The organism is Wolbachia endosymbiont (group A) of Crataerina pallida, assembly GCF_964028475.1.
In the GTDB taxonomy this organism is placed as follows: domain Bacteria; phylum Pseudomonadota; class Alphaproteobacteria; order Rickettsiales; family Anaplasmataceae; genus Wolbachia; species Wolbachia pipientis.
Map to the genome: position 1 here is coordinate 807,402 of NZ_OZ034785.1, position 57,671 is coordinate 865,072.

The window sequence follows — 57,671 nt, forward strand, 5'->3', positions numbered from 1 at the left end:
TAAAGTGTAGCTAATCTCTCCAATACCACCATCATTAACTGGAGTGTTTCGCCATTTATAATGTGAAAATTTTGAATCTACACTTATTCCTATCACTTCAACACCACGCTTTGCAAACTCATTTATTCTATTATTGAGCGATATCAATTCAGTTGGGCAAACAAAAGTAAAATCAAGTGGATAGAAAAAAAGGACAGCATACTTATTTTTTATGCGCTTACTCAGACAGAAATCATCAACAATTTCTCCGTCAGAGAGAACAGATGAAGCAGTAAAATCGATAGCAGATTTTGTTACAAGATTCATAATTAACCTATTCTTTTAAAATAACTTTAATTTTACATCTTGATAAACTTATATGCAAGTTTTCTTTGGTTTTAGTCCTATAAAAACTTCCTAAAATAGCTCTTCTTTTTTACCGATAAGATACAATCCAGGTTGGAATACTGAGTTGGTGAGTATAAAATTCTACGTCATGCCACCGCGAACCGTCATACCGCCACGGTATCTCAGCCGCTCACAAGTAGCGGGATGACGAGCTTATCGTCATGCCACCGCGAACCGTCATACCGCCACGAACCGTCATACCGCGATTCATTCGCGGTATCTCTAGATCCCGCTAACAAGTAGCGGGATGACGGTTGTCGTTTAGCTATAAATGTTAAAAAATTTGCCAAACGAAAAAAAAGGCAAAAGAAGCCCCGTGGTTGGCTAATTACTTACATTATACTTTCAAGTATGGCGTTTTTTTATTCTAAACGTTTAATAACCGCGATTCAGTTGCTTTTAAGCCGCAACTAATCTAAATTATAAACATTAAGAAATTTACTAAACAGAAAAAAAGGCAAAAGAAACCCTAGGGTAGCTAGTTATTCACTATCCATTTTTTAAGTTGGCGTTTTTTTATGTTTTAAATGCTTTATAAGCGCATTTTAGCTTATATTAGGTAAAAACCTAGAAGTTTTATAAAGACATAAGGTGCACATAGTGCAAAAAATTAAACATGAGACGCCAGATACGTGAGTTTTTTTGTCATTTAATCTGTACAGAGAAGATAAATAAATAGCTTCAGTTTCATGATAAGGGAGTTGGCGGAGTTTGTCAAGTAAGTTTTTCGCTTCTGCGGGCTACTTGAATAACGGCTACAATGTTTGTACAGCTATGTATATAGTGCTGGAACCCAAAAAAAGAACCAAGTAGCCTTGGCTACTTGGATGACAAAAGGTAATACAAGAAATCTATTGGCTCTCGTATATCTTAGTGAAACTTAACAAGTTTATCTATAGTTTTAGTGATGATTCTTGGAGTATCCGGAGAAACTGCTGAGCTCAGCCTATTTAACCGCTCTATAGCGAACTCGCTATTCTCATTTGCTATGAAATCACATAAAATATTTTCTATATCCTTAGTAACACTTTCATGCTTTCTCAGAGGATGATTATGTGGATACCTATTGATGGTTCTGATGCTAGAATACTCAACAAAAGCTTGATCCTTAAAAGCAAGTTGTCTCAATTTCTCTTTGAATTTTCCTTCTTCCTCTTTTGCTAAAAGGCGAGACTTTATCAGTGATTTTATAATCAAATTTATAGCTTGATGCATTTCAGAATGCACTATAACTTTAATGGTATTTTCTTCTGCTATACAATCATAAATACTTTTTTCGCTCTTTAGTGACTCTATAAGCGTTCTGCTATTTTGTGAATTCAATTCCAAATTCTCTTCACTCATAGGAGTTATTATGAAGGTGTTCTTATTTACTCTGATGTTAAATTGTGGAAATCCTTCAGAAAAGGAAAATGCTACATCCTTAGATTCAAGTGCGTGATTGCATGCAGAAAAAAGGGTATGTGCTATGATGCTGCTGGGCACTTCCATTCCGTGTTTACTCAGGTGATTCAATACATTTTCAATATCATGATATGTAAAGCCTGTATCTTTTAGCAATTCAACAACTTCTTTGCCGTTGTGCTGCTTGTACTCTATTTTCACTTCTTCTGTAAAAAGTGTTTTAGCTGCTATATGTTTATCAAGCACTGTGAAAATCTTGATGAAATTCTCTAAATCTTGTTTGTTAACTAATTCGATACTAATTAAGTTTCTGCTAATAATTGAAATATTTTTTGTCATTTTTTCCCACTAAAAAAACTCACTGAATGAATTGTATTTTTAATTCATTAAGAATTGTTTAAAGTGAGCATACTAGTTTTCATTTACGTATTACACGACAAAACAAGATAAAAAGTTACATAAAATCATCATGTGGTATAACACACTCTCCACATTCATCATTGCTGTTTGTGTAGGTTGTGACATCAGTGTGATTGTCATTATTATTTAGCATATCATCCAACTTTCCTTCTTTTTCAAGATCCATCAATTTGTCACACCCCCCAATGTGCTTATCGTTGATAAAAATCTGTGGAACTGTTCTAACGTTATACTTTGATTTTATGTCGTTAAATAGATCTGAGTTTTTGAGCACATCAATTTCTTCATACTTCACACCTTTTTTATCTAGTAAATCCTTTGCCCTTATGCAGTATGGACAGCCCTTCTTTACATATATCACAACATTTTTCACAATTTATCTCCGTAGCTTACTAAAATATAGTTATTATATATAAGAAACATGTAAAAACATCAAATTGTATGAAAATTATTTATAATTGTGAGCAAGGAATAGAAAATAATATAGCACTAACCTTCGGAAATTTCGATGGCATTCATTTAGGACACGAGTTTGCAATTTCTACTCTAAAGAAGGTAGCACAAGAAAGAGGATTACCCTCTGCAGTTTTAACTTTTGAGCCTCACCCATCAACTGTTTTATTTGGTAGAAACAATTTTAGGTTAATAGACCAAGAACAAAAAAAGGAACTAATCAGCAGCTATGGTATAGATTACTTATATATTATTAATTTTAATAGAGGTTTTTCTGAGGTTAGCTGCGATGACTTTATCAGTGAGATTTTAATAGATAAATATGGCGCTAAACACATAATTGTCGGAGAAAATTGCACTTTTGGTCATAAACGATTGGGTAATATATTAACTCTAGAGAAATATTCTGAAATATATGGATACTCTTTGACTAAATTAGAGCCATTAACAATTGACGGCAAAATTTGCTCTTCTTCTTCAATAAGGGAGTATGTACAAAGGGGCGAAATAGAAATTGCTAATAAATTGCTCGGCAGGCCTTATCAAGTTTCTGGTGTTGTGACAAAAGGTGCATGTAGAGGTAGAGAAATAGGATTTCCAACCATAAATATTCCTATAGAAGATTGCATGATAAAACCTAAGTTTGGCACATATTACGCTAGAGTGACTTTTCCTGATAGTAATCCAAATTGGTTATATGGAGTAGTCAATATTGGTATGAGACCTACTTTTAAGGATCTGAAAAAGCCTATAATAGAAATGCACATATTCGATTTTGATGAAGACGTATATAGTCATAAAGTCAATATACAACTTTTAAAATTCATAAGGTCAGAAAAAAAATTCCATAGTATTGAGGAGTTAACAAAACAGATAAATTATGATATACTTAAAGTTTATAGGTTAAAGGCAAATTTATGAAAAAGTTATGCTTAGTTGTTATATTAATTATAGTATTGATTGACCAAACGAGCAAATTGTACATAAACTCATTGATTGATGAAGGAGAATCAATTGAGATCGCTAGTTTTATAAAACTAGTTGAAGTTTGGAATTCAGGTATTAGTTTCGGAATGTGTAGCGCTTTACCACATGGCGGTTTCTTTTTTTCAGCATTTTCAATACTAATAATTGGTATACTTGCATATTTGATATACAAGTCTGACGATCAGTCAACTTACCTTGGTTTTTCTCTGATGATTGGTGGAGCAATCGGAAACGTAGTTGATAGGATCTATTGGGGAGCTGTATATGATTTCATATATTTTCATATTGATGATTGGTATTGGCCAGCCTTTAATTTAGCAGATTTATCTATAGTTTGTGGAATGTTTACATTGTTATATAAGTGGTATATATACGATATGCTTATTTCTAAACAAAATGAGGAATAAAATAATTGTTTTTATATTAGGTCGAAATAATGCTTCATAAGTTTTTTAGTTTTCTTATACTACCTGTACTTTTTTTTACTTACCCAATTTCTTCGAATGCTTTAAACATAGAGCACAACATAAAATATACTAAACTCAGTAACGGACTAGATGTTTATGTTGTTTCTAATCATCGGATTCCAGCCGTTTTACATGCAGTAATATACAAAGTTGGGGGAATGGATGATCCAATCGGCAAAGCAGGATTGGCTCACTACTTTGAACATTTAATGTTTGAAACTACAGGGAAGTTCACAGATATAGAAGCCACTATGAGTAGCATTGGGGCTCAATTTAACGCATTTACCACTAAAGAATATACCTGTTATTTTGAGTTGATCCCCAAAAAAGATTTACCACTTGCAATGGAAGTTGAAGCAGATAGAATGGGCAGCTTTAATGTTACTCAAGACAAAATAGATAGAGAAAAAAACATCGTATTAGAAGAAAGAAAGATGAGATTTGATAACCAACCTCATAACTTGTTATGGGAAGAAATGGATAGTGCATTTTACCGTACTGGCTATGGTAGGTCTGTTATCGGCTGGGAGAGCGATATCAAAACTTACAATTTGGATGACATAACGAGGTTTCATGATAACTATTATCACTCCGGCAATGCAATATTACTGATTGTGGGTGATGTGGAACTTGATGAAGTAGTGAAATTAGCAGAAGAAAAATATGGCGAAATTAAAGCTAAGCCTGTAATGAGAAATTACCCAAATCAGGATCCAGTGCATAATGCAGGTCTATCGGTGACCTTAGAGAGCACTGAAGTAAAAGAATCAGTTTTATATTTTCGTTATCGTGTTCCCTTATTTGATCACATAAATGAAGCCTCTGCTGCTCATTTAGCGGTTGACATTTTAGGTGGCGGCAAATCCAGCAAACTGTATAAAGATTTGGTTTTAGATAAAGATGTGGCAGTATCAGTGTTTGCTTATTATAATAGCCTAGCTTTTAGTGATGGCTACATTGATATTATGATAATTCCAAAAAGTGGCGCTAATTTAGATATTGTTGAAAGAGAGTTAGATAATGCTATTAATGGCTTCGTATCTAAAGGGGTGACGAGCGAGGAATTACAAAGCTCAAAATATAGGTATAAGGCAGCACAGTTTGATAATCTATCTGACTTAACTCATATAGCGATGTTCTATGTGCCACACCTTGCACTTGGTATTCCACTTGATGAAATAGATATTTCATATAGCAAGATTAATGATGTCAATCTAGAGGATGTAAATAATAAAATCCGTGCTATTTTTTCTGCTAATAAGTTAATTGGTCGTTTATTACCAAAAGGAGATAATAATGAGAATAAGTAAAATTATATTTCTATTTTTTTTCTGTCTAGGCTTTAATTTACAAGCAAGTGGTAACCTAAATATAGAGGAGGTCACTACCCGTAAAGGATTTAAGTTTTTATTTGTAGAAAATCATGATTTGCCAAAAGTTTCACTAAATATATCGTTCAAGGATGCAGGTTATGTGTATGAGAATAAGGAAAAACAGGGGCTTGCTTGGTTTACTTCTCTTGTAATCCAAGAAGGGGCAGGAAAAAATGATGCCAAAGATTTTGCGAAAAAGCTTGAAGATAAAGGGATTAGTTTAAATTTTATTGCTGATTTAGAAGCATTTAGGGTTTCATTAAATACTTTGTCTGACAATCTAGAGGAAGCAATTTCATTACTGAGCGATACTATAATGCGTCCTAAAGTTGACCCTGAAGGGTTGAATAGAGTTTTCGAGAAAGCCAAAGTTGATTTTAATAATCTTGAAAAAAATCCTGGCTTTGTTGCTGTAGAAGAATTGAATACGTTGTTGTTTAAAAAACACCCTTACTCAAAAAGTATGTACGGTACTCTTGACACTAGAGTGAGCATTACTAGAGACGATGTTTTAACATACATAAAGCGTAATTTTGCTAAAGATAACATAGTTATCAGTGTTGCTGGTTGTGCAAAAAAAGAAGAAATTATTACGCTATTAGATAAATATTTATCTAAATTGCCGTCAAAAAGATCAAAAGTTAGAAAAATACCTGTGAAAAATGATTTTGGTCCTGCAGAAAGTAAGAATATTTTTATGGATATACCACAGAGTGTGATACTTTTTGCTCAAAAAGGTATAGCTTATGAAGATCCAGACTACTATAATGCTCAAGTTTTGGTTAATGCGCTTGGTGGTATGGGGCTGAATTCAGTGCTGATGAAAGAACTAAGGCAAAATCTTGGAATTACTTATGGTATTAGTGCCTCTATGGCCAGTTATACGCATGGAAATATTATAGCTGGGGGTTTAAGTACTGATAGCTCTACTGCCAGTCAATCCATATCTGCAATAAGAGATACATTGAGCAGGATAAAAAAGAAAGGAATTGACGAACAATTGTTCAAGGATGCAAAAATTGGCTTGGTAAATAATCTTGTCCTTCGCCTGTCCAATAACATAAATACAGCAATGCTGCTGGATGATATGCAGATAAATGATCGTGATGTTAACCGTATAAATAATTATGCGAATGTCATTAATGACGTTAAATTAGAGAAAGTAAACGAACTGGCAAGTTCTTTGCTGGAACCAGAAAATTTATTTTTTGTTGAAGTTGGAAGAAACACTTAAGATCAATAATTAATACTTTCTGCTATTGATCTTACTGCTTCTACATAACACTTATGCTCCTCAGCTAGAATGCGTTCTGAGAGGCTTTGAATATCATCAGCTGGTAACACTGGTACAACAACTTGAGCAATTATGGCTCCAGCATCAACTTCAGGAGTGACATAATGTACAGTACAACCTGTAATTTTTACACCTGCTTTTAGAGCTTGCTCTTGAGCGTTTAGGCCTTTAAAAGACGGAAGTAAAGAGGGATGAATATTTATCACCTTGTTATGCCATTTACTCAGAAAATCAGCTTTGAGAATTCTCATAAACCCTGCAAGGCAAATTAAATCAACCTTATGTTGAACAAGTATTTCGTGAATTTTACCAGCATCAAGCGGTTTATCTTTAACAATAAACGCTGAGATTCCTGCTTGCTCTGCTATTTTCAGACCAGCAGCTTCGCTATTATTTGTGATAACACATGCAACTTCTGCGGAAAAATTCTGATCTTGACATGCTTCTATTAAGGCCTGCATATTCGACCCCCTACCTGAAATTAGTATTCCGAGTTTTATCTTTTTCATTATAGCACAGTTAGTTTAGAATTTAGTTAATACTAACAAAACAGCTCAAAAGGAAAACTTATTTTATAGCAAAGAAGGCAGACTAAACTCTTTATATAAGTGGACCTCTAATTTTGGACCTCACTGGACAACACAAAATAACGAATAGCCCCATGTACCCAGCTAAAACTAGCTTTAATGCTTAGATATTGTGCTATTTTTGTATAATATACTACTATAAGTATATATTTTTGTAATCGCGTTATTATTTATTTAACAAAGTATTAGTATAATTTATTACACTGGATTAAATGGAGAAAGTTCAATGAGTAAATTACCGAACAATGCAAAAATAGGTAAATCTCAGGTTACTCAGTGGGAGGTAATAAAAAATTGTGAATATGCTGATAATTGCTTGTCAAAAATAGTAACTTTGTACGTTATTAGAATAACTCAGCTATCAGATTTTTATACGAGTGACGAACCTGAAATTAACACTGTTTTAGCAAGAATAAGCGTGACAAGTGAAAATGTATTTTTAAACAAGGCTACTACTATTGAAGTTATGGAAGGTATTTTTCCGTATAAATTCAACAGCAAGAAGAGAAATAACGTATTAAGGTTAGAAGATTTGTATAATTATTTATGTTCTATTGTTAACAATAGCCTTCCAAAAGAAATGCTTGAAAGTCTTGTAAGGGAATATAAGGATGCTGTTAACTTATTTAAAGCAATTACTTAACTGAACGTAGTATTTTTAAGATTTTATTTTCTATTTCAGAAATGCCGCTTTCAAGATCTTTATCTATCAAATACATGGTAGAGAAATATGTTTTCTGCTTACTTTCAACATTGATAGTTAAAGTTCCGGGAGTGATTGTGACTGAATTGGCAAATAACGCAATGCTTTCATCATTATGCCCTTTGCATTTTCTTAGGATAATGATTGGCTCAAGCTTAGATTTGAGTTGTAGCACCTTTTTTGTTACATAAACACTTGATAAAATGATTTGGTACATTAACCATGGTATATAACTTACTAACTTATAAAACGACAGTCTACTCGTACTATTTAAAATCTGGCTAAGAGCTCTTTCAGCGTTTATCAACCTTCTAAAGATAAACGATGTGAATATACAGGAAAACACTCCACAAAAAATAAAAAACGGCTCAAAATAACCAGACAATACAGTCCATAGAACAAATAAAATTATAAATGACAGAGAAAAAAACTTGATTTCCTTCCTAAAGTTGAGGTTTTTCATAGTCTGTAATATAACTTAAATGACTCTTTAAGGAAAGATAATAACGAATATTTAGGTTCTTGACTTCTATGTTAAAAGATATAACAACTAAGTTATGTATTTTAAGTGAGGAAGTTATGAAATATGACAAATTTATGGAAATATTAAAAAAAATAAATGACCTTTCAGATTTGAGCAAGGACAATATAGTTGAAAAAATAAAAGCTAAGTTACAAGAAGAAGATCCAGATTTATGTCAAGAGTGGGAAAAGAGTAAACCTGACAACGATAGTGGATCTGGCATAAATTACATATTTACTATATCTTGTGGTCAAAATTCTAAGAAAGTCAAATTGTTACATCTTGCTTCTTATTGGAACTATGCAAATGTAGCAAAAGCTCTGATTGAAAACGGGGCAGATATTAATGCAGAACATGATAATAAAATTACTCCTTTACATATTGCTGCTCACTATGGCCACAAAGATGTAGTAACCATTCTAACTGGAAAAGGAGCAATTGTTGATGCAAAAAATGGTGATGGATGGACTTCTTTACATTTTGCTGTTGAAAAGAACCACGAAAATGTAGTAAACACTCTAATTGGAAAAGGAGCAAATGTTAATGCAGAAAATGATAAAGGATGGGCTCCTTTACATCTTGCTATTACAAATGGCCACAAAGAGATAGTACAAGTTCTATCAAAAGCAGAAGGAATCAACGTTGATGCAAAAAATAGTGATGGGTGGACTCCTTTACATCTTGCTGCTGAAAATGGCCGCGAAGATATAGTAGAAACTCTAATTGAAAAAGGAGCAGATGTTAATGCGAAAGATCATTATAAATGGACTCCTTTAACATTTGCTTCTCAAAAAGGCCATGAAGTGGTAAAAGGAGCTCTATTAAAGGCACAAGAGAACATCAAAGCTTTGCATTCAGCTGTTAAACATAATAATGAGGAGGAGGTGAAAAACCTATTAAATAAAGGAGTAAACGTTAATGCAAAAGATGATGATGGATGTACTCCTTTACATCTTGCTGCCAGAGAGGGCTGCGAAGATGTAGTAAAAATTCTCATTGCAAAAGGAGCAAATGTTAATGCAAAAGATGATGATGGATGTACTCCTTTACATCTTGCTGCTAAAAATGGCCACGAAGATGTAGTAAAAACTCTAATCGCAAAAGGAGCAGAGGTTAATGCAAACAATGGTGATAGACGTACTCCTTTACATCTTGCTGCTGAAAATGGCAAAATAAAAGTGGTGGAAGTTCTGCTACACACTGAAGCAGACCCTTCATTAAAAGATGTTGATGGAAAAACGCCAAGAGACCTCACTAAAGATCAAGGTATAATTCAGCTTTTAGAGGAAGCGGAAAAAAAGCAAACGTTAAAAAATGAGAATAAAAAAACGCCAAAGGATCTTACTGAAAATAAAGATGTAATGCAGCTTCCAGAGAAAAAGGAAGAAAAACAAATTGGAAAAAATGCAATTATGAAAGAAAAAGAACAGTCTGCAAAAAATGCAATTGTAAAAGGTGTTGTTGTGTGTTTTGTAACTGCAGTGATAGTTGGTGTTGCACTTGCATTTGCTACTGCCCTATCTGTACCAGCAATAATTGGGCTAGCTGCAGGATCTGCGCTCATAGTTGGTGCTGGTCAATATATAATGTCAAAGCCTAAAACTGAAATGAAAGAAGTAAAGGAACTTGTGCCTAGAGAGACAGAAAAAGCACTTACTTGATTTTTGTTATCCTGTTGCTATCAGACTAGCCTGGCACCTTATATTTATTGGGATAACTGTTTTATTATGAATTAAGTCAAAAACTCTGTAATATATTGAAGCTTAAAGATATCTTTAGATATGGAAGTTATTGCAGAAAATAGGAAAGCAAGGTTTGAATATTTCATCTTAGAAGAATTTGAAGCGGGTATGGTCTTATTAAGCAGTGAAGTTAAATCGCTAAGAGAAAGAAAAGTAAATATTTCCGACGCCTACGTTGTTGAAAAGAATAGCGAAGTATGGCTGCACAATATGCATATTGCAGAATATAAAGCTGCGAACCGAAAAAATCATAAACCAAAAAGGGAACGTAAATTACTCTTGCATAAAAAGGAGATAAATAAACTAATTGGTCAAATCAAGACTGCTGGGATAACTGTTGTGCCGCTTTCGGTCTATTTTAACGATAAAGGATTTGCAAAAACTAAAATTGCCATTGTAAAAGGAAAAAAACTCTACGATAAGAGAGCAACCATAAAACAGAGAGAGTGGGATCGTGAAAAAAGTAGATTGTCTAAGAATAATTTATAGCAAAATATGTCTTTAAATCCAGTAATTTTCAGCATCGGTCCTGTTTCTATATATTGGTATTCCTTAGCCTACGTTTTGGGTATAGTGTTTGCATATTGGTATTTACATAAGCTAGATGACCAAAAAATATTTACTAAGAATTTTTACGATTCGTTATTAACAGCCACTATTGTAGGTATTATCCTTGGAGGTAGACTTGGCTACGTATTGATATATGATCCAGTTCTTTATATAAGCAACCCTATTGAGATATTGAAGACCTGGGAAGGAGGGATGTCATTTCATGGTGGTGCTATAGGAGTTTTGCTTGCAGTAATAATTTCGTGTAAAAGACATAATATCCCTACATTTTATGCACTGGACCTAGTTTCTTGCGGAGTTCCCATAGGTTTATTTTTAGGTCGCATAGGCAATTTTATAAACGGAGAGTTATTTGGCAGAGTTACAACTATGCCATGGGGTATGGTATTTCCAGAGAGTGGTGATAATTTGCTGCATCATCCAAGCCAGCTTTATGAGGCACTTTTTGAAGGACTGCTACTTTTTGCAGTTGCAAATTCACTGTTTTTCTTAACTAGAATAAGACTGTATCACGGTGCGTTAACTGGTATTGCAGTTATGTGGTATGGAATAGCACGTTTTTTCGTTGAGTTTTTTCGCGAACCAGACTATCAAATTGGCTATTTGTGGCTTGATTTAACTATGGGGCAGTTGCTTTCTATACCTATGGTTTTGCTAGGAATGCTTGTATATCTAGGCGCATTAAATTTAAAATTTAATACGAAATCTGTCACATAGAGAAAAGGTGAGTTCAATAGAAAAATGTAGCCAGAAGCCCCACATTATGCACAATTGTACGAATTTTCTGCGTTGCAGTAGAATGAATCGGTGGGCTTTGTTGCATCGCTAGCTATGATGGATTAAAGATAAAAAAGGTGGAGAATATCAGTAGCTTATTATTCTGGTATTTATAACAAGAACGGTCAGTGAATACCTAAATTTGAGTAAAAGAAATTTCACTACCACTCACTAATCTGGCTAAAATTCAAGAATTTCAATGCTTTAGCTATTTTCAATAGAATTAAATTTATTAATATAAATAACAAATTACTATTCTTAAATTTGATCAGATTGATTGCAAAAAAACAAGATTTTCAATAAGTTGCTTATAATCCTAATTATAGTTAGCCTTTCATAAGTAGCGATGCAACAAAGCCATCCCAGTGTCAGCTACTTTCATGACACCATTTGCTGTGCAGTTTACCTTCAAAAATGAATGTTCGTACAGCTATGGAATGAATCGCGGTATGACGTAGCTTCGCTATAGGCAATGAAGGAAATATTAACTATACTTCTTTTTACCATTGTTTATATTTCCTATTCACATATATTAATATTTTACTCACTTAAAGTAAGCTAACTACCGTTATTAATATTTTTGTAATAAAAATTGTATATGGTGCATGTAATCAAATTAAGAGGAAGATTGTGGAAATTACGCCATCAATAAAAAAAGAATTGAAGCAAAGTACTCTATATGTTTGCCTAGAAAAATGCAAAAGTGCATTTTGGTTTATCTTTTGGTTTAGTGCGGGAATCAATTTATTAATGTTATTCCTACCACTTTATACCTCTCAAGTGCTTGATCGGGTGATATCGAGCGAAAGTGTATCAACACTAACTATGCTGACAATTATCACTTTATCTGCATTTGCATGTTCTGCAATGCTTGAAACTTGTCGATATTTAGCCATGGCAAAAATAGGTGATTGGATCGATAAAACTGCAACACCAGATCTGATAGTAAGGTCAATCAGGCTAACGTCAGTGCAGAGCTCAACTTCAAGTGGTGAAGCAATACGAGATCTCGGAGTGATAAAAAATTTCATTACAGGAAATGGTATATTCTCACTGTTTGATACTCCATGGTCGTTAATTTACCTTGTTGTGATTTTCATGATACATACCTCCACGGGGTTTATAGCTATTACTGGAATTATTATATTAGTCTCTATGGCAATATGGAATGAACTTGCCACTAAACGAATATTACAAGAAACCAACGAAGAAACTATACGGAATATCAATGCTATAGATGTTGCAACAAGAAATGCAGAAGTGGTTGAAGCTATGGGCATGTCAGAATTCATAGTCTCTGATTGGTGTAAACGAAATGATCAGAACCGAGCAATGCAAATTAAAGCACAAAATCGCTCTAATGTAATTACTGGAATCACTAAATTTTTGCGCTCAACTCTGCAAATATCAGTGATTGGAACAGGTGCATTACTTGCAATCACAGCTCATAAGACTGCCGGTAGCATCATCGCTGCTTCAATTTTAATGGGTAGAGTATTAGCACCATTTGATGCTGCGGTTCATACTTGGAAGTTTTTAAATCAGGCTAGAATGTCATATGGAAGGCTACAAAGACTTATATTAACATCGCCAAAAAGAGAGCAAACGATGGCTCTACCAGAACCTGAAGGAAAATTGGAATTTGATAGAGTATTTTTTACTCCTTATGGAAGCAATAAGCCGACAGTAAAAGGAATATCATTCATTATAGATCCTGGAGATGTAGTTGGTGTTATTGGTGCAAGTGCTTCTGGTAAATCCACTATCGCAAAATTAACTGTTGGTGTATGGAAGCCAATATCTGGTGTAGTCAGACTAGATGGCGCTGATGTATATACTTGGAATCGAGAAAATTTTGGTAATTATGTTGGCTACTTACCTCAGGATATTGAGTTATTTAACACTAGTGTCAAAGCTAATATTGCTCGCATGAGGCCAGATCCAAATCCTGAAGAAATAATCAAAGCAGCAAAAATTGCAGGAATACATGAACTAATACTAAGCTTACCAAATGGATATGATACAACAATAGGAGGTCCTGGAGGAGTAACGCTCTCTGGCGGCCAAAAACAGCTTCTTGGACTTGCCAGAGCTTTTTATGGTCACACAAAACTTTTAGTACTTGATGAACCAAACGCTAACTTAGATAGCAATGGAGAGGCATGCTTAATTAATGCAATTGGCATTGCAAGAAAACAAAATACTACTACTGTTATCATCACTCACAAGCTACCGTTATTGTCCGTAGTTGATAAGGTGATCCTCATGTCAGATGGTGTCATTTACGCTATGGGACCAAAAGATGAGATTTTGAGCAAATTAGTTGCTCCATCATCAAGTACCACAGAAGATGAGCGCTCTTCAGCAAATGGTTAGTTTACTTACAATAAATTCTGTATCTGAAATAACAACTGTTCCAGAAAAATATATATTTCTTTACCATTAGAAATAATATTACAAGAATAGTAAATAGATTAACAACTCTTATTAATTAAAGTCAATCGGCAGATATAGCTAAAGTGGCTTAGGTTTACCTACAATTTGAAAAACAACAAATTCGTCTTAATGAATTTTCTTAATTTGTTATCTAAATAACTTAATATTAGTGGTAATTTTATAAAAAAATTATAATATAAATAATGTTGCTGCGAAAATTTATAACAATATTTCCCTCTAACGTTTAATGAATTTCAATAAATTGCCTTTTTAATTCTAGATAAGTATATGCTTTGTTAATATGTTTAGTTCAAAATCCAAAAGTAAGTTTATGCTTTCTATTGGAGAAGAAGGCATAATGTTACTATATTTTAAAAATAATACTTTAAATAAAAGGTATTTTGTTAAGGGCAAAAACGATAAAGCAGTTTCCGATTTAATTTCATGTCTTTCGTCAGATAAAAAAGCACCTTTATACCTGGTGCTTAATCATGCAGATCAAAATTACTCGCTACAGTTTATTACAAGGGCAAACAAGATTAGTGCCTATCTATCAGCAAAAACAAAGATGGAGCATTTTTCTTGTAATAATGACATAAGTTCAGTTTTTTTGGTTGAGAAGCCAAACAAATTCAATCAAAACTGGTGCTATCTTCTTGTTTCATCAAAAGCAAAGCATTTAGTAGAATATTGGTTGAATGTGTTTATTGAGATAGGCTCCAACTTTAAGGGAATATTAATGTTTCCTATAGAAATAAGTAATATAACAAAAAAGATTCTACATAAAGATCCTAATAATTGGAAAATTATAGTTGCTGCAACTAAAACGGGAGGCTATAGACAAGTGGTTCTTAAAGAGAATAAAATGGTATTTACGCGCTTAACATCATTTACTAATGATAATTTACCAGGAATTATCGCTGGTGGAATATATCAGGAAGTGCAAGATACTATTCGATCCTTAACTAAGTTTGGGTTTGAAAAAAATAACCCTATCGACCTTTGTATCATAGTGTCAGAAGATATCAAAGCTAGTTTATCAGTCATAAATTTTTCAGAGAACAGTGTGAACATATTAACTCCATATGAGTTAGGCAAACTATTAGGAGCAGAACTAGCTATAAGTGAAAAAGATAACTTTTGCGATACCATAATTTTGTTTCATAGCTTTAAGAATAAATTAGCAGCTATTTTTAATACAAAGGAAACTAAAGAATTTTATCTATTCAATTACCTTTATTTAAACTCTCCTCGAATTTTTCTATACTTCGCCCTGGTTTTAGTTATAACAAACACCCTTTGTTTGCTAAATTTGTATTCAAATTTCAATGTCGCTGATAATTTATCAGCAAAGCAGAACACCTTAAATAACCAATTAACAAAACTTAGCCAAAGCTATAATGTAAAAAAAATAGATGAAATTTATGATTTTATTAATATCAATAATATTTTATCAAAAATAGAATACTCTCCTCTTACACAAGTTAAGTATGTAGAAAAGTTAAAAATACCAGGTATAGAGCTTCGATCATTTGAATGGAATTATAATGAGGCAAAAAGTTATATTACCACAACTTTAAAGTTTAATTTTCAATCCGGTAAAAATATTTCTCATCAATACGAGAAACTACGAAAAAATTTAAACGATAATTTTCGTACCTATGACATTAATATTTCTGCTGCTAAAGAGCAAAATCTATCTATTGATGTTGAAATAGGAGAGGCAATGTAGATTAATGACTATCTCTCAATTAAAAAGAAAAGCTACAATTCAGTTTATATCGTATTTGTTATTATCTGTTGGATTAATAGGGTTATTAACATATGTTGTTATCTATAACGAAAAGATTTATAATAAAAACCAAATTGCGATTGATAAAATACGTTCTATTAATTTACAGATTACTGGAATTCAAAAAAAGGAAGTTGTTCTAAATAAAAACCTAGATTTATGGAAAAAAATTTCTTCTTCAAATTTACATAGTAGCAGATACATTGCAAATTTAAATTTCGAGCTTAGCAAGTTATATAAAAAGCACTATATATTAGAACCTGAAATATCAATTTCTATACCCGAAGAAGTTGAGCTCCACAACAAAAGTGAACGCACAAAAGTAATAAAAAGTGAAGTGGTCCTAAATTTAAGCTCAATCAGCGATAAGCATATTTTTTTATTTCTACAGTCTATTCCAAATCTGCCCGGTTATGTTATGATCAAATCTCTTATTTTAAATAAGCAGAGAAATATTGATGCTGCAACTATGAATCAGATTTTGAATGGTAATATGATAGAGATAGTGAGAGCTAATATAGTCTTTGATTGGTATACTATATTAAGTAGATAAGGTGATGAACATAAAGCTGTTTTTTATTTTTACGCTACTCATTTCCAATGTTAATGCATATTGCAGTTGTGAAGATATCATAGAAAGCATAGAAATTTGTAAGGAGTATTCTTGCCGACAATATATTGGCAATGAAGATTTTATTGAGCATAAAATATTAGGATTAAATAGTGGAAATTTATGCGTATATATAGAAAAACAAGGTAATGATGAAATGGTTTGTCATCATTCTCAGTATGGAATGATGATAGAAAAAAGATATTTTGAAAGTATTCTTAAAGTTGGCAATCAAGAAATCGACGATTTTATTGATATAGCAAATTTGCGTGCAAAAGAGTGTTTCTTTATCAACAATCAAAAACTAAGCTATACAGATCGGGACGATATAATAAGAGAAGCAGTGGAAAGTGACTTTGACGTTTTGTCACAATATAGTAACGTAAAAAGCATTTTTTTTGATGAAGAGCCAGTTAATAGAATGGTCAATGAAATGGAAAAGTTCAATTTACAATCTTCAAGAGCTGCAAAAGAGGAGGTATCAGATAATTTCAACGGTAAGGTAGTGAGTTTAGACTCAATTTTATATCTTTCTCCCGATACATGGAAAATATGGGTAAATGGAAAACTGTTTATAAATACTAAGGATTTAAAAGTGCACTCAGTCACTGAAAATTATGTAACTTTTGTATGGACCGTAGATCAAAAAGCAATAAAAAAGCATGCGAATGATTCTCAAAATGTATATTTTGGATATGGGAGTATTATGTTTACGCTTTATCCAAAACAAAAATTTGACTTGGATGGCTTATCTATTAAATAACTTAAATATATATGCGCTTGTAGCTCAGTTGGATAGAGCGTTGCCCTCCGGAGGCAAAGGCCGTGGGTTCGAATCCCTCCAAGCGCACTTTTAATTAAATTTGACAATAGTATTTTCACATAAGATAATAAAAGGATTTATTTAGAGCATAATTATGTCTGGTGGTACCATAAACAAAGTCATACTAGTTGGTAATTTAGGAAAAGATCCTGAAATTAGGACTACACAAAATGGAAAAGAAATGGCAAGTTTTTCAATAGCCACGTCTGAAAGTTGGACTGACAAACTTTCCGGTATGCGCTCTGAAAAGACAGAGTGGCATAATATCGTAATTTTTAGTGAAGGATTAGTAAAAATCGTCAAAGATTTTGCACGTAAAGGCAGTAAAGTTTATGTTGAAGGTTCTTTGAGAACTAGAAAATGGACTGACCAAAACGGTGGTGAAAGATACACAACAGAGGTGGTTCTATATAATTTTAATAGCGCTCTTACTCTCTTGGATTCACGAAATAGTGCGCCAAATTCTGATTACAAGCCAAGTGAATACAAACAAGGTGAAACAGAACAAAAAGATAAACACGAAAGTTTTGACAACGATATAAAAGATGAACTACTCGACGATGAAATACCATTTTAACAATTTAAATTGAAATCTACATTTTTATGGACTGCTTGTGTTACTCCTTTTAATTGCAATGGAGATAGTATAGATTATAGCAGTTTGCAGCGTTTACTGACAATGCAAGTTAAAGCTGAAAATGGCGTAGTGTTGCTGGGTAGCACAGGTGAAGGCCTATCGCTTACTGATTCTGAAAAACGCGAGTTAGTTGAATTTGTATGTGAGCTAAAATTAAATACAAAAATTATAATTGGCGTACCAGGAGTGAATCTATATCAGACTCTTGAATGGCTTGATTTTTGCAAGGGTATGCCTATTCATGGCTATCTAATGACAACTCCCATTTATGCAAAGCCCGGAATTATGGGGCAGACTTTATGGTTTGAAAAGCTGCTTGAGAAAGCACATGTGCCGGTTATGTTTTACAATATTCCATCAAGAGCAGGAATAAATCTTCACGCTGAAACTGTACGCAACTTATCCAGCCACGAAAAATTTTGGGCTATCAAAGATTCAAGTGGCACTGTTGATACTTTAGCTCAGTATAAGAAAGTTGCACCAAATATTGAGGTCTTTTGTGGAGATGATAATATGATATCCGATATGGCCGCTTATGGTGCGGCTGGCCTGGTTTCCGTTGCTGCCAATGTTTGGCCGCGCGTAGCACATGAATACGTTAAGCAGTGTCTGAACGACGAACTTTCTTCACTGTCATTCCAGCGCGTGACGCTGGAATCCAGAAGGAAACCTGTTCAAATGACAGAAAATGACATGAAAAGTTCAACAGATATCTGGCAACAAGCCTGCAAAGCCCTATTTATTGCCAGCAACCCAATACCCACTAAAGCACTTTTGCATGATATTGGGCTCATAGAACATCAAACTGTCCGCCTACCGCTCAGCACAGAAGACTTGCCTTCTGTTGAAAAATTGAGGCAAGTCAATAAAATGATTCTTGGATGGAAAGAATTGGCTACTCTCTAAATAGTCTTGCAACTTTGATTTAATATACAATCCAAGTTTCATTTGAACACTCCCAAACTTATCACTTTATGCCACTGGTCTTCATCTAAAATTTCTACACCTAATTCCACTGCCTTTTTATATTTGGATCCTGGTTTTTCTCCTGCAATTAGGTAGTCAGTTTTAGCAGAAAGATGTGAGCTGACCTTTGCTCCTAGAGTTTTGGCTCTTACTTTTGCCTCTCCTCTACTCATAGCAAGTAGCTTACCAGTAAACACTATAATTTTATTATTTAAAACAGAGTTACTAGAGTTGGAGCTCACAGGAAGAATTTGAAGACAAGCAGTAAGATCATTTAACATTTTGATGTTATGTTCCTTAGAAAAAAATGATTCCAAAGATTCAGCTACTTTTTTTCCTATGCCGTCTATACCTACTAGCTCAGTATTATCTGATGACAGTTCAATCATCGAATTATACCAATTATAATAAGAAACATAATAATCTGCAAGCAATTCTGCTGCAACTTGGCCAATAAATCTAATACCTAAAGAAAATATAAACCTATCTAGAGTTATTACCCTTCTGCTTTGTATAGCATTTAATAAATGAGCTATTGATTTCTTGCCCCAACCAGACTGTTCTTCCAGATTAAATTCATCCAATCTTTCTTCTAAAGTAAAAATATCGGGAATTTGTTTTATCAGACCAAGGTCGTAAAAAAACTCTATCTGCTTATCACCAAGGCCAACAATGTCAAATGCATCTTTCGATACAAAATGCTTTAGTTTTTCTATTATTTGAGCTTTACAGGCAAATTCCTCAGGACATCTTACTGCAGCCTCTCCCTCAACCTGACGTACTTTACTACCACATTCAGGGCATACTTCAGGAAACACAAATTCAGGTGTATTTGGAAGACGAGAATCTCTGCTTACTTCAACGATCTGGGGAATTACATCCCCTGCCCTTTTGATTGTTACAATATCTCCCTCTCTTATGTCTTTACGTTTTATCTCATCTTGGTTATGCAGACTTGCTCTACTAACTAGCACCCCACCAACATTGACTGGCACTAAATCTGCAACTGGAGTTAAAACCCCTGTTCTGCCCACCTGTATAAATATCTTGTTTAACTTTGTTTTTGCATAAACCGCAGAAAACTTGTATGCAAGTGCTGAGCGCGGTGCTTTGTGAGTATTCCCTAGACGATTTTGTAGTACCAAATCATTTACTTTATAGACTATTCCATCAATATCATAATCCAAGTTATAGCGACAATTATAGACCCCGTTATAGAACTTCAGCATTCCATCCAAACTACTCGTTAAGGACTGATGCTCATTTACGCAAAAACCAAGTGCCTCAAGCTTATTTAGTATTTCACTTTGACTTTTCTCTGCTCTACCAATCAAAGAATAAGCAAAATATCTAAGAGGTCTGCTTGCTGTAATGTTTGCATCCAATTGCTTTAGAGAACCAGCGGCTGCATTTCGAGGATTGGCAAATTCATCGTTTTCATTTAACTTTAAAAAGTCGCTGTTACTGATGTATATTTCACCTCTTACTTCTAGTCTTCCTTGCACACCTTGCAAAAACTTAGGAAAGCCTTTTATTGTTGCAACATTGTGAGTGACATCTTCTCCTACAAAACCGTCGCCTCGAGTTGCAGCTTTAACAAATCTTCCATCCTCATAAATTGCAGAAAACGACAACCCATCAATTTTTGGCTCACATAATATCTCTATTTTGTCTTCAATTAAAAACCTCTTTATTTTAGACAAAAATTTCTCTACACCTTGTTCATCATAAGCATTCTCAAGGGAAAGCATAGGTTCTTGATGTTCCACCTTAGAAAACCTCTCATCAGGTGGAGCACCAACACTATCTTGTGTTGCATAAATTTCTGGCTCTATTTCAGCTAACTTTTTCTTCAGTTCATCATATTCAGCATCACTTATTTCTGGCTTATTTTTTTGGTGATACAAAACATTATGATAATTTATTTGATCTTGCAGTTTTTCTCTCATCTTTTCTAAGTTAGTCATGATACCAATATAATGCTACATTAGCCTTTGTCGTCAAGCTGTGAATTTTCTTGAATTTATCATATGGTCTTAATCCATCAAATATCAAAGGTGCCACAATGCTATAGCCATACTTATTCTTCTCTTGCTCAATTGTATTAGCAGATCTCGCTTGCTCTAGCCATATATTTATATAAAATTAAAATAAATTAGAGTAAACAATATTGCTATTTAAATGCTAACAAGATTCGCTCCAAGCCCAACTGGCTACCTCCACGTAGGAAACGTACGAACTGCCTTGGTTTGTTGGATGTACACACGCAATCAAAATGGAAAATTTTTACTCCGTTTTGATGATACTGACCTTCAGCGTTCAGATGTCAAATATATAAATAATATCATAGAAGACCTAAAATGGATTGGTATCGATTGGGATGCAAGTTTCAAGCAATCAGAGCGCTTTGAGCGCTATAACGAGGTGTTTTTGCAGTTAATAAAAGAAGGGCATATTTATGCATGCTATGAAACAAGAGAAGAGTTAGACATTAAACGAAAATTGCAGTTAAAACAAGGATTTCCCCCGGTATATGACAGAAGCGCGTTACTTCTAACTGAGCAAGAGAAAATTCATTATGAGCAAGAAGGAAGAAGACCACATTTTAGATTTAAGTTGGATAGAAATGAAGTTGTTAAATGGAATGATGAAGTTAAAGGTGAAATAAATATTGCAACCAGTAGCATAAGCGACCCTGTGGTAAAAAGAGAAGATGGAATTTACACATACATGTTACCTTCTGTTATTGATGATGTTGACTTTAATGTAACTCATATTGTACGCGGGGAAGATCATGTAACTAATACAGCAGTGCAAATCCAAATGATTAAAGCATTAAAAGCGAAAATCCCTACATTTGCTCACCTTTCTCTGCTACATTTTGATGATAGCAAGATATCCAAGCGAGCCGGCGTGCTAGATATCAAATCTATAAAAGAAGATGAAATTGAACCGATGGCACTAGTTAGTTATTTAGTGAAGCTTGGAACATCCAATCCAATTGAAGCTTGCGCCTGTATGCAATCTTTGATTGATTCATTTGACATTAAAAAATTTAGCTCAGCATGTACGCAATTTAGCTTGAGTGAAGCATACAAGCTAAATAGCAAAGTGCTGCAACAAATGCCATTTGAAATTATACAAGAACGTTTAAATCAAATTGGAGTGGACTCCTCAGAGTTTTGGTATTTTATAAAGAACAATATAGAAAGGTTTTCTGAGGTGGCCAAGTGGTGGAAAATATGCAAATCCGATATAGAGCCTGTGATTCTTGATAAGGAGCTTATAAAAATCGCGCTCAATACATTGCCTCAAGACGATTATAATGAAAACACATTATCAGAGTGGGTCACAACTATTCGGCACACAGTAGATATAAAGGCAAAAGACCTATTTATGCAGTTGCGCTTAGCTTTAACAGGAACAGAAACAGGACCAGAGCTCGCTAAATTATTAATTTTTATCGGCAAAGAAAATATCATTGCAAGGTTAAAAGAAAAGTGAAAACTAAAGAATTATAGCTAATGCAATCCCTACGTCATACCGCGATTCATTCGCGGTATCTCAGCCGCTAACAAGAGATCCCGCTAACAAGCAGCGGGATGACGGTTGTCGTTTAGCCATAAACATTAAGAAATTTACCAAATGAAAAAAAAGGCAAAAGAAGCCCCGTGGTTATTATCCGCTTTAAAATATTGGCGTTTTTTATGTTTTAAACGCTTGACAAGCGAGATTCAGCCGCTTTTAATTGCAACTAACTTACGCTGCAAATGTTTAAGAAATTTACTAAGCAGAAAAAAAGACAAAGAATCCCCGAGTTAGCTAGTCTTTTACTATCTCTGTCGAGTATTGGCATTTTTTGATGTCTTGTAACGCTTTATAAGCGCGTTCAGCTTATTTAGATAAAAATCTAGATGTAGATGAAGTTTTGTAAAGACATACAGTATCTATATACTGCAAAAAATTGAACATAAGACGCCGATACATTAAGTAATCCTTACCTTTTAATCTGCAGATTGGCGAAAGCAAATACAATAGCTTCAGTTTCATGATAAGGGGGCTGGCGAAGCTTGTCAAGGAAGTTTTTTGTATCTTAACCTTAGATTTGAGAAATCTTATAGGCTTTTGTTCTCATGAAAATTATGTTCTCATGAGTAAATTAATGTTATCCTTTTTTGTTGATCTAAAGTTTCTTATGTTCATACACTTACGTGTTCATAGTGTTTATTCGCTGCTTGAAAGCTCGGTTAAAATTGAGGAGCTGATCGGCCTTTGTTTGCGAAATAAAATGCCAGCGGTTGCAATTACTGATTCAGGTAATTTATTTGGTTCACTTGAGTTTGCAGAATATGCGGCAAGTAGGGGAATACAGCTAATAATAGGATGCAATATTATAGTTAAACATTCAGAACAAAATTTACCTATATTATTGCTTGCAAAAAATGAGCAAGGGTACACTAATTTAGTCACTTTGGTAAGTGAGTCTTTTAGAAAGCGCAAGAATAACAGCGATATTCCTTACGTTGATTTTGATGAGCTATTGAATTTAAGTACGGGTCTGATCGCTTTAACCGGTGGATGTTTGGCTCAACTATTGTTGGGGCAAGATAAAGAAACGGTTGAAAAACTGCTTTCAGCATTCAATGGTCATTTATATGTTGAATTGCAGCGTCATGGGCTGAATAAAGAGCTAGAGCTTGAAGAAACTTTAATAGATTTTGCTTATCAGCGCAATATACCACTAGTTGCAACGAACGATGTGTTTTTTCCAAATAGGTCTGACTATGAGGCTTATGATATATTAACGTGTATATCGGAGGGGAGTTATGCCCTGGAGAATAACAGAAAGAAGTTAACTACCGAGCATTACTTCAAGTCTGTGGCAGAAATGGAGGAGCTGTTCAGCGACATTCCCGAAGCAATTCATAACACTTTAGTGATAGCTAAGCGGTGCTCTTACATGCCAAGAAGCAGGCAGCCTATTTTGCCTAAATTTCCTTGTCGAGAAAATAAAACTGAGAATGAAGAACTGAGGGAGCAGGCAGTTGCAGGATTAGAATTCCGTATTGCGAATGAGACAGACATAGACCTTAAACAATACTACGATCGGCTGAATTACGAACTGAGTGTGATAACTTCGATGAACTACGCTGGCTACTTTTTGATAGTTTCTGATTTTATTCGTTGGAGCAAAGCAAATGGCATTCCAGTTGGTCCAGGAAGAGGCTCTGGTGCTGGATCAATTGTTGCTTGGGGCTTGCAGATTACAGACCTTGATCCAATAAAGTTTGGCCTAATATTTGAAAGATTTTTGAATCCTGATCGTGTATCGATGCCTGACTTTGATATCGATTTCTGCCAAGAGAAAAGGGACCTGGTTATTGATTATGTTCAGAAAAAGTACGGTTATGTTGCTCAAATAATCACTTTTGGTAAATTGCAGGCAAGGGCAGTATTGCGTGATGTTGGTAGAGTATTGCAAATGCCTTACTCTCAAGTGGATAAAATATCTAAAATGGTTCCATTTAATCCAGTAAATCCTGTAACTTTATCACAAGCGATAGAGTTTGATCAAAACCTGCAGAAAGAGCGGGATAGTGATGAGGTAATTGCAAAGCTTCTTGATATATCTCTTAAGCTTGAAGGAATATATCGTCACGTTTCAACCCATGCTGCTGGAATTGTAATATGTGATCAAAAGTTGGAAAATTTTGTTCCTGTGTATTATGATCCAAATTCAGCTTTGCCAATCACTCAATACAGCATGAAATATGTGGAGAAAGCTGGGCTAATAAAATTTGATTTTCTTGGACTTGGTACGCTAACGCTAATAGATCATGTGTGTCGTTTAATTAATCGTGATAGACAAAAGATCGATATTTCTTCAGTTCCTTTAGATGACCAAAAAACCTATGAGATGCTCTCAAGCGGTGATTCAATTGGAGTGTTCCAGCTTGAAAGTTCGGGAATGAGAGAAGCTTTAATTAAACTAAAACCGGACTGTATTGAGGATATTATCGCTTTAATTTCCCTTTATCGTCCAGGACCTATGGATAACATTCCAACTTACGTTGCAAGAAAGCATGGACTTGAGAAGCCAGATTATATTCATCCGTTACTTGAGGAAGTATTAAAAGAGACATTTGGGGTAATAATTTACCAAGAACAGGTGATGGAAATAGCGCGTATTCTCTCTGGATATAGTCTCGCAGAAGCAGATTTGCTAAGACGTGCCATGGGTAAGAAAATCAAGGAAGAGATGGATAAACAACGTACACTTTTCGTCCAAGGGGCAACGAAGAATGGCGTTGATTATGACAGGGCAAGTTATATCTTTGACCTTGTTGCAAAATTTGCTGGTTATGGGTTCAATAAATCTCATGCTGCAGCATATGCGGTTATATCTTATCAAACGGCTTACCTTAAAGCTAATTATCCATTAGAATTTTTTACAGCACTAATGAATCTGAATATTGATGATAGAGATAAACTGAATTTATTTTATCATGCAGCAAAGTTTAGTGGCGTTACCGTTCTTCCACCTGATATAAACAAATCTAAAGCTGAATTCTCAATAGAGGATGAACGCATACGTTATGGTATTGCTGCCTTGAGGAATGTTGGTTTTTCTATAGCGGAAGGAATAGTGAACGTACGTTCAAGCGCTTGTAAGGACATATGGGAATTCATTCAAAATTCAGGTCATATAATAAATAAGAGAGCGCTAGAAAGCCTGATTAAATCCGGAGCATTCGATAGCGTACATAAGAACAGAAAGCAGCTATATGAGTCAATGGACACGCTGATTTACTTTGCAAATAAAAACAAACAGGATAGAGAATCAAGTCAAGCTGCTTTGTTTGGTAGTCTTGATGTCCTCAAACCGAAACTTGAGAATGTGGAAGATTTTGATGAGGAGGAAAAATTAGAACATGAGTTATTTTCACTAGGATTTTATTTAACTAATCATCCACTTGAAAAATTTAGAACTCTTCTGGAAAAGTTAAATATTGGGTTTATCGGAGAAAATAGAACAGCAAAAACTGCTGGGGTAATATTAAATGCACGTATGAGAACTTCAGAGCGTGGAAGGTTTGTTATCCTCACACTTTCTGATCCCCATAACGTTTCTGAAATAGCATTCTATAATAATGAAATAATAGAAGAAAAAAGAGATTTATTTTCACCAGGAACATTTGTGATAATTGATCTTGAAGCTTCGGAAAATACAACAAGATTAGCAGGCAAGGATATATCTGAGTTTACAAAAAGAGTCACTTCTACAATAAAAGAATTAGTTCTCACCACTGAGTGCACGGATTCGCAAAAAGCCGCTATGGAATTAAACACAATATTGAAAGATGAAGGCAGAACCAAAATAATGCTAAAACTTCTTCTCGAAAAACATAAAGTGAGCATCTTATTACCAGGTGCATACTCAATTGCTCCTCAAGTAATTTATGAAATATCTAATTTAAGCTGGATTAAAGGCGTAGAAATTAATACAAATAACTTGCTTATATAAAAAAGCTTTATATAATGAAATATTTAATCGGTATTAAAGGAAGATATAGTGAATCTTTATGAATTTACTTTTATAGCACAACAAGGATTGTTACAGCAAGAAGTAGAGGAGATGGTCCAAGAGCTAGCTGTTTCATTGAAAAATATTAAAGCAGATATTATGTTCCAGCAAATCAGGGATATTCTGAAAAAAGGAAATGACAAGCTTACAAAACAAGAGTTAGAAGTGCGTGCTGAGGACATTAAAGAAAGTCTAGTTGCTTACTCTGATTTCTTGGAAGATCTTACAAAAATTTTATGGGTTGAATTAGAAGAAGATCTTTCAAATTTGAAAGAAGTGAAGTCAAAAATCGATAAAGAGTTGAAAGATGACCTAAAAGATTTAGGAATAACGCAAGATTTTACAAAATTTCTAGGAGGCAGTACTAAAAGTGCGTTTATCCATAACGCAGTAAATGCTTTGAAGAGAAATATTTCAGAACATCTAATAAAGATTTTTCAAGATATTTTGAAAGATTTTAGAATAAACGGTCCAACTCAATCGAGCAAAGCGTTGGAAATGCTTTTGAAAAACATTGAAGCATCAGGATTAATCAAGTATGAACATTGGGGTCTTTTGGATTTTGCATATCACAAAAATAAAATGAAGAGCGGTCATTATTGTATAATGTGCATAAGTTCTACTGCAAGCATTCTGGATGAATTTATGCGTAGAATGAAACTTAATGAGAACGTTATTCGCCACTTTCCTGTGCAGGTTGATAAAATTTTTGAAGGTAAATCTCATATGATGAATAAACAAATTGAGGAGCAAAGCGCATAATGATGAAAAGACGAAATAGTTTTAATAATTCTTACGTATCTGTAAATAATAGGACTGGCTTTAGGCGTTCTAAAGTTTGCCCTCTTGCTGCGTCTAAAGATGAAGACATAGATTATAAGAATATAGATTTATTATCCAAGTTTACCTCTGACTATGGTAGGATATTACCTAGAAGATTAACAGGCGTATGTGCAAAAAAACAAAGGAAGTTACGCTTAGCGATCATAAGGGCACGTTTTTTAGCTCTTATTCCTTACTGTACTAAAAAAGTTTAGGTAATTTATGTTGATAATTTTAAAGGAAAATATAAGGACTTTAGGTAAGCTTGGTGAAGTTGTCAAAGTTAAACCAGGTTATGCACGTAATTTTCTTTTTCCACAAAGAAAAGCGGTGAAAGCTACCAAGGAAAATTTAACAAAGCTAGAGGAGCAACGTTTATTACTGGAAGAAGAGAATATAAAAAGATTAAATGTAGCAAAAGAGCTTGCTTTGTCACTGCATGATAAGTTTGTGGTATTAATAAAGCAAGCTTCAGAGGATGGTAAAATTTTTGGTTCTGTAACAACACGTGAAATTGCGAAAATTTTACTACAAGAAGGACATGTGATAGATCACCGTAGTTTATCTTTTGGTGGAGTAAGCATCAAAAACTTGGGTGAATACCAAGTAAACGTAGAATTACATAGTGAAGTAGTAGTACCAATTACTATATACGTCGTGAAATCCGAAACAGATGCAAATGAGCTAAGGCAAGTAAAATTGCAAAATCAGAAGTCTGAGCAACAAGAGGCAGAGCAAGATGCGAATAAAGAAGCTACTGATGGTGATGATAGCTGATCAAAGATGATCCCTTGTTATAGTCGTAAAGAAATGTCTGCCATGGCTAAGCTGGTGTCATCCCAGTGCTTCCCTCATGTCATCCCAGTGCGTGACACTGGGATCCAGTTTATTTCATCATGGACATTATTTTATGCTTCTAGAATCCGTTGTCCATTGAATAATTTGCAAATACTTTTATATCTGGATTCCAGTGTCACGCACTGGAATGACACCATTATTGGAATAAATCAAAAATGATTCCCCGCTATAGCAGAAAAGAAATGTCTTCCATTTGGGAGGAAAATAATAAATTTAATATATGGCTTAAAATAGAAAAATTAGCGTGTGAAGCTCAAGCAAAGTTAGGAGTGATTCCGAATAATATTGCTGAGAACCTCTCTGGTGCTATTGAATTTGATGTTGAATGTATCAACGAAATTGAATCCATTGTAAAACATGATGTTATAGCTTTTCTGACATATATTGCTAAAAAAGCGGGAGTTGATGTTCGTTATCTTCATTATGGAATGACAAGTTCTGATGTTTTGGATACATGCCTTGCGGTGCAACTGAAAGAGTCCTGTGATATTTTGCTCGAGAATCTAAAAAATTTACTTGCAGCATTGAAAAAAAAAGCTGAGGACTATAAAGATATTGTTTGTGTTGGACGCAGTCACGGAATGCATGCAGAACCAACAACTCTTGGAATAAAATTTGCCAGATTTTATGCTGAATTTAAACGCAATTATCAGAGATTAATTAGCGCGCAAAAAGAGATCTCAATTTGTAAAATATCAGGTGCAGTAGGCAATTTTGCAAATGTTGATCCGTTTGTTGAAGAATATGTAGCGAAAGAAATGGGACTCATACCTGAAACCATATCATCTCAAATCATTCCTCGTGATAGACATGCCATGTTCTTTTCAGTTTTGGGAGTAATTGCAAGTTCAATAGAAAATGTTGCTGTTGAAATTCGTCATTTGCAAAGAACTGAAATCGGCGAAATTTCTGAGCATTTTTCCACTGGGCAGAAGGGAAGCTCTGCTATGCCACACAAATGTAATCCTATTTTAAGTGAAAATCTGACTGGACTCTCACGTTTAATACGCAGTTATGTTTTTCCTGCGTTAGAAAATGTTGCATTGTGGCACGAACGTGATATATCACACTCGTCTGTGGAAAGATGCATTGCTCCTGATGCTTGTATAACAATGGATTTTGCTTTAGTGCGATTAACAGATTTGATAGATAAATTGGTGATCAATAAGGAAAACATTGAAAAGAACTTAAATTCTTCAAAAGGTTTAGTTTTCTCACAGCGTGTATTGCTTGAGTTAGTAAATAGTGGTTTGGCGAGGGAAGAGGCGTATAAAATTGTTCAGAGCAATGCAATGAAAGTGAAACAAAACAACAGTGATTTTCTGGCCGAATTGAAACAAGATAAACCCTTACTTAAGGTTATTAACTCGGAAAAACTTGAATCTTTGTTTGATTTGAAGTATTATACGAAACATATAGATCGTGTGTATAATAAGGTTTTTAATTAGGCTGAGTAGCTCAGTTGGTAGAGCAGGAGGATCATAATCTCTTGGTCGGGGGTTCAAGTCCCTCCTCAGCCACTCGAACTAAACTATGTTTAGCAAAGCAGTGCTATTGGTGAAACCCAGTGTCAGTTACTTGGAATGAGTTGTATATCCACTCAGGTGAGGAGACAATGGATAAGAGATTGTGAAAAGGGTTTAGCTTTTGGCCTATGATCTCTTTAAATGACAGAATTTCACTACAAAACTTAACTTTCTTCTATGCAGTTAGCTAAGTCAAGAAAGGTGAATCTATCTCTTGTTGTAAACGCAAGATCGACCACTTTACAATATTGTTCTTTATTCCAACTGAGGTGCTCTGGTAAGTGTGGAATTGATAGATCTTCAAATATTTTTTGCAGGTGTTTTGCAGGTAGTAAATTTTGCTTAATTAAACTGGAAATATTATGCCATTCTTTACAAATAATCTCTTGGATTTTTTGCTGCATAATTTGCTTCTGTTCAAAAGTTCTTACAAATTCGATATTATCAAAGTACTGAGTTATATGTTTTACATCTAAAGTGGTCGGTTTGATAATCGGGTTTTGTATTGATAATATCTTTTCCTGTAAATTAGCCATAGTAATCGTTGTGACAGCAATTTTTTCACCATGTAGTGAGGAATAATCTTTTGTTACCATTTCCATTGCGTGAGCTATCATATGCTCTCCTTGGCTTGCAGAATAGCTGCCTTTTGACATCACCATTCCAAGTCCTGAAATTAGTAGAACTTCCATAAGTAATAGGACCTCTTTTCCACTTCTTTTAGTAAGCGCCGTATATTCTCTTAGCAAAATTTGCTCCAAATCGTGAACAAGTGTAAAAGGTAATTCATTGTATTCTGTGCTAAGCAACAAATGAGATAGTAGCCAGTCAGCCTGAACTGTTGAACGACAAATGAAATCTGCAAATCCGCTTAATGTGAGGCGCAGTGGCGCATTGGCAAGTATGTCTATATCTATATATATTGCTCTTGGAAGATGTGCTTTGAACGATTTTTTATATCCATTTACTAATATTGAAGCATTTGCGGATGTATATCCATTCATAGAAGCGGCTGTTGGAAAGGATATATAATCTTTTTTCTCGAGGTAGCTTGCATATTTGCAGATATCGTTAACGGTGCCGCTACCAAATGCAACTATTAAGTCACTGTCTTTTACTTTGTTTCTCACTAGATTTACGGTTTCAAGAGAGGCAGCTCTGCTTGGTGTCATTTCTCTACTTGATGTCATCCCAGCGCGTGACACTGGAATGGCAGGTGGGGTTGGAATAATTAAATGAGAAATTTTATTAAATACGTTTTTGTTTAAAAGTTTTGCTGTATTTTCATCTGCAACTAGAAAGATGTCATTTCCGTGTTGTGTGCATATTTCATAGATATCATCAGCAAGGTGGTAATCTGTTATTACTTCCCTTAGAAAAGTTTGTTCGGTTTGATGTAATATTTGTTTTAAATAGTGCATAGAGTGTTTACAATATAGCAGTATAAGTATTTTAAGATTGACATGAAAATTGACCCTGTAGAGCTAACTAGGAAATTGATCTCTTTTGAGAGTATAACACCAGAAGACAGCGGGGCAATAGAGTATATAGCAACAATCTTCAAGAAGAGCGGCTTTGATTGTGAGATTTTAGAATTTGGTGATAAAGTTAAAAATCTTTATGCGAAATATATAAATGGAGTACCAAATTTGTGCTTTGCTGGGCACGTTGATGTTGTACCACCGGGTCAGTTAAAAGATTGGGCATTTGGTCCATTTAAACCAGAAGTGAGGGATGGAATGCTATATGGAAGAGGGGCCGCTGATATGAAAAGCGGAGTAGCTGCATTTATTGCTGCTATGGTAAATTTGATTGCAGAGAAGTTTCAGTTCAATGGTTCAATAAGTGCATTGATTACCAGTGCTGAAGAAAGCATGGAAGAATATGGAACAAAGGCAGTTTTGGAATGGATGAAAAATAAGCAGAAAAAGATAGATTTTTGTGTGGTTGGCGAACCAACCAGTAGTGAGAAATTAGGTGATACCATAAAAATAGGCAGAAGAGGTTCTGTAACATTTGAATTAATTTGCCATGGAAAACAAGGGCACGTTGCCTACCCAGACCTAGCAGACAATCCAATATATAAGGTAATATCGATATTGAGTAAGGTAAAAAATACTACTTTTGATCATGGTAATAAATATTTTCAGCCTTCACATTGCGAAGTTACTACTATCGATGTTGGAAATAATGCTAGCAATCTAATACCTGGCTCAGCAACTACACGTTTTAACATTCGATATAACAATGAACAAACACCGGGTGGCTTATATAAGCTGATTGATGAAATATGCTCCAGTGTAACTAACGATTATAAACTTTCTATGCATAGCAGCAGGGACGTTTTCCTCTCTACTCCCGATAGAAATACTGATATTATGCTTGATGCAATAAGTAAGGTTACCAACATTGATGCTATACTTAGCACAAGTGGTGGCACATCTGACGCTGCGTTTATCAAAGATGTTTGTCCAGTGATTGAATTTGGTATAATCAACAAAACTGCACATCAGATAAACGAATGCGTATCAGTAAACGATATACACAAGTTAACAGCTATATATAAGGAATTTATAGAAAATTATTTCAATCCCACTAATAAAATATTGAATCAGGTCAACGTAGTTAGTAATATATCTAGTGGTCCATTGTTAGCTTAGATGTAATCAGATCTCTTGCATAACTGTTGTTTGAATAATAACTTGTATCATTCCAGCAAAATGTGTCAAGTAAGTTTTTTCGTTTCTATAGCTACTTGGATGACAAAAAAAGAAATACTAGACTTTATACCTTTTGCACTCAAATTCACATAAATCATGAATTATGCACGTTTCACACGAAGGTTTCTGTGCTTTGCAAACATATCTACCATGCAAAACTAGCCAATGATGAGCATAAAGCAGGTATTTTTTGGGAACCACATTTAAAAGAGATTGTTCTGTTTTAAACACATCTTTTTCTTTCACAAGCCCGATTCTATTGCTCACTCTAAAAACGTGAGTATCAACTGCCAATGTTGGAATGCCAAGCCCCGAATTTAAGAACACATTAGCGCTCTTTCTTCCCACTCCCGGCAAAGACACCAAATCATCGAAATCAGTAGGCACTTTGCTATTGTACCTCTCAATCAATATTTTGCTGAGCCCGATTATGTTTTTTGCTTTGGAATTATATAAACCAATACTGCTTATGCATTTTCTTAGCTCACTCTGCCCAAAACTCAGCATTTTTTCTGGCGTATCAGTGATACTAAATAGCTCCTTTGTAATTTTATTAACGCTTATATCAGTTGTTCGCGCTGATAGAACTATCGCAACTAATAACGTAAAATCATTGGTATAATTCAGCTCTATTTTTGGTGCAGGATTTGATTGCTTGAATTTTTCAAATATCAGTTCTACTTTTTTTGAGTCCATGCATAGAGCTAAAAGCTTATACTACACTGGTTGCTGTGCAAATTCAATTCCTTTAGGCTTAGATAGTCCTTCAGCATTAACATCAGACATATCAGTTTTTACCTCATCAAAATTCCTCTCAGCAAATTCGCTTGCCACTTCCGCAAAACACTTTTTAATAAGAGGCATAACAATTGGCATTAACAGTTTTCGTGGATCATACCATCCTAACAGGTCAGTTTCCTTTTGTACCCTATCTCTTGGATCCTCTTCTAGTAAATCTTTTGTGTGCTTTTCAGCATATATTTCACAGCCTTTTGAGAAAACAGGAGCTAACATTTTAATTAATACTGCCAATAACAATAGTGAACCAAGTATGGTTCCACCAACAGTTAATCTATTAGCAATGAAATTTGTTGTAAGTAGATAAACAGAAAAAGCAGCTAAAGGATAGTTGATAAGAAGCTTACTGCCTAGCGCGATATAGTTCATTTTACTTATGAATTCATCAGTGGAAATTTCTGAATTTTTATACTTTTCCATATAATAATTCACTAATAAACCAAAGGCTCTACTAATAGCGATGTTAAATGCTATGATCCCCCATGAAAAATAGCAACCTATAGTAACTGTAGTTAACAGGCCTAAGGGTAGAATACTAAGAGTCCGAATAAATAGTAAGGCATTTTTACGTTCTATAAATCTTAACGCTAATTCTTTTTTATCCTCATCTACTAGGTTCTTTTTTTCCTTTAGAGGAGAAATATAAAGAAATAGCCGTATACTAGGTTTTGATAAGCGTTTATTAAGCTCGCCAGGGTCTGACGGCCTAAAAAAACTGCCATAAATATCTCCTGAAAAACAGTATTCCACATCCTCTTCAAACGCACTATCATTCTTTTTTAATATAGAAGTCAATTCATCAAAATCTTTACCTATAGCTTCTTCACCAATCCCTAGTGTATCGAACAGCTTCTTTCTATAATGAAATTCACGTGCTGTTAAACGTCCATTACTTTCAGCACCAACACTGACTTTAACACAAGGATTTCCTGACTCTAAAGGTTCAATGTACTTTTTTAGCTCTTGATAAGCTTTATAAATCTGATCAAATCTATTTTTGTCTCCACCTTTGTCAGGATGGTTTACAAGTATCAATTTATTATATTGTTTTTTCAGAAACTTGCTAAGAGCTTGATAATCCTTACCTACAATTTGTTCAGCTTTTATCTCTAGTACGTTAAACAGATCATTATTATCATAAAACTCCTGACCAGTTAACTTAAAATGTTGACTCATTACTACACCTCACATAAATACACGATACTATTAGTATAATATATTTAATGTTTCACACAAGCATAAAAATATCAAGCAACCACTAAGAGAAGAAACCCTCTTTCCCATCATACAAATACAACTTATCCATTCTCACCACATCAAAATTATGTTCCTCAAATTTGATTAGCAAGTTATTCACATCACTATTTGTAATTTCATTATTTGCAATGAACCTGCAGGTTATTTGGTCACTTGAAGACTTTGAACTTCCTGGCCAAATCGCAAGGCCTTTTGAATATATTGCTATAATCTGCGGATTACTTGTTTCAAACAACTTCACTATTTGGTCAAAGTCAGCCGGCTTACTCCAGGCAAGCGTTATATCGCTACCCACTAGTTTTTTAATCTTATAATCCTGTTCATAATTATCCTGTATTTTATCCACTTTACTATTTGGATCACTGCCAATTATAAGCTCAGATAATGTTTTCGGTTTTTTTCCTAGATTGTCTATAACAGCTTCTGCAAATTCTTTTGTACCAACTTTCTGTTTACTTCTTTTCTCCTTATATAAATCGGCAGTGTGTATTCCATCCTCCAAAGTCTTGAGCCATGCATCGTAGATTAGTTTTGCAGTACCCACTTGACCTATGTAAATTAGCATATGCACTGCAGCATTTAAAAGACCAGAAGGATTGGCTATGTTTTTTCCTGCAATATCAGGGGCAGAACCGTGCACTGCTTCAAACATTGCGTATTCATTCCCGATGTTGCTACTTCCGGCAAGCCCCACAGATCCAGAGGTTTGTGCGACTATATCTGATAATATGTCGCCATATAAGTTCTCGGTTACTATAACATCAAAATTCTCCGGTTCTGTTGCAACACGCGCCATTCCAATATCAACTATATAATGTTCTGCCTTTATATCTGGGTATTCCTTTGCAATGCGATCAAACGCGGCATGGAAAGTTCCGTCAGTCATTTTCATGATGTTATCTTTAGTCAGGCAAGTTACTTTTTTTCTGTTGTGTTTTTTTGCATATTCAAAAGCGTACCTGCATATCTTCTCTGAGCCAGATCTAGTAATAATTTTAGTGCATTGGTAAGAGTCACCAGTGAGCCTATGCTCTATTCCGGTGTAAACGTCCTCTTCATTTTCACGTATCACTACGATATCAAACTTATCGAATTTATTTTCTATAACAGGATGATATGAAATGCATGGTCTGATATTTGCATACAACCCTAGATTTTTTCTGAGTGCAACGTTTAAGCTTTTGTGCCCTTTACCTTGAGGAGTTGTTGTCGGAGATTTTAATAATATTTTTGTCCTTTCAATTGATTCCCAACCACTTGGAGAAATTCCGTGAGACCATTCTTTACTGTAAACACGCTCCCCTATTTCAATAATATCTATTGAGATTTCCGCTTCTGCTTCGCGCAATATCGACAGCACCGCTTCCATGATTTCTGGTCCGATACCGTCGCCATATGCAACTGTGATTAGTGTTGACATAACTTCCCTAGTTATAAATGATTTAATATTAATTTAAATAATAGAGTGGCACAAGTAGCTAATATTACCCAAGTTAGTATATTTACGGTTATTTAATAACGTATTTTTATATCATATGATGATATTATGAAATATAGGTGGGGTTATGAATACTGAAATAAATGTTAAAGTAAATTATGTAGGATTTACAAGGCGTATTGTAGCAGAAATACTTGACCTCATCATATTTTCCCCTCATTTTATCTTCGGTTTTATCTATGGTGTATTCATCGTATCATTACAAGATCAAGATAAAGACTCTTTTCAGGAACTTGCACAACTAGCAACAGAAATACCATTTATAGTTTCTACAGTGGTCGCAACATTAGTACTAACAATATCCAAAATATTAATGGTAACAAAACTTGGTGGTACCCCAGGAAAACTATTGTGTGGTATGCATATTAAAGATGCTAATACATTTACAAATGTTACCCTTATGCAAGCAACAATAAGATGTATTTCTAAGGGAAGCATCTGGATTATTTTTCGCTTTTTGCTTCATCTGCATTATCATGGTTATACTTTTCTATATCTTTTAATTGTGCTAATTTTATTTTTGTTTGCAGTATTTGATCAACGCAAACAGACTTTTTACGATAAAATTGCAAAAACAGTAGTGATAGACTATAAATCTAGTTGATATTTTTCTTTATAGGTAGTACATGGATAAAAAAGTAAACTACTCAACGATGACAAGACGTACTCTAGCATTTATAGTTGATTGTATTTTATTTATCGCAATACCATTTGGTTTAATGGCGGTGGGTTTCTCACTTACACACGCAATACAAGGGATCATGGGTGCAATAATTGTAATCACCACGATTGTATTTTCTTTATTTTTAATGATACCATGTATATTTCATATATTCATGCTAGTAAAATTTGGCGGCACTCCAGGACACTTGTTATTTAGCATGCGTGTAAAAGACAAAGATACATTTGAGTCAATCACTACAATGCAAGCAATGAAAAGGACTATAGCTCTTTTTATAATTTATTGCATATCACTTTGTAATCCCATTTTATTCTTAGCTATACTAATCTTAGTTTTAGTATGTGCAGTAGGTGATGAACATAAACAAGCTTTTCACGACAAAATTGCAAACACGGTAGTGATAGATTATAAACCTAGTTGATATTTTCCTTTAGCTGTCTGCCACCAAGGGTGTCATTCCAGTGTCACGCGCTAACTTAAGGTAAATTGCCAACTTAACTATAAATATATTTTGGTAAATCCAAATTATTTTAGCTATAAGAGCGTTTTACTTTTTGCTCAGCATATCCATCATAACTGGCTTACTTTTAGTGATTCATGGAGTTAAAAAAGTCAGCATTGCTCTTTGTTAAAAGTAGTTTGTCACGTAAAAATTCCATTGCTTCAACGGGTCCCATAGGATTGAGTATCCTACGCACCACCCATATTTTATTTAGTATAGCCTTATCAACTAATAGCTCTTCCTTCCTTGTTCCGGATTTTGTAATATCAATAGCTGGAAATATACGTTTATCAGAAAGTTTTCTATCAAGTATGATCTCAGCATTTCCTGTACCTTTAAACTCTTCAAAAATAACTTCATCCATTTTTGAACCAGTCTCTATAAGAGCTGTGGCGATTATAGTTAAAGAACCCCCATTCTCAATATTACGAGCTGCTCCAAAAAAGCGTTTTGGTCTCTGCAGTGCGTTTGAATCTACACCACCAGTTAGAACTTTCCCAGACGAAGGAATAACCGCATTATAAGCACGTGCAAGTCTAGTAATATTGTCAAGTAGAATTACCACATCTTTTTTATGCTCAACCATTCTTTTAGCTTTTTCTATTACTATTTCAGCAAGCTGTACGTGACGGTAAGCAGGCTCATCGAATGTAGAACTTACTACCTCACCTTTTACAGAACGTATCATATCTGTTACTTCTTCAGGTCTTTCATCTATAAGTAACACTATTAATTCTACTTCAGGGTGATTTATAGCTATAGAGTTAGCCATTTGCTGAAGCAATACAGTTTTTCCTGTGCGAGGTGGAGCAACTACTAACGCTCTTTGCCCTTTTCCAAGAGGAGCTACTATATCTATAGCACGCATGCTTAAGCCTTTTTTATCATCACCATTATTACACTCAAGTACTATGCTTTCCTCAGGATAAAGAGGAAGCAAATTATCAAAATGGACGTACTTTCTTAATTCACTTACTTCAGTAGAGTTTATACTTTGAACCTTAGTTAAAGTAAAATATCTCTCTTTATCACCAGGTGGCCTTATTTCTCCATATGCCATATCTCCTGTACGTAAATTAAACTTCTTTATTTGCCCGTTAGAAATATAAACATCATCGGTACTTGGGGCATAATTTGCACTTGCTGAACGTAAGAAACCAAAACCATCAGGCAATATTTCCACTATTCCACTCCCTGTGGTTATGCCTCCTTCTTCACTCATTTTTTTCATTAAGCTGAATATTATTTCCTGCTTTAGCATTCTACCATTGCTTTTACCGTTAGTTGAAATTTTTCTTTCTTCAGCTAACTCTAACAATTCTTCTGCTGTTTTCTCTTTTAATTCGCTCAGATCTAATGTTTTTCTGTTTTTCTCAGTACCTTCATTGACCATCTGTTTTACTGTATCGTTATTGTAAATTTGCTCACTTTTTTCAGGTTGAGCTGTAACCTTTCCTTTTGCCAAAACATCTTCATTGATTGTTGTCATAATCCTCCAAAAATTTTAATTGATGCTTACTAACCTAAAATGTGACTATAAGATAATAAATTAGGCTGAGTTAGTTTCAGTGCGTATTAAGCTTAATTATCATTAAACCCCGTACTTTACTTATATTATACTAATAAACACTAGCAAGTCAAGTTAATTTAATGTTAACAAAACACAAAAATTTGAGGATTTTCAATAGCTATTCTTTATATTTTTTTAACCTTTCTTGCTTCTCCTCTTCTACTTTTGCTTTTTCCACTTCTGCTTCTAAATTTTCTTGACTACATAAGCCGAGTAGTACAGGATCTTGGGGTTTTATATTTTGCATGTTATGATGAGATCCATCTCTTACCTGCTCAACTGTGTAATTTGTTGTACTAATTAATTTAGCTATAACGTTATTGTCCAAGATAGGAAATTTTTTTACTAAATAATAAATCGCATCAGGTTTATCTCTACGTCTTGCCGTAGAGGCAAAGCCAAGAATGCTACCAATCGCTTTACTCCTTTTTTTTATATTTTTTATAATCAAATTTGGTACACGATTTGGATTTTTTTTGCAATCATCGATTTCTTTTTCAGTAATTATTCCAGAAATAATAGGGTTATATTTTTCTACTTCTATTTCCTCATCAGCTATGTCTTGTACTTCTTCAAGGGCCAATCTGCAACATTGTGCTATTTGATTAAAAGTTAAACCAGTGTTGTCTACTAACCAAGCAGCTATTTGCACTAGAAACTGTTTATTTCTATCGTTATTGCCCTTAGAAGATTCCATTGACATCAAAAAAGCATCTCCCATTTAAAGTATCCCTTACTGTTATACAGAGCTAAAATATAAACTATTAAAACTAAAAAAGCATTAATTTTGTCATTCAATAACTTTTTGTTTGTCACTTCCCACCTCTTAAGTTAATTAAATGCGCTTACCTTTAAGCATATTTCAAACAAAATATTTCCCCTTCCTAAGGTATAGTATAACTCAGTTAAACATATGTTCCTATTTAAGATTAGAGAGTTAAATTTTAAGTTAATATATTGTAATATTATATATATTAGCTAATAAAGCAACAGGTTTACAAGCATTAAATTATCACTATTCTATAATTAATCATTAATTAACTGGGTTTAAAATGAATGTTAAAAATTTTTTCACTAAAGTAACCGTTGTCCTTTTAGCTTGCTTGTTAATCTTCATGGGAATTGGCAACCTTTTATCAGGTGATGATGAAAAAGAAGAGGTAGCTAGGGTTGGAAAAGAAGTTATAACGTCAGATGAGTATAAGTCGCTATATCAAAATTATGGAAAACAAATTTCTGGATCTGATGCGAGTAGAGAACAAGTAAAAAAGCTGAAATATGATTTGCTTAACGCACTTATAGAGCAAAAACTATTGTTTAACCTAACTAGTGAGCTGGGGTTGACAGTTGGAGAAGAATCTATAAAAAACCATATTAAAAACACCAAATACTTTCAAAATGATAAAGGTGAATTTGACAAAAATAAATTCTATGAAACGCTAAATGACCTGCATATGACAGAGAAAGAGTATATAGCAAAGCTAGAGAAAGTCCTGCCTGCAATGATGTTCATGACTTCATTATTTAAAGATAATTATCCAGTAACTTTTGGCGAGAAAATTGATGAGCAGATATACAAAAGTCGCTACCAAACTAGAGTAGTTGATATTGTTAAAATAACTGAAGATGCAGTTACAAACATTCCTGAACCAGATGATCAAGCCTTACTTGATTTGTACGAAAGAAATAAATCCCATTTTTATTATCCTGAGTATCGAACTGCGCAATATATTTCCCTAGGCCAAAAGTATTTTGAAGATCAAATCAAGATCTCAGATGAAGAAGTTGATGGTATAATAGAACAACAAGAACTTAAAAATCAAAGAGATATATTCAATGCAATATTTTCTACCAAAGAAGAAGCTGAGACAGCAAGAAGAGCATTTGAGGAGGGTAAAACAAGCTTTGAACAGATAGTAGAAGAGTTTGGCAAAGCAAAACTTGAGGAAACTAGAGTAAATAATATAACTAAGGATTTTTTACCAGAAGACGTGAGAGAGAAGGTATTTGCTCTTAAAGTAGGTGAAGTAAGTGAAGTTTTAGCAAGCAGTTTTGGTTGGCACATAGTAAAAGTGGAAAGTGCGCATCAAATCTCTGATGAAGACTTAGTTGATTTAAAAAAAGACATAAAGTCAGTTCTAACTAACCAAAAGTCTTTTGAAAGAGTCAATGATTTCATAAACCAAGTGAACTATAAGATATACAATGGTTCAGAAATTGAAGAAATATTGAGTGAATATAATTTAGAGGTTGTCCGGAAACTAGTAAATTCAAGCATATTCCCTCTTTAACATAACCCTACTCATAGCTAGGTATATGAAATTCTCAGTGGATGTTGTGAGTAAATCATACTCCTTCGATAGCCTTCTATTCCTATTAACCCAAGCAAAAGTCCTTTCTACAACCCATCTTCTTGGCTGTACTTTAAACCCTTGTTCTCTTGTTGGTAGTAGCTCAGGTGGCGTATCTTTGTGCACCCAAAATCTACATGGAGGCCTTTTAACAATTTCAATATCTATGTCATATTCTTCCTTTATGTGATTCTTTAAATTTCTTCCTTGGTATCCCATGTCAGCCCACATTTTTTTAACTTTAGTATATTTTGTTCTCATATTGTTTAATGCTATTTTAATACCATCTCTATCATTTTCGTTAGCAGCGCCTACGTAACAACCTAGTATAAAACCCTGAGTGTCTGTAATTATATGCCTTTTTCTACCCTTTACTTTTTTACTTCCATCATAGCCTTTGATCCCCCCTTTTCTGTAGTCTTTACAGATTGACTATCTACTATACAGGCACTCGGCTGCTCATTCCTTCCTATTTTTCTTCTACTATATTTTGTAATTTCATAATTCATTTTCTCAAAAATTCCCTGCTTCTTCCATTGCCTGAACTGCTCATACACAGTCTTCCATAGCGGAAAATCATTTGGTAAATACCGCCATTGACACCCTGTACGCAATACATAGAAAATTGCTTCTAATATTTCTCTTTTGCTATACTTTGGCGGCCTTCCTCCTTTCTTGTATGATACTCTGAAGTGTTTTTCTATTCTTGCCCATTCCCTTTCGCTTAGATCTGTTGGATACTTTTTTCTCATCTTTACCCCGTACTAAAATTTCAGATATTATAGCCTTTTACTTGTTTCCGGACAACCTCTTATAGCTCTTTCCACAGAAGTCCGGATATGATAAGATTAAGGATAGATGGCGATAAGGAGGTTGGATGCCGGCAGCATATAGTTATGATTTAAGAAAAAAAGCAATGGAAGCACTAGACGAAGGGGAAAGCAGAGAAGCAGTGGCAGCAAGATTTAAAATTGGACGAACTACTTTGTGGGAGTGGCAGCAAAGAAAAAAAGAAACAGGCGACTTTCAGTCAAAAAAACTCGGTAATGGAGGTTACAATCAGAAAATTATCGACTGGAATAAGTTTATCGAATTTGCTAAAAAACACGGTAGAAAAACTCTGTCGGAAATGGCTAAACTTTGGGGCAACGTTAGTATCCAAACGATCCACCGAGCTCTCAGAAAAATTGGATTTACGCGCAAAAAAAGACATATGGATACAAGGAAAGGAACGAAGAAAAACGTGCTGAATTCTTAAAAATTATAGCAACAAAAGAACCAGAAAACTTAGTGTATATAGATGAGTCTGGGATTGATAACACGGAGGACTATCCATATGGGTATTGCCAGAAAGGACAGCGATTTTATGCCCTAAAATCTGGAAAAAAAACTCAACGAATCAGCATGGTTGCAGCCTTAAGTAGAAGAAAGATAGTTGCTCCATTAACATTTGAAGGCCACTGTAATATGGATATTTTTAATGGATGGTTTGAGCAATTTTTGGCACCGATCTTAGAACCTGGACAAACTGTCATTCTTGATAATGCTACTTTTCATAAGTCTGATAAGCTTATCAAGCTCGCTAAAGGAGTCGGTGCAGAAATTTTGTATCTGCCGCCTTATTCTCCAGATTTTAACAAAATTGAGCATCATTGGTTTGCTATAAAAAACAGAGCCAGGAAAAACATTCCTCTATTCGAATCCTTTCGTCGTGCTGTTGATTCTGCCTTCCTATGACCTATTCGGACTATTATGAGAAATGCTATACCTATACAAACTATTGGTCCAGTAGATGCGAGTGGAAAAGATCAAAGCGGTAATAACGTAGGAGATTCTGGTGATTTGATTTCTTTCATTTTTTCGCGAGAAAAGGATCAGAAAGGTTATTTTAAGGGCGTTGGGGACGCCGTTGTTAGTGTAAAAATCGTCGATATCTTTCCACCCAAATTGCAAAGTTTTGAAGAAGGCAAGGCATTAGCGGTAGAGCTTTGGCGTAGTGAGTTTATAAAAGAAAGAATGTTTAAATTCGGGCAAGAGGTTGCAGTTCAACTAAGAGAAAAAACAGATTTGGAAGAAATTCAAGGTGTGGAATTAGTTAAAGGTCAGCAGATGCACCGCAATAAAGTGGATCAACAAAACTACCCCTTTTCTTTTGTAGAAGAGATTTTCAATATGAAAACAACTGGTTCAGTGACAGATCCTATTCAATACAATAATGAAATTATAATAGGTGTTCTAAAAGAAATGCATTCATCAAATGGCAAATTAAACACGCTTGACACCGGAAAACGTGTGATGATATCGCTAAAAGAGCAATTAATTAGCTATCTGGAATCAAAGTATAAAGTCGAAGTTAATCACGCTATACTTGATGATATATAATCAAAAATCTTATAAGCTGCTTCAAACGCATCCAGTGCCCAGACACACAACTGTACGAACATTGCGATTTGAGAGCAATCTTCACTAGAAAGGATGTCATCCCAGTGCCCAGACACTGGGATCCAGGAATTTTATTAAGTTGGTAAGCATAAAAGTAGCCGTTTTATGTTAAAATACAACGTTTTAATGATTAAAAAAAGGCTGGATTCCAGTGTCAAGCACTGGAATGACACCATTTGCTGTGCAATTTACCTTCAAAAATGAATGTTCGTATAGCTGTGCGCCCGGCACTGCCCTACATTATTGGTAATTATATTATAAGGTGCAAAAGCTGTATAATTCATTTGACTTAAAACGGCTCATTGTATAAAATTGTGGCTAATATATGAATAAAGGTTAACATGGCAGTTAAAATAAGGTTGGCGAGGTTTGGCGCAAAGAAACGCCCTTTTTATAGGATAGTTGTAGCTGATTCACGAGCACCAAGAGATGGGCGTTTTATTGAGAAAATAGGACAATATGATCCAATGTTACCAAAAGACAATAAAAATCGTGTTGTGGTGAAAGCTGATAGATTAAAACATTGGCTAAGTGTAGGCGCGCAGGCAACTGAAAGAGTACTGTGGTTTATCAAAAAAGGCATAGTAACTTTAGAAACAGAACCAAAGAAAACAGAAAAGAAGAAAGTAGAGAACGAGAAAGCACAAGGGCAAGAGGCATAAGTCTCTTAAAATGCTAAATACTGATTTAACAAACAGCGATAAATTAGACGATATTGTATCTTCTGATTTGTCAGCTATGAATGACTTTGTCTTCAAAAATGTCAATGATGAAGATGCTAAGCTTGCTACTGATATTATATCTCATCTTGTTAGGTCAGGTGGAAAAAAAATAAGGCCTAAACTAGTTTTTATTATATGTAAAATGCTAAACTATTCTGGGGAGAATAGGATCAACGTTGCTGCATCGGTAGAGTTTATACACAATGCTACTTTACTTCATGATGATGTGCTCGATGAAAGTGAGGCACGCCATGGAGTTAAAACAGCGAATAAGATTTGGGGAAATAAATCAAGCATTTTAGTTGGTGATCTATTGTTGACTCTAGCATTTAGATGGCTTATAGAGTGTGGAAATTTAAATATTCTCTCTATTTTATCTAAAGCATCGCATTTACTTGTGAAGGGTGAAATAAAGCAGATGACAGCACGCTTTGACCCCCACACAGTCAGGGAAAATTATTTTGATATCATTGGAGAAAAGACAGCATCTTTATTTTCTGCATGCTGTGAAGCTGCATCAACAGTATCTGGTGCAACAAATGACGAAACAGAGAGGCTAAAGAATTTTGGTTTTAATTTTGGTATGGCATTTCAAATAGTTGATGATATGCTCGATTATACTGCTAATCAAGGCACTTCTGGAAAGCAAGTCGGAAAAGACTTTTTCGAAGGTAAAGTCACCTTACCTGCTATTATAGCATACGAAAAGGGCAGTCCAGCAGAGCAAAAATTCTGGGAAAAATGCTTTTCTTCAGCTAGACACAATTTTGACCAAGCATTACACTATATTAATCACCATAATGCCATTCAGCTTTCTATGGAAAAAGCTAGACACTACATTAATATGGCACAAAATGATATTAGTACTTTTTCTGATTCTTTTTATAAAACTACTTTAATTAACTTTTTAAATGCGAGCATAGAAAGACGAATGTAGCTGGCGCTTGATATTTTCAGATTAATTGTTATATATTTATTAGATTTTTAAGGGTAATGATATGTCAGATAGCAGTAAGGAGAAAAAGAAGAAGTTTGCTGATATGGTAAGTAGGCAGAAAGGTGACGACCAACAAAGTGATAACCATAAGCAAACTGATGATTTAAATGAAGATCTCAATACATTAAAAGAACGTGCAGTTCAGCTTGAAGATCATTTACGCCGTGCTGTTGCAGATAATGAAAACGTCAAACGTATAATGCAAAAGCAAATTAGCGATGCAAGTGACTACGCAGTCACAAAACTTGCACGTGATATGATCGACTCGTGCGACAATTTAAAAAGAGTAATGGAAATTTTGAAAGACGGTGATCCTGTTCATGAGGGGATTAAAGTAGCTTATCAAAAAATTATAAATGATCTAAAAAAACATGGAATAGAGGAAGTAGATCCACTTGGTGAGCTTTTTGATAGTAATTTACACCAAGCTGTTGTGGAAAGAGAAGACAATGAAAAAAAGCCTGGCACCATTGTAGAAGTACTACAAACTGGTTATACTATCAAAAATAGGTTGCTCCGTCCTGCAATGGTTATTCTTTCTAAGAAATCTGCTGATTGTGGAAGCGATTAGCATGAGGTAAATGTATAATGACAAGTATTGTCTTTTCAGGTATCCAGCCAAGTGGCGTACTACATTTAGGTAATTATCTTGGTGCAATCAAACAGTGGATAGACTTACAGGATAAATACAAATCTCTTTTTTGTATTGTCGACCTACACGCAATCACAGCAAATAAGCTTCCCGCAAGTGAATTAAAAAGTAATATTTTCAAAACAGCAGCAGCTTATATTGCATGCGGAATAGATACAGAAAAGTCCATTATTTTTAGTCAGTCCACAGTTAGTGGTCATGCAGAACTGGGCTGGCTGCTTGGATGCTATACACCAATTGGTTGGCTTAATCGCATGACTCAATTTAAAGATAAAGCTGGCAGCGATAAACAAAAAGCCTCTCTTGGATTATATAGTTATCCAGTACTTATGGCTGCAGATATATTGTTGTATCAAACTAAATACGTTCCTGTTGGTGATGATCAAAAACAGCATTTGGAGCTTGCACGTGATATTGCATCAGCTTTTAACAATCATTATAAGCTGGATTATTTCATCGTACCTGAAATCTTAACTTTGGATTGCACATCAAGGATAATGAGCTTAAGGGATGGCACAAGCAAGATGAGTAAATCTGATCCTTCAGAACATTCGTGCATTAACCTTGATGATACGGATGACTTAATTGTCAAAAAAATAGAAAAAGCAAAAACAGATTCAATTCTAGGCTTTGCTACTTTAAAGTGCCGACCAGAAATAAGCAATTTGATAAACATTTATTCAGTGCTTAGTAATGTAAATGCAGAAAAAGTATGTGAAGAAGTGAACAAACATGACATGAAGCACTTCAAAAAAGAGTTAGCTGATTTAATTATCAGTGTTATATCACCCATACGTGAGAAAATGAATGATCTTTTAAAAGACCAATTCCATTTACATGAAATATTAAAAAAAGGCACAAAGAAAGCAGCAGAAATTGCAACCCATAATATAAAAGAAATCAAGGATATTATTGGATTTGCTCAATATCTGTAAGGTTCCAAAGTGTGATGGTGCGAACCGTCATACCGCCGCGGTATCTCAGCCGCTAACACGTAGCGGGATGACGGTTTTTCAAATTGTCGGTAAATCTAAGTCAGTTTAGCTATAGGCAGCAATTTTCTGTATTTATTTTAAGTTGAAGAAAGCTCAAATGAAAAATCGTGTTTTGCTAAAAATCACAGAATGCAGTCTGGTTACAAAATTCTCTAATGGTCTTAAATAAAACTTCCAGTGAATGATTGTCAGACATATTGTGCTCTGCTGATTTTATTAAGTGTACTTCAACATCGGTTGACTTAATTTTTTCAGCTAAATTCAATGAAGTTTGATAAGGAACATCTTTATCATTAATGCTATGCAGCAAGCGCACAGGACAGTTTATATCTATTGTCTTTTTGTTTAAAAGAAGGTTCTTTCTGCCATCTTCGATCAAATTTTTAGTTATTTTGTATGTACAATGCTCTGAAGTAAAATCTATTACACCTTTAGAATCTAGTTCTTCTTTTTGCTTGCCTGACAATTGCTTGAATATCAAATCTTCAGTAAAATCGGGAGCAGACGATATACCAATTAGTGCTGCAATTTTTTCTGGAAATTGAAGGGCAGTGAGCAACATCAGCCATCCTCCCATACTTGAACCTATAATTATTTGTTTATCGCTAGTTAATTCACTCATTACTTTAGCACAATTTTTTTGCCAATCACTTATCGTGTAATCAATAAAATTACCACTTGAATGACCGTGACCAAAATAATCAAATAGCACAAGTGCTACGTCATTTTCTTGGCAAAATTTGTAAATAGCAGTTGCTTTAGTTCCATCCATATTGGATGCAAATCCACCGAAAAAAACTACAGAAGCTTTCTTTCCTTGTAGCTTTCGATATGCTATGTGACCATTATTTCCATCAAACAATTTACAATAATCCATACTACTTTGGCAAAGCAACCGGGCTATCACTCAATTGATGCAAATAACTAACTAGATCTGCAATTTCTTGTGGATTGGAAATACCTGCAAATGCCATACGTGTACCTTTTATATAGGCTTTTGGGTTCTTTAAAAAGGCAAATAGCTCCTCATACCCCCATTTTCCACCTCTTTCAAGCACTGCTTTTGAGTAATTGAATGAGTTACCAAGATGGGCCTTTTTATTTCCAACTATGTTCCATAAGTTTGGTCCTACTTTATTCATTCCACCTTTCTCAAAACTATGGCAGGCTATACATTTTTTTGCTGCTGATTTACCTTTCTCAAAGCTAGCATTCTGCATGAGCGCTCCAATATCAAGCGCCACTTGCTCGATTTTTTGCTGGAACTCATTGCTGCCAGCAGCTACTATCGTTTGGTGTTCAATCTTATATTCTTCTGGACTGTAAAGCATATCAACTACATTACTAACTATCATAATGATTAGCCCAGAAAGTAAAATCGATGCTGCAATCTTATTAAGCTCCATAGTTAATTTTTATTAAGTAATGTTACTTAAATTATGCGAATATTTTCGCAAATAGCAACCAATTACCTTGAAGCTCGCTAAAGATGAGAGTCTCTATAGCTGACCCAAGAAAGGTTTTCCTACGTCCATACCGCCGCGAACCGTCATACCGCGATTCATTCGCGGTATCTCAGCCGCTAACAAGAGATCCCGCTAACAAGTAGCGGGATGACGAGGTTCACTGCCATTAAGTTAAGGAAAGAATGGTTAAAAACTGAACTAAAAAGTCAGAAATAATTAAGGATTTATGACAAATACTGAAACAGAATAGAGTAAACTTTAAAGCAGATAAACTCTGAAGTGTAAATTACTTAAGAAATAGTTTGTTTAGAAGTCATTTTACAGGAGCTATGGCAATAAGCTACCCAGTTATTATCAGAAGATATGAATACTACCTCTAGTCAAAATATGTGTTTTCTAACCCTTTTTTGGTAATTGAACGAACGAAGATAAGGTACCTTATGACGATCAACTTTCCTTCCCTTTCTTACCGCCAAAGTGTTCATCAAAAATAGCTTTGATAATTGATCCATAATGCAGTCAGTATCTGATTCCGTAGCAAAAATGTCGAAAGCCAAGTTTTTGATCGCGTTAAATGAGACAGATTTGTTAATGCTCCTCTTAAGCTTATCATCGGTTAAGTCCATATTCAACGCTTCTTCTACATCTTCTGTCATAACACTTTCTAGGTTGCTAATAAAGATAGCTGACCAAAAATCCTGTTTAACAGACTCAACACTTTTTCCTGTAAAATTTTCTAGACTTAGTCTTCCTTTGAGTTTTGCAAAAAATGTCTCAACTCCCCAGCGTAAAAAATATAACTCCTTAAATCCTCCAGTTTGAAACTTTTGTTCATCCATTAATGATGTAGCTAACACTTCAATTTCACCAGATGGCAGTACCACTTTGAAGCGTTATTCCACTATTTTCTTGTTTTATCTTACGCTGAGCACATATGGTAACCTCAACACTAGATGGGCTTTTTTCTTCAAACATAGCATTCACTTCATTAAAAGATGATCTGGGACATCGAATGACATAAGCAATTTTTCTTTTTGTAAGGCTAGAAAGAAATTTATAAGATAAATATACAAATCAGTAAGTCATTAGTATTTACAACTTTAAGCATTTCATCTGCTAAGTTAATTTCATGAGTGTTACCTCTATCTAACACTGACCTTATGGCAACATTATTTAGCACATCTTAACAAACCGCAAAGGTTGCACTTGCATAATCACCTAAATCTTTTGGTTTTTGGTTACGTATTTTTCTTGAGCCAAATTCATTTTTTATTTCAACGCTTGTTGGTAAAATGATTTTGGAGGCATCAAGAGCTAACACTCTAAAGCCAAAACAAGTTTTAAATTTTTGGTCTTGGTAGTACAAGGAAACCACACCTTCGTTAATTTCTGAAAATGCACTGTGTTTCATTTTTTTTCTTGCTTGACTAAAAGCACTAGCAGTAACGGTATAGTCTTTTTTCCTATATAAAATAAATTCGTTTAGTATTACTTGCAGCGACTTTACACTTTTTCTTAAAATTAAGATAAATATGTCAATAAAAGATAACTTCCTCTTTCTCATAAAATCTTTTGAAGATGATTTATGGGATTCTATAAATTCTAGACTTGCCAATTCATTTTGAATAAATTTTATTACTGCCTTTTTTACTCATACTACCTTTAAACTTATTGGTATACATCATTATCCCATAAAATCTATCTTTTTTCCTTAACTTAATGGCAGTGAGACGAGGTTATCGTCATGCCGCCACGAACCGTCATACCGCGATTCATTCGCGGTATCTCTTAGCCGCTAACAAGTAGCTGGATGACGATTGTCAGGGTGTAATCCCAGTGTCCCTATGATGTCATCCCAGTGCCCAGACACTGGGATCCAGGAAAGTTTGCTTGTAAGCAAGCAAACTAGCACAGAAAGTGGTTACAACATTTTCGATGAGATTATATGGAAAACTGGATCCCAGTGTCAAGCACTGGGATGACAAAAAAAGGAGCACTGGAATGGCACCATTTGTTATGTTTAACAAAGTTCGTACTTAGCTTCATGTTAGCCATAAATATTTAAGAAATTTACCAAATGGAAAAAAAGGCAAAAGAAGCCCCATGGTTAACTAGTTCTGACACTGGTTTCCATCCAAGACGGCAGTAGCCCCTTCGGTGTCATTCCAGTGTCAAGCACTGGAATGACAAAGGAGAGCAGTGTCAGCTACTTGGATGACACCTTTTTTCTACTTAGTGTGGGTTATACAAGAAGTCTATTGTATGGCTATTGCTGGTCGTATATTACTTATAGCTTATCTATTCAAATTGCAACTTTGTTTTTCATAATTAATTATTGACAGAAATTATTAATTGGGTTATTATTAAATTATCGTTAACAAGTGAGGCAAAGAAATGATGATATCCAATAATTCTTCATTGCTAAAAGATAGTCAGGAGCTTACTAAAACTAAGCAGACTATATGGAAACCTTTAATTGCTGTTTCATTATTATCTATATTTAGTTTCATATCTGGTCAATATCTTCCTTATGTTATTATAGCAGTTTCTGGTTCTGGTCCTATTGCAGCAGTTCCTTTAGCAATTTTTGCTGTTTCTACGGTTGTTGCACTTATTTCAGTGACATATCTTGTTAAACTGGCTATTTCTAGAGATGATAATAAGAAAGAAGTAGGTCTTAATGGACAGAAATTCGGCCATACTCCATCTCAAGAACCACAAAAATTTGTGTGTAAAAATTGTACTAATCTGGAGAATAAATCAAATGTACCTACTCCTCAATCACCTCCAGTAACGTTTGGAACACAACCAAATCCAAGTGTCAGTGTACCACCGCCGCCACCTCCTCCATTGCCACAAGATGCTGCACTACCACCTCCGCCTCCGCATTTTTTTACAGCTTCCAAGCGTACGGAGCAACCTAAGAATGATGCACCGAAGAAGGCTGGTGAACCTGAGAATAATAATCATTCTACTCTGTTTGAACAGATAAGAGGAGGTACTACGTTAAAAAGAGTGGGCAGCAACAAAATTTTACAAATGAATTGAAAGCAAAATTAGAAAGTAGTGGGGGCACTGACAAAAAAGAAACACCAGAAGAGTTTGCTGCAAGAATAGATAGGGAGCAAGCAGAGAGAAAGAAGTCGGATGATAATGATTCAGATTGGACAAAGAGACTTAAGGAGAGAGCAGCAGTCATGCAATTCTCAGATAGTGAAGAGGAGTCACCGGTACCGCCAAGTTCGTGTGTTGATTCACCACAAGTAAATAATGTTGACTCAGTGGATAATGAGGTGCAAGATTCACCTCCTCTTTCTGTTGAGGATCGCATAGCACAGTTTGGTGGAAAAGCGTTGCGATGCCAAAAGGAAAATGTTGTACAAGGACTATGATAACTATGAAATGGTCAGCCATGCACTTCCCTTCCTTTTCAAAATAAGTTTACCTACAGGTCTGATTGTATTAAGATTACTTAATACAATCAGATCTATTATATGCGCTTATCCAAATATTACCTGCCAACTCTAAAGGAAAAGCCTGCCCATGCTAAAATTATCTCCCATCAATATTCTTTGCGTGCAGGTTTAATAAAGCAGATAGCATCTGGCATCTATACGTGGTTACCACTTGGTCTCTTAGTGCTTAAGAATATTGAAGATATTATCAGAGATGAAATGAACAAATCCGGTGCTATTGAAGCATTAATGCCTTGTGTGCAACCAGCAAGTCTTTGGCGAGAATCAGGGCGTTACGATGATTACGGTAAGGAAATGCTACGCATAAAGGATAGGCATGAGGAAGATATGCTTTTTGGTCCAACGCATGAGGAGATAGCAACTGATTTAATTAGAGATGTGGTAAAAAGTTACAAAGATTTGCCACTTTGTTTATACCAAATTCAATGGAAATTCCGTGATGAGGTAAGACCACGTTATGGTGTTATGAGGGGCAGGGAATTTTTGATGAAGGATGCATACAGTTTTGATGTAGATTACGAAGGTGCACTGAATTCATATAATTTGATGTACAAAACTTACATAAAAATCTTCAAACGCATGGGATTTACTCCAATTGGAGTTCGAGCTGATACGGGGCCAATTGGAGGAAATTTGAGCCACGAGTTTCATATATTGGCAAACACTGGTGAGAGCACTTTATATTATGACAATAAATTTTCTGAACTACTAGAGAGTGAAGATATTGAAAGTTTAAAGAGTATATACGCAGTTGCAGATGATATGCATGATCCTGAGACTTGCCCTATATCACAAGAGCAGTTAAATGTTAGTAAAGGTATTGAAATAGGGCATATTTTTTATTTTGGCGACAAATATTCAAAGCCTATGAAGGCAAGTGTTACTTCTCAAGATGGAAAAAATGTCAATATACATATGGGTTCGTATGGCATTGGGGTTTCAAGACTTGTTGGTGCGATAATAGAAGCTTTTCATGATGATAAGGGAATTATCTGGCCGGAGGAGGTAGCTCCTTTCAGAATTGGTTTAATCAATTTACAAACGAAAGTAACGGAGGCTGCAGATAAAATATACAAAGCTTTGAAGAGCGATGAAGTGCTTTACGATGATACGGAAGGGAGTGTAGGAGTAAAATTTTCTAGAATGGATCTGATAGGCTTGCCGTGGCAAATAATTGTCGGAAAGAAAGCAGTAAGTGAAAATATAGTTGAAGTAAAAAATAGAGCAACTGGAGAGGTAAAGGAAATGCAGATTGAGGAAGCAATAAATCACTTTAGCGCAAAATGATACACGGTATCGGCACTGACATAGTATATATACCAAGAATATTGAGAATATTACAAAAATACGGGGAAAAATTTCTCAATAGAATCTACACTGAAAAGGAAATAGAGCTAAGTAGAAAGTATAATAGTCAAGAAATGCGAGCAAGGTATTTTGCTAAACGCTTTGCAGCAAAAGAAGCTTTTGTTAAAGCACGAGGTAGTGGTCAGGGTATTACAATGAAAGATATAGAAATATACAATGATGTAAGAGGCAAGCCATATCTTACCGTTAGCAAGGATTTTATCTCCAAAATTCATCTTTCTTTAAGTGACGATGGAGATTACGCTACTGCATTTGTTGTAATTTGCGTCTATAGCTCACACAGATAAAGTTTACTCTTTTGTCATCTTATGGCTTACTGTATGAACATTCATTTTTAAAGGTAAACTGCACAGCAAATGGTCAGTGCTTGACACTGTCCTCCTTTGTCATCCCAGTGCCCAGACACTGGTTTTCTGCAATCTCATCGAAAACGTTTTTCTATGCTAGTTTGCTTGCTCACAAGCAAACTTTCCTGGATCCAAGTAGTCAGGGCACTGGGATGACATCTTTGTTGTGTTTAACAAAAACAAATGTTCGTACAGTTGTGGAATGAATCGCAGTATAGCTATAGCATACACAAACGACTAGTTTGCCAAAAAAACATAGCGGTTTTTCTATGATTTTAGTATAATTCTAGCTTTACCTAAACAAAAAGATGAATTATTTAATGGACTGTGTTTTAACGTCTCTTTCCTTACCATTTTCAATTACTGAGAATTATTTATTAATTACTGCGTTGATTCCACTTTTAAGTGCGTTAGTTATTTTTTTTACTGGTAAATGGCCCGGAGTGAACAATAGTATTACTGTCACTTCTTCTGTACTTCTGTTTACGTATACGTGTCTGTGCACTTTATATTGGGTATATGGTGATCATTCTCAATTTATTCTCATGGATTTTGGTAATAATTTGCACATTAGTTTAAAGCTAGAGTCTACCGGAGTAATATTCAGTTTATTAATATCGTTTTTATGGGTGCTGACCAGTATATATGCAATATGTTATATGCAGAATAACTATGCTGATAGCAATCACTCAAGTTTTCTATGCTTTTTTTCAATATCGATTGGCTGTGCAATGTTTATTGCTTTTTCTGGAGACTTGCTCACTACATTTGTCTTTTATGAGCTTCTAACTATTAGTACATACCCTCTGGTTACTTACAACTCAACAAATGAATCAATGATTGCAGGACGCTATTACTTTGGCGTGCTATTTTTCTCTTCTTTGGTATTATTTTTTCCTGCAATAGGCCTTTTATATCATGAATTTCATACTTTAGACTTTGTAAGCGGTGGAATATTCAAATTTGATACTTCACTCATCACTTTCATTGCAGTGTGTTTTGCTATGCTGATTTACGGAATAGGAAAAGCTGCATTAATGCCAATGCATTTTTGGTTACCAAAAGCAATGGTTGCACCAACTCCTGTGAGTGCACTACTGCACGCTGTTGCTGTTGTGAAATCCGGAGTTTTCATCATCATAAAAGTTATATTATACACTTTCGGCGTCGATAATATGCAACGTTTTGTGCAGCAAAATTGGTTTGCTGGAGGGTGGCTTCCGTACGCTGCTGGATTTACTATTATTACTGCATCATTGATTGCACTAAAGCAAAAAGAATTAAAGAAATTGCTTGCTTACTCTACCATCTCTCAATTGTCGTATATTATATTATTCGCTTCAATTTTTAGTGATCTCAGCATGAGGGTTGCAATTTTTCAATTAGTTTGCCACGCATTTGCAAAAATCACTTTGTTTTTCGTTGCCGGAGCAATAATAACGAGAGCAGGTGAGAAATATATAGATAAGATTTACGGTATAGGACGCAGTATGCCAATTAGCATGACAGCATTTGCTATAGGTGCATTGTCTATGATAGGGGTGCCGCCTGCTCCGACTTTTTGGGGTAAATTTCTCATTTTTCAAGCTGTTTTCAACTCTGGCAATGTAATACTTTCTGTGTTTGTAACTCTAGTGTTAATTGTTAGTACTATACTCAACGCTCTGTACTTTTTACCGATAATTTACAACGCCTTTTTCTTAAAACCTTCTCAGAATTACTTTATTAAAAAAACACCAATTCTTCTAGTTTTACCTCCAGTTATTACTGCTATGTGCACTTTGGTTATTTTTTTTAGCTACCAAGTAATATTTTAAAATCTGTATTTATAACCATTAACAATAAATTTAAATGGTATTATACCAGCCAGAGTTGCTTTTATATTCGACAAAGTGAAGCTAATCTCCACAGTATCCTCCTTATTTTGCTCGGTTGTAAAAACTACAGTAGCATTTCCAGCAAATGTAACTAAGTCCTTGGTCGATCGATCAATAGATAATGTTATTACATTTATGTTGGCGATTTTTCTTTTAGATAAAGACAAATTACCAGCTTCATTATTCGTTTTTTCCTGAAAGCCTTGATAGATTTTATGTATAGAATTGTTTCTTATAAAATTTTCTTGGTACTTCGGTTCAACGATCTTAATGGACTCGTATATTTCAATGTATTTACTTATTAAGTACCTCGCTGTGGAAGTGTATTCATCTTCCTTTTTACTGAAACTAAGCTTATGCATTGCAGAGAACTCATCTTCTGTGTGGTTCATATACTTCACAAAATTTAAATCTTTTTTAATAGGAAATAACAGGTATATGTTTAATGTTAATAAACATAAGCATACTAGGAGAAGCGATACTATTAATGCCATCCAAGATCTTTCTGCTACACAAAACAGATACCTATGGCAGTACCATTCGACTGCTTTACTGAAATAACTTTTGTTTTTTACTGATTCAAGCAATTTATCTTCCATAACACAATACTACCAGACCTAATCGGATCATTATAATAACAATAAGCTTAGATACTCTAAAAAAAACTTTAAAATATGTCTAAATTTTCCCAAATAGGATGAATGATTATATCACCTTGTTCTGCAATGAGGTAGAATTTATCGATTTTGCTCACATCTATATTTATCATTTTTACACTGAAATTTTCAGGATCATAAGTATTACTTTCTACACTTTTGTGATAATTATAATAATGTAATTTATTTTGATCATCAAAATAACCAAATTCATCAGCAAAGGTTCCCACTTTTCTACCTTTACCACTTTTGACTAGCTCAAATAGATCAATTACATGGTTTTGGGATCCAGGCTCAATAGGCCCTTCTGCAGCAAAAAATTTGGGTGCATGACCAATGTATTCCTTAAATTTTAGATTATGAGTCTTTTTTACACTACCAAAATCCACAAATTTATATTCATCTGAAATACCAGAATATTGTGGATCATACTTTTTATATTCAAAAAACTCATTACCTAAAAAATTACAAAACGTTAATTTATAATTATCATGATCGGATTTTACGACTTTAAGGTAATGAAAATCTCCAGGAATCTTTACTTCCTCTTCCGTAATATGATTACGTACAACAAGCTCACCATTTAGCATATGATAGCCAATTTTTGGCAAAGTAGCTATATTGATTGTCTTGTTTAGCTTAAAATTTGCTTCATAAATGCCACTTAACAACTCCTTTCCTTTTTCTAGGGTTATGTCTTGATCTGAAGCTATATTCTTAATTAAGCTTAATTTTTTCTGCATGTTCAATATGGCTTTCGTCAAAACTTCTATTGATTGCCATACAGTTAATTTATTATCAGTCAAATTATATACTTCGAGTATTAAATTAACAGAATTTTATCATGAATTTATGTTAAAAGTATTATACTTTGTAAACTTATGTCATGATATTAACTACATTAGCTAAAACATGCTTTTTATCTAAGTGGAGTTGCTTTGCGGCAACGAAAAGTTCATCTATTTTTTTCCACTGACTTAGCAGAATTTCAACACCATTTACCTCTCTCTTTATGCTTTCTAAAATGAAGGCCTGAATTATATATGATGCTAGTTCTAGTTCGATTTCGCTATTAATTACTTTATTAATCATATTGGGATTCTTTAAATCATGAAGAAATTTATAAAAGCATTTGTATGCTTCATAAGCATCACTACTTATTGTATTTATTATCATTCCTGGCATTCCAGGAAATAAAGTAATCATTTCGTCAAACGTTTGATTATCAAATTTACATTGAGATGAAGCAACTTGCTTTGTTTCATCATAAGTTAATGGGAGTAAATTTAGCTGAAAGCACCTACACCGGATAGTGGTTTGTATATCATATGGCTTATGGCTAATTATAAATATCTTAGAATTTTTTGGCGGCTCTTCTAATATTTTCAATATTGCGTTTTTAGCGTTATTAGTCATTGCCTCTAAGCTATCTATTATAGCTATTTTGTGTTCTGATTGAATGGGACTTAAGTGTAGAAAGTTTTTCATTTCTCTGACTTTTTCTATTCCGATAGTATCACCTTCAACAATGTGTAAGTCCAATGCTACTTCAT

At 34.5% G+C, this 57,671-nt stretch carries 52 protein-coding genes, 2 tRNA genes and 3 pseudogenes (2 of these 57 cut by a window edge); 38 read left to right on the forward strand and 19 right to left on the reverse strand.

The genetic code is table 11. The features are described 5' to 3' along the window. The 3 genes from ABWU55_RS03945 to grxC form a co-directional block, all read right to left on the reverse strand. A protein-coding gene (locus ABWU55_RS03945; protein ID WP_012673206.1) for a peroxiredoxin crosses the window boundary here: on the reverse strand, positions 1-306 show its 5' portion. Its footprint begins 294 nt before the window's first position; the window shows 306 of its 600 coding nt (coding positions 1-306); it begins with the start codon at positions 304-306; its stop codon lies beyond the left edge, outside the window. Positions 307-1,257: 951 nt separating this feature from the next. After that, entirely contained in the window at positions 1,258-2,130 is an 873-nt protein-coding gene (locus ABWU55_RS03950) for a hypothetical protein (RefSeq protein ID WP_353286152.1), read from the reverse strand. A gap of 115 nt (positions 2,131-2,245) precedes the next feature. Next, on the reverse strand, positions 2,246-2,584 hold the full coding sequence (grxC, locus tag ABWU55_RS03955; RefSeq protein ID WP_007550037.1) for a glutaredoxin 3: 339 nt from the start codon (positions 2,582-2,584) through the stop codon (positions 2,246-2,248). Positions 2,585-2,652: 68 nt separating this feature from the next. Between grxC and ribF the strand changes: the two genes are divergently transcribed. The 4 genes from ribF to ABWU55_RS03975 are packed head-to-tail and all read left to right on the forward strand — an operon-like array spanning position 2,653 to position 6,725. After that, complete coding sequence (gene ribF, locus ABWU55_RS03960; protein ID WP_010082493.1) at positions 2,653-3,585, forward strand: riboflavin biosynthesis protein RibF; 933 nt, start codon at positions 2,653-2,655, stop codon at positions 3,583-3,585. Further along, positions 3,582-4,058, forward strand: coding sequence for a signal peptidase II (gene lspA / locus ABWU55_RS03965; RefSeq protein WP_006279329.1), 477 nt, complete (start codon positions 3,582-3,584; stop codon positions 4,056-4,058). The genes ribF and lspA overlap by 4 nt, the downstream gene beginning before the upstream one ends. Before the next feature lie 29 nt (positions 4,059-4,087). After that, the gene (locus tag ABWU55_RS03970; protein WP_010082492.1) at positions 4,088-5,428 is read left to right on the forward strand and encodes a M16 family metallopeptidase; all 1,341 of its coding nucleotides are present in this window, start codon (positions 4,088-4,090) and stop codon (positions 5,426-5,428) included. After that, positions 5,415-6,725, forward strand: a complete 1,311-nt coding sequence (locus ABWU55_RS03975; RefSeq protein WP_353286153.1) for a M16 family metallopeptidase — start codon at positions 5,415-5,417, stop codon at positions 6,723-6,725. The genes ABWU55_RS03970 and ABWU55_RS03975 overlap by 14 nt, the downstream gene beginning before the upstream one ends. Positions 6,726-6,727: 2 nt before the next feature. Here ABWU55_RS03975 and purN read toward each other — a convergent pair whose 3' ends face one another. Continuing rightward, positions 6,728-7,294 (reverse strand): phosphoribosylglycinamide formyltransferase, encoded by a 567-nt coding sequence (purN, locus tag ABWU55_RS03980; protein WP_012673208.1) that lies wholly within the window; start codon positions 7,292-7,294, stop codon positions 6,728-6,730. A gap of 304 nt (positions 7,295-7,598) precedes the next feature. Between purN and ABWU55_RS03985 the strand changes: the two genes are divergently transcribed. Then, positions 7,599-8,015, forward strand: a complete 417-nt coding sequence (locus ABWU55_RS03985; protein ID WP_010082489.1) for a hypothetical protein — start codon at positions 7,599-7,601, stop codon at positions 8,013-8,015. On the opposite strand, the gene ABWU55_RS03990 is transcribed toward ABWU55_RS03985, so the two are convergent. Further along, a complete protein-coding gene (locus tag ABWU55_RS03990; RefSeq protein ID WP_006280659.1) occupies positions 8,008-8,538 on the reverse strand; it encodes a Na+/H+ antiporter subunit E in 531 nt (176 codons plus the stop codon). The two genes, ABWU55_RS03985 and ABWU55_RS03990, sit on opposite strands and share 8 nt — an antisense overlap. 68 nt (positions 8,539-8,606) lie before the next feature. On the opposite strand from ABWU55_RS03990, the gene ABWU55_RS03995 reads away from it, so the two are divergent. The 10 genes from ABWU55_RS03995 to dapA all read left to right on the forward strand — a co-directional run bounded on the left by ABWU55_RS03995 (position 8,607) and on the right by dapA (position 18,891). Continuing rightward, a complete protein-coding gene (locus ABWU55_RS03995; protein ID WP_353286154.1) occupies positions 8,607-10,259 on the forward strand; it encodes an ankyrin repeat domain-containing protein in 1,653 nt (550 codons plus the stop codon). A gap of 120 nt (positions 10,260-10,379) precedes the next feature. Then, positions 10,380-10,829: an SsrA-binding protein SmpB gene (gene smpB / locus ABWU55_RS04000; protein ID WP_007548863.1), complete on the forward strand. Its 450-nt coding sequence runs from the start codon at positions 10,380-10,382 to the stop codon at positions 10,827-10,829. A 6-nt stretch (positions 10,830-10,835) separates the two neighbouring features. Further along, positions 10,836-11,627 (forward strand): prolipoprotein diacylglyceryl transferase, encoded by a 792-nt coding sequence (gene lgt / locus ABWU55_RS04005; protein ID WP_010962823.1) that lies wholly within the window; start codon positions 10,836-10,838, stop codon positions 11,625-11,627. 690 nt (positions 11,628-12,317) lie between these two features. Further along, complete coding sequence (locus ABWU55_RS04010; RefSeq protein ID WP_015589192.1) at positions 12,318-14,063, forward strand: type I secretion system permease/ATPase; 1,746 nt, start codon at positions 12,318-12,320, stop codon at positions 14,061-14,063. Positions 14,064-14,424: 361 nt separating this feature from the next. Continuing rightward, entirely contained in the window at positions 14,425-15,855 is a 1,431-nt protein-coding gene (locus ABWU55_RS04015; protein WP_353286155.1) for a hypothetical protein, read from the forward strand. 4 nt (positions 15,856-15,859) lie between these two features. Continuing rightward, entirely contained in the window at positions 15,860-16,468 is a 609-nt protein-coding gene (locus tag ABWU55_RS04020; RefSeq protein WP_015589194.1) for a hypothetical protein, read from the forward strand. Positions 16,469-16,472: 4 nt separating this feature from the next. Further along, positions 16,473-17,288: a hypothetical protein gene (locus ABWU55_RS04025; RefSeq protein WP_209473389.1), complete on the forward strand. Its 816-nt coding sequence runs from the start codon at positions 16,473-16,475 to the stop codon at positions 17,286-17,288. Positions 17,289-17,301: 13 nt separating this feature from the next. Next, positions 17,302-17,375, forward strand: a tRNA-Arg gene (locus tag ABWU55_RS04030). Between the two features lie 67 nt (positions 17,376-17,442). Continuing rightward, positions 17,443-17,925 (forward strand): single-stranded DNA-binding protein, encoded by a 483-nt coding sequence (gene ssb, locus ABWU55_RS04035; RefSeq protein ID WP_010082448.1) that lies wholly within the window; start codon positions 17,443-17,445, stop codon positions 17,923-17,925. 9 nt (positions 17,926-17,934) lie between these two features. Further along, positions 17,935-18,891, forward strand: a complete 957-nt coding sequence (gene dapA, locus ABWU55_RS04040; RefSeq protein WP_209472642.1) for a 4-hydroxy-tetrahydrodipicolinate synthase — start codon at positions 17,935-17,937, stop codon at positions 18,889-18,891. 38 nt (positions 18,892-18,929) lie between these two features. Here the strand turns inward: dapA and ligA are convergent, their stop codons facing one another. Further along, on the reverse strand, positions 18,930-20,918 hold the full coding sequence (ligA, locus tag ABWU55_RS04045) for an NAD-dependent DNA ligase LigA (protein ID WP_353286156.1): 1,989 nt from the start codon (positions 20,916-20,918) through the stop codon (positions 18,930-18,932). 214 nt (positions 20,919-21,132) lie between these two features. Between ligA and gltX the strand changes: the two genes are divergently transcribed. The 7 genes from gltX (at position 21,133) to ABWU55_RS04080 (ending at position 29,736) form a co-directional block, all read left to right on the forward strand. Next, on the forward strand, positions 21,133-22,455 hold the full coding sequence (gene gltX / locus ABWU55_RS04050; RefSeq protein WP_353286157.1) for a glutamate--tRNA ligase: 1,323 nt from the start codon (positions 21,133-21,135) through the stop codon (positions 22,453-22,455). Between the two features lie 691 nt (positions 22,456-23,146). Continuing rightward, complete coding sequence (gene dnaE / locus ABWU55_RS04055; RefSeq protein WP_353286564.1) at positions 23,147-26,476, forward strand: DNA polymerase III subunit alpha; 3,330 nt, start codon at positions 23,147-23,149, stop codon at positions 26,474-26,476. Positions 26,477-26,524: 48 nt separating this feature from the next. Then, positions 26,525-27,298: a 30S ribosomal protein S6 gene (locus ABWU55_RS04060; RefSeq protein ID WP_010082465.1), complete on the forward strand. Its 774-nt coding sequence runs from the start codon at positions 26,525-26,527 to the stop codon at positions 27,296-27,298. Next, on the forward strand, positions 27,298-27,573 hold the full coding sequence (rpsR, locus tag ABWU55_RS04065; RefSeq protein WP_007548890.1) for a 30S ribosomal protein S18: 276 nt from the start codon (positions 27,298-27,300) through the stop codon (positions 27,571-27,573). Before ABWU55_RS04060 ends, rpsR begins: the two co-directional genes overlap by 1 nt. Before the next feature lie 7 nt (positions 27,574-27,580). Continuing rightward, positions 27,581-28,135, forward strand: coding sequence for a 50S ribosomal protein L9 (gene rplI / locus ABWU55_RS04070; protein ID WP_006279792.1), 555 nt, complete (start codon positions 27,581-27,583; stop codon positions 28,133-28,135). 236 nt (positions 28,136-28,371) lie between these two features. Further along, positions 28,372-29,664, forward strand: coding sequence for an adenylosuccinate lyase (gene purB, locus ABWU55_RS04075; protein WP_010962833.1), 1,293 nt, complete (start codon positions 28,372-28,374; stop codon positions 29,662-29,664). Next, a tRNA-Met gene (locus tag ABWU55_RS04080) sits at positions 29,664-29,736 on the forward strand. The genes purB and ABWU55_RS04080 overlap by 1 nt, the downstream gene beginning before the upstream one ends. 170 nt (positions 29,737-29,906) lie before the next feature. On the opposite strand, the gene ABWU55_RS04085 is transcribed toward ABWU55_RS04080, so the two are convergent. Beyond that, the gene (locus ABWU55_RS04085; RefSeq protein ID WP_010082501.1) at positions 29,907-31,163 is read right to left on the reverse strand and encodes an iron-containing alcohol dehydrogenase; all 1,257 of its coding nucleotides are present in this window, start codon (positions 31,161-31,163) and stop codon (positions 29,907-29,909) included. A gap of 42 nt (positions 31,164-31,205) precedes the next feature. On the opposite strand from ABWU55_RS04085, the gene dapE reads away from it, so the two are divergent. Next, positions 31,206-32,402, forward strand: coding sequence for a succinyl-diaminopimelate desuccinylase (dapE, locus tag ABWU55_RS04090; protein ID WP_353286158.1), 1,197 nt, complete (start codon positions 31,206-31,208; stop codon positions 32,400-32,402). A gap of 117 nt (positions 32,403-32,519) precedes the next feature. On the opposite strand, the gene nth is transcribed toward dapE, so the two are convergent. From nth to icd, 3 genes are all read right to left on the reverse strand, one after another. Beyond that, positions 32,520-33,158, reverse strand: a complete 639-nt coding sequence (gene nth / locus ABWU55_RS04095) for an endonuclease III (RefSeq protein WP_209472633.1) — start codon at positions 33,156-33,158, stop codon at positions 32,520-32,522. Positions 33,159-33,179: 21 nt separating this feature from the next. Further along, positions 33,180-34,436: a molecular chaperone DnaJ gene (locus tag ABWU55_RS04100; protein WP_353286159.1), complete on the reverse strand. Its 1,257-nt coding sequence runs from the start codon at positions 34,434-34,436 to the stop codon at positions 33,180-33,182. An 82-nt stretch (positions 34,437-34,518) separates the two neighbouring features. After that, positions 34,519-35,937 (reverse strand): isocitrate dehydrogenase, encoded by a 1,419-nt coding sequence (gene icd, locus ABWU55_RS04105; RefSeq protein ID WP_010082497.1) that lies wholly within the window; start codon positions 35,935-35,937, stop codon positions 34,519-34,521. A 145-nt stretch (positions 35,938-36,082) separates the two neighbouring features. Between icd and ABWU55_RS04110 the strand changes: the two genes are divergently transcribed. Together ABWU55_RS04110 and ABWU55_RS04115 are read left to right on the forward strand one after the other, a co-directional pair. Next, complete coding sequence (locus tag ABWU55_RS04110) at positions 36,083-36,619, forward strand: RDD family protein (protein WP_006279799.1); 537 nt, start codon at positions 36,083-36,085, stop codon at positions 36,617-36,619. Between the two features lie 22 nt (positions 36,620-36,641). Beyond that, positions 36,642-37,118 (forward strand): RDD family protein, encoded by a 477-nt coding sequence (locus ABWU55_RS04115; RefSeq protein WP_006279800.1) that lies wholly within the window; start codon positions 36,642-36,644, stop codon positions 37,116-37,118. A 166-nt stretch (positions 37,119-37,284) separates the two neighbouring features. Here ABWU55_RS04115 and rho read toward each other — a convergent pair whose 3' ends face one another. Together rho and ABWU55_RS04125 are read right to left on the reverse strand one after the other, a co-directional pair. After that, positions 37,285-38,688 carry a transcription termination factor Rho gene (rho, locus tag ABWU55_RS04120; RefSeq protein ID WP_007549497.1) on the reverse strand — a complete coding sequence of 468 codons (1,404 nt, stop codon included), beginning with the start codon at positions 38,686-38,688 and terminating at the stop codon, positions 37,285-37,287. A 199-nt stretch (positions 38,689-38,887) separates the two neighbouring features. Beyond that, positions 38,888-39,490: a cell cycle transcriptional regulator TrcR gene (locus ABWU55_RS04125; RefSeq protein ID WP_010082495.1), complete on the reverse strand. Its 603-nt coding sequence runs from the start codon at positions 39,488-39,490 to the stop codon at positions 38,888-38,890. Between the two features lie 331 nt (positions 39,491-39,821). On the opposite strand from ABWU55_RS04125, the pseudogene ABWU55_RS04130 reads away from it, so the two are divergent. Continuing rightward, positions 39,822-41,021 (forward strand): annotated as a pseudogene (locus tag ABWU55_RS04130) (SurA N-terminal domain-containing protein); the annotation flags it as partial. 18 nt (positions 41,022-41,039) lie between these two features. Here the strand turns inward: ABWU55_RS04130 and ABWU55_RS04135 are convergent. After that, positions 41,040-41,872, reverse strand: a protein-coding gene (locus ABWU55_RS04135) for an IS5-like element ISWpi1 family transposase (RefSeq protein WP_094189578.1) whose coding sequence is annotated in 2 segments (ribosomal slippage) — positions 41,040-41,503 and positions 41,503-41,872 — 834 coding nt in all. Because the reading frame shifts where the segments join, the coding sequence is not laid out codon by codon here. A 125-nt stretch (positions 41,873-41,997) separates the two neighbouring features. On the opposite strand from ABWU55_RS04135, the gene ABWU55_RS04140 reads away from it, so the two are divergent. The 6 genes and pseudogenes from ABWU55_RS04140 to trpS all read left to right on the forward strand — a co-directional run bounded on the left by ABWU55_RS04140 (position 41,998) and on the right by trpS (position 46,868). After that, a protein-coding gene (locus ABWU55_RS04140; protein WP_156518142.1) for an IS630 family transposase occupies positions 41,998-42,857 on the forward strand; the annotation gives its coding sequence in 2 pieces (ribosomal slippage) (positions 41,998-42,322 and positions 42,322-42,857; 861 coding nt in all). A gap of 27 nt (positions 42,858-42,884) precedes the next feature. Continuing rightward, positions 42,885-43,502, forward strand: a pseudogene (locus ABWU55_RS04145) (peptidylprolyl isomerase); the annotation flags it as partial. 401 nt (positions 43,503-43,903) lie between these two features. Further along, positions 43,904-44,224 carry a 30S ribosomal protein S16 gene (gene rpsP, locus ABWU55_RS04150; protein ID WP_006279266.1) on the forward strand — a complete coding sequence of 107 codons (321 nt, stop codon included), beginning with the start codon at positions 43,904-43,906 and terminating at the stop codon, positions 44,222-44,224. Between the two features lie 10 nt (positions 44,225-44,234). Continuing rightward, positions 44,235-45,221 (forward strand): polyprenyl synthetase family protein, encoded by a 987-nt coding sequence (locus ABWU55_RS04155; RefSeq protein ID WP_010962840.1) that lies wholly within the window; start codon positions 44,235-44,237, stop codon positions 45,219-45,221. 61 nt (positions 45,222-45,282) lie between these two features. Continuing rightward, positions 45,283-45,852, forward strand: a complete 570-nt coding sequence (locus ABWU55_RS04160; RefSeq protein ID WP_012673267.1) for a nucleotide exchange factor GrpE — start codon at positions 45,283-45,285, stop codon at positions 45,850-45,852. A gap of 17 nt (positions 45,853-45,869) precedes the next feature. Then, a complete protein-coding gene (trpS, locus tag ABWU55_RS04165) occupies positions 45,870-46,868 on the forward strand; it encodes a tryptophan--tRNA ligase (RefSeq protein ID WP_006280207.1) in 999 nt (332 codons plus the stop codon). 175 nt (positions 46,869-47,043) lie between these two features. Here trpS and ABWU55_RS04170 read toward each other — a convergent pair whose 3' ends face one another. The 3 genes and pseudogenes from ABWU55_RS04170 to ABWU55_RS04180 all read right to left on the reverse strand — a co-directional run bounded on the left by ABWU55_RS04170 (position 47,044) and on the right by ABWU55_RS04180 (position 50,030). Next, positions 47,044-47,805 carry an alpha/beta hydrolase gene (locus ABWU55_RS04170; protein ID WP_012673268.1) on the reverse strand — a complete coding sequence of 254 codons (762 nt, stop codon included), beginning with the start codon at positions 47,803-47,805 and terminating at the stop codon, positions 47,044-47,046. A 1-nt stretch (position 47,806) separates the two neighbouring features. Then, positions 47,807-48,334 carry a c-type cytochrome gene (locus tag ABWU55_RS04175; RefSeq protein ID WP_010082469.1) on the reverse strand — a complete coding sequence of 176 codons (528 nt, stop codon included), beginning with the start codon at positions 48,332-48,334 and terminating at the stop codon, positions 47,807-47,809. Positions 48,335-48,774: 440 nt separating this feature from the next. Next, positions 48,775-50,030 (reverse strand): annotated as a pseudogene (locus ABWU55_RS04180) (IS4 family transposase). 211 nt (positions 50,031-50,241) lie between these two features. On the opposite strand from ABWU55_RS04180, the gene ABWU55_RS04185 reads away from it, so the two are divergent. From ABWU55_RS04185 to ABWU55_RS04210, 6 genes are all read left to right on the forward strand, one after another. After that, on the forward strand, positions 50,242-50,376 hold the full coding sequence (locus tag ABWU55_RS04185; protein WP_010962846.1) for a hypothetical protein: 135 nt from the start codon (positions 50,242-50,244) through the stop codon (positions 50,374-50,376). A 412-nt stretch (positions 50,377-50,788) separates the two neighbouring features. Continuing rightward, positions 50,789-51,442 (forward strand): hypothetical protein, encoded by a 654-nt coding sequence (locus ABWU55_RS04190; RefSeq protein WP_209472625.1) that lies wholly within the window; start codon positions 50,789-50,791, stop codon positions 51,440-51,442. After that, the gene (locus ABWU55_RS04195) at positions 51,439-51,786 is read left to right on the forward strand and encodes a hypothetical protein (protein WP_010962849.1); all 348 of its coding nucleotides are present in this window, start codon (positions 51,439-51,441) and stop codon (positions 51,784-51,786) included. The genes ABWU55_RS04190 and ABWU55_RS04195 overlap by 4 nt, the downstream gene beginning before the upstream one ends. A 102-nt stretch (positions 51,787-51,888) precedes the next feature. Next, on the forward strand, positions 51,889-53,157 hold the full coding sequence (gene proS / locus ABWU55_RS04200) for a proline--tRNA ligase (protein WP_022626352.1): 1,269 nt from the start codon (positions 51,889-51,891) through the stop codon (positions 53,155-53,157). Beyond that, positions 53,154-53,525: a holo-[acyl-carrier-protein] synthase gene (locus ABWU55_RS04205; protein ID WP_010082456.1), complete on the forward strand. Its 372-nt coding sequence runs from the start codon at positions 53,154-53,156 to the stop codon at positions 53,523-53,525. The genes proS and ABWU55_RS04205 overlap by 4 nt, the downstream gene beginning before the upstream one ends. 380 nt (positions 53,526-53,905) lie before the next feature. After that, a complete protein-coding gene (locus ABWU55_RS04210; RefSeq protein WP_010962853.1) occupies positions 53,906-55,402 on the forward strand; it encodes a proton-conducting transporter membrane subunit in 1,497 nt (498 codons plus the stop codon). Here ABWU55_RS04210 and ABWU55_RS04215 read toward each other — a convergent pair. The 3 genes from ABWU55_RS04215 to ABWU55_RS04225 form a co-directional block, all read right to left on the reverse strand. After that, positions 55,399-56,061, reverse strand: coding sequence for a hypothetical protein (locus ABWU55_RS04215; RefSeq protein WP_010082435.1), 663 nt, complete (start codon positions 56,059-56,061; stop codon positions 55,399-55,401). The genes ABWU55_RS04210 and ABWU55_RS04215 overlap by 4 nt on opposite strands. A gap of 68 nt (positions 56,062-56,129) precedes the next feature. After that, a complete protein-coding gene (locus ABWU55_RS04220; RefSeq protein WP_022626354.1) occupies positions 56,130-56,924 on the reverse strand; it encodes a hypothetical protein in 795 nt (264 codons plus the stop codon). Positions 56,925-56,997: 73 nt separating this feature from the next. After that, positions 56,998-57,671, reverse strand: partial view of an AAA family ATPase gene (locus ABWU55_RS04225; RefSeq protein WP_038199127.1) — the 3' portion only. It continues 148 nt past the right edge of the window; only the last 674 of its 822 coding nucleotides appear in the window; its start codon lies off the right edge, out of view; the stop codon is at positions 56,998-57,000.

Bases quoted from the DNA above. Each gene is read 5' to 3' on its own strand.
- purN (WP_012673208.1), bottom strand. From the start codon at position 7,294: ATGAAAAAGATAAAACTCGGAATACTAATTTCAGGTAGGGGGTCGAAT.
- rho (WP_007549497.1), bottom strand. From the start codon at position 38,688: ATGACAACAATCAATGAAGATGTTTTGGCAAAAGGAAAGGTTACAGCT.
- ABWU55_RS04210 (WP_010962853.1), top strand. From the start codon at position 53,906: ATGGACTGTGTTTTAACGTCTCTTTCCTTACCATTTTCAATTACTGAG.
- trpS (WP_006280207.1), top strand. From the start codon at position 45,870: ATGACAAGTATTGTCTTTTCAGGTATCCAGCCAAGTGGCGTACTACAT.
- ABWU55_RS04185 (WP_010962846.1), top strand. From the start codon at position 50,242: ATGTCATCCCAGTGCCCAGACACTGGGATCCAGGAAAGTTTGCTTGTA.
- icd (WP_010082497.1), bottom strand. From the start codon at position 35,937: ATGTCAACACTAATCACAGTTGCATATGGCGACGGTATCGGACCAGAA.
- ribF (WP_010082493.1), top strand. From the start codon at position 2,653: ATGAAAATTATTTATAATTGTGAGCAAGGAATAGAAAATAATATAGCA.
- ABWU55_RS04085 (WP_010082501.1), bottom strand. From the start codon at position 31,163: ATGCACTATTTAAAACAAATATTACATCAAACCGAACAAACTTTTCTA.
- purB (WP_010962833.1), top strand. From the start codon at position 28,372: ATGATTCCCCGCTATAGCAGAAAAGAAATGTCTTCCATTTGGGAGGAA.
- ABWU55_RS04190 (WP_209472625.1), top strand. From the start codon at position 50,789: ATGATGATATCCAATAATTCTTCATTGCTAAAAGATAGTCAGGAGCTT.
- ABWU55_RS03990 (WP_006280659.1), bottom strand. From the start codon at position 8,538: ATGAAAAACCTCAACTTTAGGAAGGAAATCAAGTTTTTTTCTCTGTCA.
- rplI (WP_006279792.1), top strand. From the start codon at position 27,581: ATGTTGATAATTTTAAAGGAAAATATAAGGACTTTAGGTAAGCTTGGT.
- smpB (WP_007548863.1), top strand. From the start codon at position 10,380: ATGGAAGTTATTGCAGAAAATAGGAAAGCAAGGTTTGAATATTTCATC.
- ABWU55_RS03995 (WP_353286154.1), top strand. From the start codon at position 8,607: ATGTTAAAAGATATAACAACTAAGTTATGTATTTTAAGTGAGGAAGTT.
- gltX (WP_353286157.1), top strand. From the start codon at position 21,133: ATGCTAACAAGATTCGCTCCAAGCCCAACTGGCTACCTCCACGTAGGA.
- ABWU55_RS04175 (WP_010082469.1), bottom strand. From the start codon at position 48,334: ATGGAGCTTAATAAGATTGCAGCATCGATTTTACTTTCTGGGCTAATC.
- dapE (WP_353286158.1), top strand. From the start codon at position 31,206: ATGAAAATTGACCCTGTAGAGCTAACTAGGAAATTGATCTCTTTTGAG.
- ABWU55_RS04215 (WP_010082435.1), bottom strand. From the start codon at position 56,061: ATGGAAGATAAATTGCTTGAATCAGTAAAAAACAAAAGTTATTTCAGT.
- ABWU55_RS04160 (WP_012673267.1), top strand. From the start codon at position 45,283: ATGTCAGATAGCAGTAAGGAGAAAAAGAAGAAGTTTGCTGATATGGTA.
- ABWU55_RS04015 (WP_353286155.1), top strand. From the start codon at position 14,425: ATGTTTAGTTCAAAATCCAAAAGTAAGTTTATGCTTTCTATTGGAGAA.
- ABWU55_RS03975 (WP_353286153.1), top strand. From the start codon at position 5,415: ATGAGAATAAGTAAAATTATATTTCTATTTTTTTTCTGTCTAGGCTTT.
- lgt (WP_010962823.1), top strand. From the start codon at position 10,836: ATGTCTTTAAATCCAGTAATTTTCAGCATCGGTCCTGTTTCTATATAT.
- proS (WP_022626352.1), top strand. From the start codon at position 51,889: ATGCGCTTATCCAAATATTACCTGCCAACTCTAAAGGAAAAGCCTGCC.
- ABWU55_RS04110 (WP_006279799.1), top strand. From the start codon at position 36,083: ATGAATACTGAAATAAATGTTAAAGTAAATTATGTAGGATTTACAAGG.
- ABWU55_RS03970 (WP_010082492.1), top strand. From the start codon at position 4,088: ATGCTTCATAAGTTTTTTAGTTTTCTTATACTACCTGTACTTTTTTTT.
- ABWU55_RS04115 (WP_006279800.1), top strand. From the start codon at position 36,642: ATGGATAAAAAAGTAAACTACTCAACGATGACAAGACGTACTCTAGCA.
- ABWU55_RS04170 (WP_012673268.1), bottom strand. From the start codon at position 47,805: ATGGATTATTGTAAATTGTTTGATGGAAATAATGGTCACATAGCATAT.
- ssb (WP_010082448.1), top strand. From the start codon at position 17,443: ATGTCTGGTGGTACCATAAACAAAGTCATACTAGTTGGTAATTTAGGA.
- ligA (WP_353286156.1), bottom strand. From the start codon at position 20,918: ATGACTAACTTAGAAAAGATGAGAGAAAAACTGCAAGATCAAATAAAT.
- ABWU55_RS04125 (WP_010082495.1), bottom strand. From the start codon at position 39,490: ATGGGAGATGCTTTTTTGATGTCAATGGAATCTTCTAAGGGCAATAAC.
- ABWU55_RS04020 (WP_015589194.1), top strand. From the start codon at position 15,860: ATGACTATCTCTCAATTAAAAAGAAAAGCTACAATTCAGTTTATATCG.
- ABWU55_RS04025 (WP_209473389.1), top strand. From the start codon at position 16,473: ATGAACATAAAGCTGTTTTTTATTTTTACGCTACTCATTTCCAATGTT.
- ABWU55_RS04155 (WP_010962840.1), top strand. From the start codon at position 44,235: ATGCTAAATACTGATTTAACAAACAGCGATAAATTAGACGATATTGTA.
- rpsR (WP_007548890.1), top strand. From the start codon at position 27,298: ATGATGAAAAGACGAAATAGTTTTAATAATTCTTACGTATCTGTAAAT.
- lspA (WP_006279329.1), top strand. From the start codon at position 3,582: ATGAAAAAGTTATGCTTAGTTGTTATATTAATTATAGTATTGATTGAC.
- ABWU55_RS03950 (WP_353286152.1), bottom strand. From the start codon at position 2,130: ATGACAAAAAATATTTCAATTATTAGCAGAAACTTAATTAGTATCGAA.
- nth (WP_209472633.1), bottom strand. From the start codon at position 33,158: ATGGACTCAAAAAAAGTAGAACTGATATTTGAAAAATTCAAGCAATCA.
- ABWU55_RS04100 (WP_353286159.1), bottom strand. From the start codon at position 34,436: ATGAGTCAACATTTTAAGTTAACTGGTCAGGAGTTTTATGATAATAAT.
- ABWU55_RS03985 (WP_010082489.1), top strand. From the start codon at position 7,599: ATGAGTAAATTACCGAACAATGCAAAAATAGGTAAATCTCAGGTTACT.
- rpsP (WP_006279266.1), top strand. From the start codon at position 43,904: ATGGCAGTTAAAATAAGGTTGGCGAGGTTTGGCGCAAAGAAACGCCCT.
- dnaE (WP_353286564.1), top strand. From the start codon at position 23,147: ATGTTCATACACTTACGTGTTCATAGTGTTTATTCGCTGCTTGAAAGC.
- ABWU55_RS04205 (WP_010082456.1), top strand. From the start codon at position 53,154: ATGATACACGGTATCGGCACTGACATAGTATATATACCAAGAATATTG.